This window comes from Novilysobacter viscosus, assembly GCF_046600715.1.
GTDB classification, from domain to species: domain Bacteria; phylum Pseudomonadota; class Gammaproteobacteria; order Xanthomonadales; family Xanthomonadaceae; genus Lysobacter_C; species Lysobacter_C viscosus.
In genome coordinates this window covers 1-54,466 of the sequence record NZ_JBJMAV010000004.1, presented here as the reverse complement: position 1 = coordinate 54,466, position 54,466 = coordinate 1, and the positions used below count along the sequence as shown (strand labels likewise).

Annotated in this window: 61 protein-coding genes (1 of these 61 cut by a window edge); 8 read left to right on the top strand and 53 right to left on the bottom strand. The window is 66.9% G+C overall.

Going from position 1 to position 54,466, the window contains the following annotated elements:
• Positions 1-748 carry the 5' portion of a formimidoylglutamate deiminase gene (locus ACJQWL_RS07775; protein WP_330968065.1) on the bottom strand. Its footprint begins 572 nt before the window's first position, so the window shows 748 of its 1,320 coding nt (coding positions 1-748); it begins with the start codon at positions 746-748; its stop codon lies beyond the left edge, outside the window.
• A gap of 55 nt (positions 749-803) precedes the next feature.
• On the opposite strand from ACJQWL_RS07775, the gene hutI reads away from it, so the two are divergent.
• On the top strand, positions 804-2,033 hold the full coding sequence (gene hutI / locus ACJQWL_RS07770) for an imidazolonepropionase (protein ID WP_330968064.1): 1,230 nt from the start codon (positions 804-806) through the stop codon (positions 2,031-2,033).
• An 83-nt stretch (positions 2,034-2,116) separates the two neighbouring features.
• Here the strand turns inward: hutI and ACJQWL_RS07765 are convergent, their stop codons facing one another.
• A complete protein-coding gene (locus ACJQWL_RS07765) occupies positions 2,117-2,305 on the bottom strand; it encodes a 30S ribosomal protein THX (RefSeq protein WP_330968063.1) in 189 nt (62 codons plus the stop codon).
• Between the two features lie 133 nt (positions 2,306-2,438).
• On the bottom strand, positions 2,439-2,843 hold the full coding sequence (locus tag ACJQWL_RS07760; protein ID WP_330968062.1) for a MerC domain-containing protein: 405 nt from the start codon (positions 2,841-2,843) through the stop codon (positions 2,439-2,441).
• Positions 2,844-2,919: 76 nt separating this feature from the next.
• Here ACJQWL_RS07760 and ACJQWL_RS07755 point away from each other — a divergent pair, with 76 nt between their 5' ends.
• Positions 2,920-5,163: a TonB-dependent receptor gene (locus tag ACJQWL_RS07755; RefSeq protein WP_330968061.1), complete on the top strand. Its 2,244-nt coding sequence runs from the start codon at positions 2,920-2,922 to the stop codon at positions 5,161-5,163.
• A gap of 291 nt (positions 5,164-5,454) precedes the next feature.
• On the opposite strand, the gene ACJQWL_RS07750 is transcribed toward ACJQWL_RS07755, so the two are convergent.
• Complete coding sequence (locus tag ACJQWL_RS07750) at positions 5,455-5,934, bottom strand: transcriptional repressor (RefSeq protein WP_330968060.1); 480 nt, start codon at positions 5,932-5,934, stop codon at positions 5,455-5,457.
• Between the two features lie 9 nt (positions 5,935-5,943).
• Positions 5,944-7,350 (bottom strand): glutamate--tRNA ligase, encoded by a 1,407-nt coding sequence (gene gltX / locus ACJQWL_RS07745; protein WP_330968059.1) that lies wholly within the window; start codon positions 7,348-7,350, stop codon positions 5,944-5,946.
• 253 nt (positions 7,351-7,603) lie between these two features.
• On the opposite strand from gltX, the gene lpxH reads away from it, so the two are divergent.
• The gene (lpxH, locus tag ACJQWL_RS07740) at positions 7,604-8,335 is read left to right on the top strand and encodes a UDP-2,3-diacylglucosamine diphosphatase (protein ID WP_330968058.1); all 732 of its coding nucleotides are present in this window, start codon (positions 7,604-7,606) and stop codon (positions 8,333-8,335) included.
• Between the two features lie 137 nt (positions 8,336-8,472).
• On the opposite strand, the gene ACJQWL_RS07735 is transcribed toward lpxH, so the two are convergent.
• The 8 genes from ACJQWL_RS07735 to ACJQWL_RS07700 all read right to left on the bottom strand — a co-directional run bounded on the left by ACJQWL_RS07735 (position 8,473) and on the right by ACJQWL_RS07700 (position 18,730).
• The gene (locus ACJQWL_RS07735) at positions 8,473-9,288 is read right to left on the bottom strand and encodes a ferritin-like domain-containing protein (RefSeq protein ID WP_330968057.1); all 816 of its coding nucleotides are present in this window, start codon (positions 9,286-9,288) and stop codon (positions 8,473-8,475) included.
• A 196-nt stretch (positions 9,289-9,484) separates the two neighbouring features.
• On the bottom strand, positions 9,485-10,972 hold the full coding sequence (gene purF, locus ACJQWL_RS07730) for an amidophosphoribosyltransferase (RefSeq protein WP_330968056.1): 1,488 nt from the start codon (positions 10,970-10,972) through the stop codon (positions 9,485-9,487).
• 57 nt (positions 10,973-11,029) lie between these two features.
• On the bottom strand, positions 11,030-11,599 hold the full coding sequence (locus ACJQWL_RS07725; RefSeq protein WP_330968055.1) for a CvpA family protein: 570 nt from the start codon (positions 11,597-11,599) through the stop codon (positions 11,030-11,032).
• Positions 11,600-11,636: 37 nt separating this feature from the next.
• Positions 11,637-12,614, bottom strand: a complete 978-nt coding sequence (locus ACJQWL_RS07720) for an SPOR domain-containing protein (RefSeq protein ID WP_330968054.1) — start codon at positions 12,612-12,614, stop codon at positions 11,637-11,639.
• Between the two features lie 96 nt (positions 12,615-12,710).
• On the bottom strand, positions 12,711-13,967 hold the full coding sequence (gene folC / locus ACJQWL_RS07715) for a bifunctional tetrahydrofolate synthase/dihydrofolate synthase (RefSeq protein ID WP_330968053.1): 1,257 nt from the start codon (positions 13,965-13,967) through the stop codon (positions 12,711-12,713).
• 69 nt (positions 13,968-14,036) lie between these two features.
• Positions 14,037-14,678: a histidine phosphatase family protein gene (locus ACJQWL_RS07710; RefSeq protein WP_330968052.1), complete on the bottom strand. Its 642-nt coding sequence runs from the start codon at positions 14,676-14,678 to the stop codon at positions 14,037-14,039.
• A 90-nt stretch (positions 14,679-14,768) separates the two neighbouring features.
• Positions 14,769-16,331, bottom strand: coding sequence for a phosphoglycerate dehydrogenase (gene serA, locus ACJQWL_RS07705; protein WP_330968051.1), 1,563 nt, complete (start codon positions 16,329-16,331; stop codon positions 14,769-14,771).
• A 236-nt stretch (positions 16,332-16,567) separates the two neighbouring features.
• Positions 16,568-18,730: a S46 family peptidase gene (locus ACJQWL_RS07700; protein WP_411300844.1), complete on the bottom strand. Its 2,163-nt coding sequence runs from the start codon at positions 18,728-18,730 to the stop codon at positions 16,568-16,570.
• A gap of 165 nt (positions 18,731-18,895) precedes the next feature.
• Here ACJQWL_RS07700 and tdh point away from each other — a divergent pair, with 165 nt between their 5' ends.
• Both tdh and kbl read left to right on the top strand, forming a co-directional pair.
• The gene (gene tdh, locus ACJQWL_RS07695) at positions 18,896-19,918 is read left to right on the top strand and encodes an L-threonine 3-dehydrogenase (protein ID WP_330968136.1); all 1,023 of its coding nucleotides are present in this window, start codon (positions 18,896-18,898) and stop codon (positions 19,916-19,918) included.
• 70 nt (positions 19,919-19,988) lie between these two features.
• Positions 19,989-21,212, top strand: a complete 1,224-nt coding sequence (gene kbl, locus ACJQWL_RS07690; protein ID WP_330968050.1) for a glycine C-acetyltransferase — start codon at positions 19,989-19,991, stop codon at positions 21,210-21,212.
• A gap of 25 nt (positions 21,213-21,237) precedes the next feature.
• Here kbl and ACJQWL_RS07685 read toward each other — a convergent pair whose 3' ends face one another.
• From ACJQWL_RS07685 to ACJQWL_RS07670, 4 genes are all read right to left on the bottom strand, one after another.
• Entirely contained in the window at positions 21,238-21,978 is a 741-nt protein-coding gene (locus ACJQWL_RS07685; protein ID WP_330968049.1) for a pseudouridine synthase, read from the bottom strand.
• Between the two features lie 61 nt (positions 21,979-22,039).
• A complete protein-coding gene (locus ACJQWL_RS07680; RefSeq protein ID WP_411300819.1) occupies positions 22,040-22,690 on the bottom strand; it encodes a hypothetical protein in 651 nt (216 codons plus the stop codon).
• A 162-nt stretch (positions 22,691-22,852) separates the two neighbouring features.
• The gene (locus tag ACJQWL_RS07675) at positions 22,853-23,926 is read right to left on the bottom strand and encodes an OmpA family protein (RefSeq protein WP_411300818.1); all 1,074 of its coding nucleotides are present in this window, start codon (positions 23,924-23,926) and stop codon (positions 22,853-22,855) included.
• A 203-nt stretch (positions 23,927-24,129) separates the two neighbouring features.
• The gene (locus ACJQWL_RS07670) at positions 24,130-25,245 is read right to left on the bottom strand and encodes an OmpA family protein (protein ID WP_330968047.1); all 1,116 of its coding nucleotides are present in this window, start codon (positions 25,243-25,245) and stop codon (positions 24,130-24,132) included.
• Between the two features lie 341 nt (positions 25,246-25,586).
• Here ACJQWL_RS07670 and ACJQWL_RS07665 point away from each other — a divergent pair, with 341 nt between their 5' ends.
• Complete coding sequence (locus tag ACJQWL_RS07665; protein WP_330968046.1) at positions 25,587-27,620, top strand: oxidoreductase; 2,034 nt, start codon at positions 25,587-25,589, stop codon at positions 27,618-27,620.
• Positions 27,621-28,028: 408 nt separating this feature from the next.
• Complete coding sequence (locus ACJQWL_RS07660) at positions 28,029-28,487, top strand: cell wall hydrolase (protein WP_330968045.1); 459 nt, start codon at positions 28,029-28,031, stop codon at positions 28,485-28,487.
• Positions 28,488-28,547: 60 nt separating this feature from the next.
• On the opposite strand, the gene prpC is transcribed toward ACJQWL_RS07660, so the two are convergent.
• From prpC to ACJQWL_RS07625, 7 genes are all read right to left on the bottom strand, one after another.
• Positions 28,548-29,696: a bifunctional 2-methylcitrate synthase/citrate synthase gene (gene prpC / locus ACJQWL_RS07655; protein ID WP_330968044.1), complete on the bottom strand. Its 1,149-nt coding sequence runs from the start codon at positions 29,694-29,696 to the stop codon at positions 28,548-28,550.
• 53 nt (positions 29,697-29,749) lie between these two features.
• Entirely contained in the window at positions 29,750-30,640 is an 891-nt protein-coding gene (gene prpB / locus ACJQWL_RS07650; protein ID WP_330968043.1) for a methylisocitrate lyase, read from the bottom strand.
• A 143-nt stretch (positions 30,641-30,783) separates the two neighbouring features.
• Positions 30,784-31,983, bottom strand: coding sequence for a hypothetical protein (locus tag ACJQWL_RS07645; protein ID WP_330968042.1), 1,200 nt, complete (start codon positions 31,981-31,983; stop codon positions 30,784-30,786).
• A 149-nt stretch (positions 31,984-32,132) separates the two neighbouring features.
• Entirely contained in the window at positions 32,133-33,119 is a 987-nt protein-coding gene (locus tag ACJQWL_RS07640) for a malate dehydrogenase (protein ID WP_330968041.1), read from the bottom strand.
• Positions 33,120-33,158: 39 nt separating this feature from the next.
• A complete protein-coding gene (locus tag ACJQWL_RS07635; RefSeq protein WP_330968040.1) occupies positions 33,159-33,515 on the bottom strand; it encodes a glutaredoxin family protein in 357 nt (118 codons plus the stop codon).
• A gap of 15 nt (positions 33,516-33,530) precedes the next feature.
• Positions 33,531-34,736: a pyridoxal phosphate-dependent aminotransferase gene (locus ACJQWL_RS07630; protein WP_330968039.1), complete on the bottom strand. Its 1,206-nt coding sequence runs from the start codon at positions 34,734-34,736 to the stop codon at positions 33,531-33,533.
• A gap of 170 nt (positions 34,737-34,906) precedes the next feature.
• Entirely contained in the window at positions 34,907-35,413 is a 507-nt protein-coding gene (locus tag ACJQWL_RS07625) for a peptidylprolyl isomerase (protein ID WP_330968038.1), read from the bottom strand.
• Between the two features lie 160 nt (positions 35,414-35,573).
• Between ACJQWL_RS07625 and typA the strand changes: the two genes are divergently transcribed.
• On the top strand, positions 35,574-37,430 hold the full coding sequence (gene typA / locus ACJQWL_RS07620) for a translational GTPase TypA (RefSeq protein WP_330968037.1): 1,857 nt from the start codon (positions 35,574-35,576) through the stop codon (positions 37,428-37,430).
• Positions 37,431-37,582: 152 nt separating this feature from the next.
• Here typA and ACJQWL_RS07615 read toward each other — a convergent pair whose 3' ends face one another.
• The 29 genes from ACJQWL_RS07615 to rpsJ form a co-directional block, all read right to left on the bottom strand.
• The gene (locus ACJQWL_RS07615) at positions 37,583-38,968 is read right to left on the bottom strand and encodes a class II 3-deoxy-7-phosphoheptulonate synthase (protein ID WP_330968036.1); all 1,386 of its coding nucleotides are present in this window, start codon (positions 38,966-38,968) and stop codon (positions 37,583-37,585) included.
• A 105-nt stretch (positions 38,969-39,073) separates the two neighbouring features.
• On the bottom strand, positions 39,074-39,577 hold the full coding sequence (locus ACJQWL_RS07610; RefSeq protein WP_330968035.1) for a disulfide bond formation protein B: 504 nt from the start codon (positions 39,575-39,577) through the stop codon (positions 39,074-39,076).
• 228 nt (positions 39,578-39,805) lie between these two features.
• Positions 39,806-40,180 (bottom strand): 50S ribosomal protein L17, encoded by a 375-nt coding sequence (gene rplQ, locus ACJQWL_RS07605; RefSeq protein WP_330968034.1) that lies wholly within the window; start codon positions 40,178-40,180, stop codon positions 39,806-39,808.
• 195 nt (positions 40,181-40,375) lie between these two features.
• Positions 40,376-41,374: a DNA-directed RNA polymerase subunit alpha gene (locus ACJQWL_RS07600; protein WP_330968033.1), complete on the bottom strand. Its 999-nt coding sequence runs from the start codon at positions 41,372-41,374 to the stop codon at positions 40,376-40,378.
• 165 nt (positions 41,375-41,539) lie between these two features.
• Entirely contained in the window at positions 41,540-42,169 is a 630-nt protein-coding gene (rpsD, locus tag ACJQWL_RS07595; RefSeq protein ID WP_330968032.1) for a 30S ribosomal protein S4, read from the bottom strand.
• 14 nt (positions 42,170-42,183) lie between these two features.
• A complete protein-coding gene (rpsK, locus tag ACJQWL_RS07590) occupies positions 42,184-42,576 on the bottom strand; it encodes a 30S ribosomal protein S11 (RefSeq protein ID WP_036212595.1) in 393 nt (130 codons plus the stop codon).
• 10 nt (positions 42,577-42,586) lie between these two features.
• Complete coding sequence (rpsM, locus tag ACJQWL_RS07585) at positions 42,587-42,943, bottom strand: 30S ribosomal protein S13 (RefSeq protein ID WP_330968031.1); 357 nt, start codon at positions 42,941-42,943, stop codon at positions 42,587-42,589.
• 328 nt (positions 42,944-43,271) lie between these two features.
• Positions 43,272-44,615, bottom strand: coding sequence for a preprotein translocase subunit SecY (secY, locus tag ACJQWL_RS07580; RefSeq protein WP_411300817.1), 1,344 nt, complete (start codon positions 44,613-44,615; stop codon positions 43,272-43,274).
• A 28-nt stretch (positions 44,616-44,643) separates the two neighbouring features.
• A complete protein-coding gene (rplO, locus tag ACJQWL_RS07575; protein ID WP_330968029.1) occupies positions 44,644-45,081 on the bottom strand; it encodes a 50S ribosomal protein L15 in 438 nt (145 codons plus the stop codon).
• A gap of 10 nt (positions 45,082-45,091) precedes the next feature.
• The gene (gene rpmD / locus ACJQWL_RS07570; protein WP_330968028.1) at positions 45,092-45,292 is read right to left on the bottom strand and encodes a 50S ribosomal protein L30; all 201 of its coding nucleotides are present in this window, start codon (positions 45,290-45,292) and stop codon (positions 45,092-45,094) included.
• Positions 45,285-45,824: a 30S ribosomal protein S5 gene (gene rpsE, locus ACJQWL_RS07565; protein ID WP_330968027.1), complete on the bottom strand. Its 540-nt coding sequence runs from the start codon at positions 45,822-45,824 to the stop codon at positions 45,285-45,287. The genes rpmD and rpsE overlap by 8 nt, the downstream gene beginning before the upstream one ends.
• A 170-nt stretch (positions 45,825-45,994) precedes the next feature.
• Positions 45,995-46,348: a 50S ribosomal protein L18 gene (rplR, locus tag ACJQWL_RS07560; protein WP_330968026.1), complete on the bottom strand. Its 354-nt coding sequence runs from the start codon at positions 46,346-46,348 to the stop codon at positions 45,995-45,997.
• A 28-nt stretch (positions 46,349-46,376) separates the two neighbouring features.
• The gene (gene rplF, locus ACJQWL_RS07555; RefSeq protein WP_330968025.1) at positions 46,377-46,904 is read right to left on the bottom strand and encodes a 50S ribosomal protein L6; all 528 of its coding nucleotides are present in this window, start codon (positions 46,902-46,904) and stop codon (positions 46,377-46,379) included.
• Positions 46,905-46,917: 13 nt separating this feature from the next.
• The gene (gene rpsH / locus ACJQWL_RS07550) at positions 46,918-47,316 is read right to left on the bottom strand and encodes a 30S ribosomal protein S8 (protein WP_330968024.1); all 399 of its coding nucleotides are present in this window, start codon (positions 47,314-47,316) and stop codon (positions 46,918-46,920) included.
• Between the two features lie 111 nt (positions 47,317-47,427).
• Positions 47,428-47,733, bottom strand: coding sequence for a 30S ribosomal protein S14 (rpsN, locus tag ACJQWL_RS07545; RefSeq protein ID WP_330968023.1), 306 nt, complete (start codon positions 47,731-47,733; stop codon positions 47,428-47,430).
• A gap of 14 nt (positions 47,734-47,747) precedes the next feature.
• Positions 47,748-48,287 (bottom strand): 50S ribosomal protein L5, encoded by a 540-nt coding sequence (rplE, locus tag ACJQWL_RS07540; protein ID WP_330968022.1) that lies wholly within the window; start codon positions 48,285-48,287, stop codon positions 47,748-47,750.
• An 11-nt stretch (positions 48,288-48,298) separates the two neighbouring features.
• Complete coding sequence (gene rplX / locus ACJQWL_RS07535; RefSeq protein WP_330968021.1) at positions 48,299-48,613, bottom strand: 50S ribosomal protein L24; 315 nt, start codon at positions 48,611-48,613, stop codon at positions 48,299-48,301.
• 14 nt (positions 48,614-48,627) lie between these two features.
• Positions 48,628-48,996, bottom strand: a complete 369-nt coding sequence (rplN, locus tag ACJQWL_RS07530; RefSeq protein WP_031373826.1) for a 50S ribosomal protein L14 — start codon at positions 48,994-48,996, stop codon at positions 48,628-48,630.
• Positions 48,997-49,012: 16 nt separating this feature from the next.
• Positions 49,013-49,282, bottom strand: a complete 270-nt coding sequence (gene rpsQ, locus ACJQWL_RS07525; protein ID WP_330968020.1) for a 30S ribosomal protein S17 — start codon at positions 49,280-49,282, stop codon at positions 49,013-49,015.
• Positions 49,283-49,291: 9 nt separating this feature from the next.
• Entirely contained in the window at positions 49,292-49,477 is a 186-nt protein-coding gene (gene rpmC, locus ACJQWL_RS07520; protein ID WP_330968019.1) for a 50S ribosomal protein L29, read from the bottom strand.
• A complete protein-coding gene (gene rplP / locus ACJQWL_RS07515; protein WP_330968018.1) occupies positions 49,477-49,890 on the bottom strand; it encodes a 50S ribosomal protein L16 in 414 nt (137 codons plus the stop codon). The genes rpmC and rplP overlap by 1 nt, the downstream gene beginning before the upstream one ends.
• Positions 49,891-49,896: 6 nt before the next feature.
• Positions 49,897-50,628 (bottom strand): 30S ribosomal protein S3, encoded by a 732-nt coding sequence (gene rpsC / locus ACJQWL_RS07510; RefSeq protein ID WP_330968017.1) that lies wholly within the window; start codon positions 50,626-50,628, stop codon positions 49,897-49,899.
• A gap of 3 nt (positions 50,629-50,631) precedes the next feature.
• Positions 50,632-50,967, bottom strand: a complete 336-nt coding sequence (rplV, locus tag ACJQWL_RS07505; RefSeq protein ID WP_330968016.1) for a 50S ribosomal protein L22 — start codon at positions 50,965-50,967, stop codon at positions 50,632-50,634.
• A 10-nt stretch (positions 50,968-50,977) separates the two neighbouring features.
• Complete coding sequence (gene rpsS / locus ACJQWL_RS07500) at positions 50,978-51,244, bottom strand: 30S ribosomal protein S19 (protein WP_330968015.1); 267 nt, start codon at positions 51,242-51,244, stop codon at positions 50,978-50,980.
• A gap of 6 nt (positions 51,245-51,250) precedes the next feature.
• Positions 51,251-52,078 carry a 50S ribosomal protein L2 gene (gene rplB, locus ACJQWL_RS07495; RefSeq protein ID WP_330968014.1) on the bottom strand — a complete coding sequence of 276 codons (828 nt, stop codon included), beginning with the start codon at positions 52,076-52,078 and terminating at the stop codon, positions 51,251-51,253.
• Positions 52,079-52,088: 10 nt separating this feature from the next.
• Complete coding sequence (gene rplW / locus ACJQWL_RS07490) at positions 52,089-52,385, bottom strand: 50S ribosomal protein L23 (protein WP_330968013.1); 297 nt, start codon at positions 52,383-52,385, stop codon at positions 52,089-52,091.
• Entirely contained in the window at positions 52,382-52,987 is a 606-nt protein-coding gene (gene rplD, locus ACJQWL_RS07485; RefSeq protein WP_330968012.1) for a 50S ribosomal protein L4, read from the bottom strand. Before rplD ends, rplW begins: the two co-directional genes overlap by 4 nt.
• A gap of 2 nt (positions 52,988-52,989) precedes the next feature.
• On the bottom strand, positions 52,990-53,646 hold the full coding sequence (rplC, locus tag ACJQWL_RS07480; RefSeq protein WP_330968011.1) for a 50S ribosomal protein L3: 657 nt from the start codon (positions 53,644-53,646) through the stop codon (positions 52,990-52,992).
• A 10-nt stretch (positions 53,647-53,656) separates the two neighbouring features.
• Positions 53,657-53,968 carry a 30S ribosomal protein S10 gene (rpsJ, locus tag ACJQWL_RS07475; RefSeq protein WP_036196039.1) on the bottom strand — a complete coding sequence of 104 codons (312 nt, stop codon included), beginning with the start codon at positions 53,966-53,968 and terminating at the stop codon, positions 53,657-53,659.
• Positions 53,969-54,466: the final 498 nt, after the last annotated feature.

Genomic DNA, 54,466 nt, shown 5'->3' with positions numbered 1-54,466 from the left:
AACGGGCGTCGACCCGGGCGTTGTCCAGCAACCAGCGGACCGGCCGCGCCCCGCGGATGGCCAGGCATTCGTCCACTTCCCCGGTCTGCTCCGCGATGTGGATGTGGATGCGGCTGTCTCCAGGCAGCGCGGCCAGCACCGTCGACATCGCATCGGGTGGCACCGCGCGCAGGCTGTGCAGCGCGCAGCCGACCCGCATTGTCTTGCCTTCCTCTGCGCGCAGCGCGTCGAGCAGGCGCAGGTAGCCGTCGACGTCGTGCCCGAAGCGCCGCTGGCGCTCGCCCAGCGGGCGCCGGTCGAAACCACCGGCCATGTACATCACCGGCAACAGGGTCAGGCGGATCCCGGTCTCGCGGGCGGCCTGGACCAGCGCGCGCGACATCGCCGCCGGGTCGTCGTAGGAGCGGCCGTCGGGTGCGTGGTGCAGGTAGTGGAATTCGCAGACGGTGGTGTAGCCGGCTTCCAGCATCTCCGCGTACAGCTGCGCGGCGACCGCGTGGAGCGTGTCAGGGTCGAAGCGGCCGGCAAACCGGTACATCGTCTCGCGCCAGGTCCAGAAGCTGTCCCGGTCGCTGTCCCCTCGCCGCTCGGCCATGCCGGCCATCGCCCGCTGGAACGCGTGCGAGTGCAGGTTGGCGACCCCCGGCAGCACGCGCGCCCCGGCCTGCAGGCCCCCGGTCGAACCGTTGGAAACTGGCTGCCAGCCCGCTGCGGGCTGCCAGACGCGTGCGGGGGTCGTGGTCTGCATGCGCGCATTATCGCCCCGGAACGGCGCATCTCCCCTGCCCGCCTACAATGACGCGATGGACGACCAGCACGGCACGCAATGGGACGGGATCGTCGTCGGCGCCTCCCTGGCGACGCTCGACGGCGACAACGGCTACGGCGAAATCCCCGACGGCGCATTGGCCTGGCGCGACGGCGCCATCGTGCATGTCGGCCCGCGCGACGCGCTGCCTGCGGCGCCCGACGCGCTGGCCCGGCAGGTCGTCCGGGCGGAGGGGTGGATCACGCCCGGCCTGGTGGACTGCCACACCCACCTGGTGTTCGCCGGCGATCGCGCCCGTGAGGCCGAAATGCGCCTGCACGGCGAGAGCTACGAAGCGATCGCCCGGGCCGGCGGCGGCATCCTCTCGACCGTGCGCGCGACCCGTGCCGCCAGCGAGGATGACCTGCTGGCGCAGTCGCTGCCGCGGGCCCGGGCGCTGGTCGGCGACGGCGTGACCACGGTCGAGATCAAGTCCGGCTACGGCCTGGACCTGGCCAACGAGCGCAAGATGCTGCGCGTCGCACGATCGATCGGAGAGGAACTGGGCATCCAGGTGCGCACCACCTACCTTGCCGCGCATGCATTGCCCCCCGAGTACGAAGGACGTGGCGATGCCTATATCGATGCCGTCGTCGAATGGCTTCCCCGCCTCCACGCAGAAGGGCTGGTCGATGCCGTGGATGCGTTCTGCGAAGGCATCGGTTTCTCGCCGGCGCAGACGCGACGGGTGTTCGATGCCGCCCGTGCGCTGGACCTGCCGGTCAAGTTGCATGCCGACCAGCTCAGCGACCTGGGCGGCGCGGCGCTGGTGGCGGAGTACGCGGGCCTGTCGGCCGACCACGTCGAGCACACCTCGGGCGAGGGCGTGCGTGCCATGGCGGGTCGCGGAGCGGTCGCCGTACTGCTGCCGGGCGCCTTCCACGTGCTGAGGGAGACCAAACTGCCACCCCTGGAAGCATTCCGCGGCCAGGGCGTGCCGATGGCGGTGGCCACCGACTGCAATCCGGGCACGTCCCCGTTGCTGTCCTTGCGCCAGGGCATGCAACTGGCCTGCATCCACTTCCGGCTGACTCCGGAAGAAGCCCTGCGGGGTGCCACCGTCAACGCCGCCCGTGCCCTGGGGCTGCACGACCGGGGCCGGCTGCGGGTCGGCATGCGGGCGGACTTCACCCAGTGGCGCGTGGGCCACCCCTCCGAGCTGACCTACTGGCTGGGCGGGGACCTGGCGGCATCGGTGCATGCAGCCGGCACGCGGATCGCCTGAGCCGGGAACGCCGCCGCCACCAACGAAAAAGCCCCGCGGTCGCGGGGCTTTTCGATCCGGTGTCGCAACCGTGCGCGTTGCGCTCAGTCCTTGGCGACAGCCTTCTTGGCGACCTTCTTGGCCGGCGCCTTGGCGACGGTCTTGCTGGTCTTCTTGGCGACCGGGGCAGCTGCCGCGCCGGTGGCCTTGGTGGCGCATCCAGCGGTCCGGATATTGCCGTAGCTGGAGTTGAAACGCTTGCCCTTGGCGGTCTTGCGGTCGCCCTTACCCATGGTGCTGCTCCTGAATCCGTAAAGTGAAAAACCGCGCCGATCGGCGCGGAATCCTGCGAGGTGGTCGCATTATATGGCCGCGCAAGTGGCGCGAGCAGCCGCAGAGCCTATCACAGCGGGCGCGTGGCGTGGTTCAGGCCCGTCCCGCCGCGGCATGCGTCAGGCGCAGGTTCAGCAAGTGCGCCAGCGCCAGCATCACCCCGCCGCCCACCATCATCACCATGTGGGTCGTCGAATGGTTGTGCAGCGGCGTGAACGACGCGGCCCACACCAGCGCCAGGCCCGGCAGCAGCAGCGCCCACGCGTGGAAACCACGGTGGCGGCGATAGCCCAGCGTCAACGTAGTGGCGCCCAGCACCGTGGCGAATACCACGAACGCCTGGTCGAAGTCGACCCAGCCACCCAGCTTCAGGCCGAATGCCGGCGCCAACGCCAGCACCAGCGGCAGCAACGCGCAGTGGATAGCGCACAGGAACGACGCGGCGAAGCCGACGCGATCGGCCGTCTCGAGGGACGGGGCCGCTCGCGACCGGGGCATGGCCTTGGAGGGATGCGAGGTCATTTGAAACAATATAACATTCCGTTTCCAATCGCCACCAGTGTAGCCGCCCCCCGTGACGAAAACCTCTCTCTTACGACGCTCCCCTCTGTTCCTGGCCCTGCTTGCCCTGCCTCCCGCGCTCTGGGCGCAGGAGGACCCCCGACACAGCGAACCGACCGACCTGGACGCGATCGTGGTTCGTGCCAGTCCGCTGGTCCGCACCGCCGAGGACCTGACCCGACCGGTCGACGTGCTGGCCGGCGAGCAGCTCGACGCGGCCAAGGCCAACACCCTGGGCGAGACGGTCAACAAGCTGCCGGGCGTGCAGTCGTCGTACTTCGGCCCGGGCGTCGGCCGCCCGATCATCCGCGGCTTCGACGGCGCCCGCGTGCAGGTGCTGAGCGATGGCCTGGGTTCGGGCGACGTGTCCACGGTCAGCGTGGACCACGCAGTGAGCATCGAGCCGTTCCTGGCCAACCAGATCGAGGTGCTCAAGGGGCCGGCCACCCTGCTCTACGGCAGCGGTGCGATCGGCGGCGCGGTCAACGTCATCGACGGGCGCATTCCCGAGGCGGTGACCGACCAGCCCCTGGAAGGCCGGGCCGAGCTTCGAGTGGGCTCGGTCAACGACGAGCGCACCGGCATGGTCCGACTGGACGGCACTGCCGAGGCCGGCAGCGGACACCTGGTGTTCCATTTCGATGCCCTGCACCGCGAAACGGGCGACTTCGACATCCCCGGTTACGCCGAGAGCGAAGCCGCGCACGGCGGCGAGGAGCACGGGGAGGAGGACGCCCACGCTGACGAAGAGCATGACGGGAACGAAGAGGAACACGAAGAACGAGGCGCCTTCGGTGTCCTGCCCAACAGCGCCATCCGCACCGATGCCGCCGGGGTGGGCCTGTCGTGGGTGGGCGAGCGTGGCTTCGTCGGGGTGGGGCACAGCCTTTTCAGCACCCGCTACGGCGTTCCGGGCCATGCCCACGACGAGGGCCACGACGAGCAAGAGGACGAGGGGGCGCACGAGGAGGACGGGCGTGAAGGCGCCGGGGAAGGCGACCACGGCGAAGCGCCCGTGCGCATCGTCATGGACCAGCGCCGCAACGAGTTGCGCGCGGGCCTGGACGACCTGGGCGCATTCCAGTCGCTGCGGGTGAAGCTGGCCAACACCGGCTACACCCACACCGAGTTCGAGGGCGACGAGGTGGGCACCGTATTCGACAACGACAGCACCGAGGCCCGCGTGGAACTGGTCCACCAGACGCTCGCCGGCTGGAACGGGGCGCTGGGCATTCAGTGGTCGCGACGGAAGTTCCTCGCCATCGGCGAGGAGGCGTTCGTACCCGGCTCCGGATCACGCGACACGGGGGTGTTCTGGATCGGCGAGCGCGAGTTCGGACCCGTCACCGCAGAGCTGGGTGCACGCCACGACCGCAACCGCATCGATATCCAGGAAGGCGCAACAGGTCCCGACCGTGAGTTCGACACCACCAGCCTGTCGGCTGCGCTGCGCTGGGACCTCAACCCCGACCTGCACGTCTCGCTGGGGCTGGACCGCGCGCAGCGCTCGCCCACTGCCGAGGAGCTGTATTCCAACGGGTTCCACGTAGCGACCGGGAGTGTGGAGTTGGGCACTCCCGACCTTGAGGTCGAGACCGCCAACCGCGTCGAACTGGGCCTGCACTGGCACGCCGGCCCGGTGCGGGTCAGCGCGTCGGTCTACCACGCGCGCTTTGATGACTTCGTCTACCTGGCCGACACCGGTATCGATGCCGATGGCCCGGTGCGGCTCTGGACCCAAGGCGATGCCACCTTCGAAGGTGCCGAGGGGGAGGTCGACTGGACGTTCGCCGACAACGCCACGGGCGCCTGGGCGTTGCGTGTCTTCGGGGACCTGGTGCGCGCCGAGCTGGACGGCAACGGCACGCGAGAGGTCGCAGTGTCGGTGCCGCATGGCGACCACACCGACGAGCAGGTCGTCGATCTTTCACGGGGCGGCTACCTGCCGCGCATCGCGCCCTCGCGCATCGGCGGTGAGCTGCGATGGACGTCCGGCGCGTGGCGGGCTTCGCTTGGCGCCGTGCGCTACGCCCGCCAGGACGACGTGGCCGCCTTCGAGACCCCGACGCCGGGGTACACCCTGGTCGATGCGCACCTGGCCTGGCATCTCGATACGCCCGGCGGCAATGCCTGGGAAGTGTTCCTGGACGGCAGCAACCTGCTGGACGAGGAGGCACGTCCGCACACCTCGTTCCTCAAGGACCTCTCGCCCCTGCCCGGGCGCGGCATCTCGTTCGGGGTGCGGGCGTTCTTCTGACGTCCGTCGCCCGCGCAGGCCGCCGCGAAGAGCCCGCCACCCGGCGGGTTCGTCGTCTCGTCGCGTATCAAGTAGGCCGGCGCCGAACCTGTCGGAGCGGCTTCAGCCGGGAACGAATACCCGGTACGCATTCGATCCCGTAGGAGCGACGTCAGTCGCGACCGACGTGCATCCGCAGTAGCGAGGGTCGCGACTGACGTCGCTCCTACAAGAGGCAATGGATCGCGGCGGACCAGATGCTCGCGGCTGGAGCGGGCCCCCTGAGGCCACGGTGCGCTGTCGGCTCAGCGGTCAACCGGCCGCCGCACAACTCGCGCACAGCCCGTGCACCTCGAGCGTCTGCGCCTGCGGCACGAAGCCGAGCGCACGGGCGCGGCGGTCCAGCGCGGCGACGATCTGCTGGTCCTCGAGCTCGGTGGCCGAGTGGCAGCGGTCGCAGATCAGGAACGGCACGGCGTGCGGCTCGGAGGCGGGGTGGTGGCACCCGACGAAGGCATTGACCGATGCCAGTTTGTGGATGAACCCGTGCTCGAGCAGGAACTCCAGCGCGCGGTACACCGTCGGCGGCGCGGCGGCGTCGTGCGTGGCCTTCATCAGGTCCAGCAGCTCGTACGCCTTGAGCGGCCGCTTCGCATCGGCGATCAGGCGCAGCGCGTGGGCCCGGATGGGGGTCAGCCGCAGGCCCCGCTGCTCGCACACGCGCTCCACTTCGCCGACGTATGCATCGGCGTCGTGGACGTGGTGGCGTGGATCGGTGCAGGCGTGTCCCATGGGCGTGGCCTAGGCCTGGGCCGGTACTTTTTCGAGCGCCGCGTCGATCCGGGCCAAGGCCTCTTCCCGGCCCGCGAGGTAGACGGTGTGGCCGATGTCGGGGCTGACCTGGGTGCCGGTGATGGCCACGCGCAGCGGTTGCGCCACCTTGCCCATGCCCAGTTCCAGTGCGGCGGCCGTGTCGTGCAACGCGGCATTGATCGCCGCCACCGACCACTGGTCCAGCCCGGCCAGGCGCGCCCGCGCATCGGCCAGCGGCGCGCGTGCGGCCGGCTTGAAGTGCTTGGCCACTGCGGCTTCGTCGTATTCCGTCAGCGGACCGAACCAGACCGCCGCGCGCTCTGCCATCTCCGCGAGCGTCTGCACCCGGTCGCGCAAGGCCAGCACGATGTCCGCCGCGGCAGGGCCGCTTGCCAGCTCGTACCCGGCCTCGCGCAGGTGCCACTGCAGGTGCAGCGCCACGTCTGCGGGTTCGTCGTCCTTGAGGTACTGCTGGTTGAGCCAGCCCAGCTTGGCCGGGTCAAGGCGGGCGGCCTTGGCGTTGACGTCCTTGAGGTCGAACAGCGACTGCAGTTCCTCGACGGAGAAGATCTCCTGGTCGCCATGCGACCAGCCCAGCCGCGCCAGGTAATTGAGCAGTGCGTGCGGCAGGTAGCCCATGTCGCGGTACTGCATGACGTCGGCCGCGCCGGTGCGCTTGGACAACTTCGCGCCTTCCGGGTCGAGGATCATCGGCAGGTGCGCGAAGTGCGGCACGGGGGCGCCGAGCGCCCGGTAGATATTGATCTGTCGGGGGGTGTTGTTGACGTGGTCGTCGCCGCGCACCACGTCGGTGATGCCCATGTCCATGTCATCGACGACAACCGCGAAGTTGTAGGTGGCATAGCCGTCGGAGCGGAAGATCACCAGGTCGTCGAGTTCACTGTTGGCGATCTCGATGCGGCCCTTGACCTTGTCTTCCCAGGCCACGACGCCATCGAGCGGGTTGCGGAAGCGGATGACCCGGTTGGGATCGTCCCGGCGCGGCAGGCCCGCATCACGCGCGGCACCGCTGTAGCGGGGCTTCTCTCCCTTGGCCATGGCGGCTTCGCGCATGGCGTCCAGTTCGTCCCTGGTCTCGTATGCGTAGTAGGCGTGCCCACCCGCGACCAGCTGTTCGGCCACCTCGCGGTAGCGGTCCAGGCGGTGGGTCTGGTAGATGGGGCCTTCGTCGTAGTCCAGGCCAAGCCAGTCCATCGCCTCGAGGATCGCATCGATGGCGGACTGCGTGCTGCGCTCGCGGTCGGTGTCCTCGATGCGCAGGATGAACTGCCCGCTCCGGCGGCGCGCCTCCAGCCAGCAGTAGAGCGCGGTACGCGCGCCACCGATGTGCAGGTAACCGGTGGGGCTGGGTGCGAAGCGGGTGCGGCAGGTCATGCAGGCAGGCTCGGGGCGGACAGACCCGGCATTTTACCGGCCTATGCCCGCCCCTGTTGGCGCAACGCCGGTCCGGAGGAATCCTTGCCGTCTTTGTAGGAGGCGGCTTCAGCCGCGATCGGCATTCCGGCGCCCTGTGGGAGCGCCGCAAGTCACGACAGTCCAGGGCCTGGTCTTTCGCCAAGGACTCGGCGTGCAATCGCGGCTGAAGCCGCTCCGCCGAGGCGCGAATCCCGGGCCCTACAATGCCCCGATGACCACGCTCTTCATCTCCGACCTCCACCTCGACCCCGAGCGTCCGCACATCACCGACCTGTTCTGCCGGTTCCTGGAGGACGAGGCCCGCGGTGCGGACGCGCTGTACATCCTGGGTGACCTGTTCGAGGCATGGGTGGGCGACGATGACCCGTCCGAGGCCGGCACACTCACTGTCGAGGCGCTGCGGGCCGTGGCCGCCGCCGGTACGCCCGTGTCCTTCATCCGCGGCAACCGGGACTTCCTGCTGGGCGAAGCCTACGCGCGCCGCGCCGCCATGCGCGTGCTGCCCGACCCCAGCGTGGTGATGCTGCATGGCCGACCGGCACTGCTGATGCACGGCGACACCCTGTGCACCGGCGACGTCGCCTACCAGGCTTTCCGTGCGCACACTCGAGACCCGGCATGGCAGGCGCAGTTCCTGTCGCAGCCATTGAACACCCGGCTTGCGTTTGCGCAACAGGCGCGAGCCGCAAGCCAGGAACACCAGACCGGGCTGAAGGACAAGGGGACCATGGAGACGATCACCGATGTCGCCCCCGAGGCAGTGGCCGCGACGCTGGCCCGATTCGGGATCGATACCCTGATCCACGGGCACACGCACCGGCCCGCCGTGCATGAGCTGGTGGTCAGCGGGCGCGAGTGCAGGCGGGTGGTGCTGGGGGACTGGTACGAGCAGGGGTCAGTGCTGCGCGTGGACGCCGATGGCATGGCGCTGGCGGCGCTTTAAGCATGGCGGTCACTGATGGCCGTTTGTTCCTGTAGGAGCGACGTAAGTCGCGACCGCGCAACTCCGGCACCTACGGAGGTCGCGACTCACGTCGCTCCTACAGAGACGTGCGAGCTCAATCGCGGCTGAAGCCGCTCCTACAGGGGGTTGCCGGCGAAGCCTTGCAGCAGGGCGAGCTCGTCGTCATCGAAGCCCGCCGCAGCGCGCGCGTCGAGGTTGAACGGCCCGTGCAGCACCGCGTGGGCGTACTCGCCCAGAAGCCGCTTGAATGTCGTCGCCGGCTCGACCCCGGCGCGCTCGCAGTACCAGCGGAACCACCGCGAGCCCGCGGCGACGTGCGCGACTTCCTCGCGCAGGATCACCTCCAGGATCGCCACGGTATCGCCATCGCCCATGCCCTGCAGGCGCACGATCATCCCCGGCGTCACGTCCAGGCCGCGCGCCTCCAGGACGCGCGGGACCAGCGCCATGCGCTCCATTCCGTGGTGCGCGGTCTTCTCGGCCATCTCCCACAGGCCGTTGTGGGCGTCGAAATCGCCGTAGTCGAAGCCCAGCGCGCGCAGGCGGTCACGCAGCATCACGAAGTGGCGCGCCTCGTCGGCGGCGCACGACACCCAGTCGGCATAGAAGGCGTCGGGCAGGCCGCGGAAGCGGTAGGCGGCGTCCCACGCCAGGTCGATAGCGTTGAACTCGATGTGGGCGATGGCGTGGATGAAGGCCGCGTGACCCTCGGGCGTCCCGAATCCGCGCTTGGGCAACTCACGCGGGTGCACCAGCCGTGGGCGGTCAGGGCGGCCCGGCATGCGGATGGGCTCCGGTGGCGGGGCGTCGGCCGGCACGGTCAACCGGCCTGCCGCAAGCGCGCCGGCCGCGGCAAACGTCGCGGCGACCTTTTCGTCGGGCGCGGCCGCAGCAAGGCAGCGGCGGGCGGCATCGAACAGCGTCCCGGTCATCTGTGAACCTGCTGGAGTGGCTTCAGACGCATGTGTCCGACCGGGATACCCGCGGTGCGGATGCAGGAGCGACGTGGATCATGTTCGCCACGCTTCCTGACCGCGGTTCGCGACTTACGTCGCTCCTACAAGTTCCATGGGAACCACTCAGCGAGTCGGGTCCGCGGTTGCAGCATCGCCTGCACAAGCCCATAGCTCAACTACGCGTGGACGCCACCGGGACGCGCCGCGTGCTCTTGGCTTCGTCCGACCGCAGGTGCTTGATGCGCTCGAAGTAGTCCGCCTCGGTGCCGGTGACGTACTCGCCGTTGAAGCAGGAGGAGTCGAAATCGGTAATGCGCTGCTTCGGCCCGGCCACCGCCCGCTCCAAGTCCGCGAGGTCCTGGTAGACCAGCCAGTCGCAGCCCAAGAGCTGCTCGATCTCCTCCTCGCTGCGGTTGTGCGCGACCAGCTCTTCGGCCGTCGGCATGTCGATGCCGTAGATGTTGGGGTGGCGCACCGGCGGCGCGGCCGAGGCCAGGTATACCTTGCGCGCGCCGGCATCGCGCGCCATCTGCACGATCTGCTTGGAGGTGGTGCCTCGCACGATGGAGTCGTCCACCAGCAGCACCACCCGGTTGCGGAACTCCAGCGGGATCGGGTTGAGCTTGCGGCGCACCGATTTCGCCCGCTGGCCCTGCCCGGGCATGATGAAGGTGCGGCCGACATAGCGGTTCTTGATGAAGCCCTCGCGGTACTTCACCCCCAGCACGTTGGCGATCTCCAGCGCGGAGTCGCGCGAGGTGTCGGGGATCGGGATGACCACGTCGATGTCGTGGTCGGGGCGCAGCCGCTGGATCTTCTCACCCAGTGTCTGGCCCATGCGCATGCGCGCCTTGTGCACCGATACGTCGTCCATCATCGAATCGGGGCGCGCGAAGTACACGTACTCGAAGATGCACGGGGTGTGGGTGCGCGGCTCCACGCATTGGCGGGTGTGCAGGGTGCCGTCGGTGGTGGCGACCAGGCCTTCGCCCGGACGCACGTCGCGCACGCGCTCGTAGCCGAGCAGGTCGAGCGCGACCGATTCCGACGCCACCGCGTACTCGTCGCCTTCGGCGCTGGTCCGCTTACCCAGGACCAGCGGACGGATGCCGTTGGGATCGCGGAAGGCCACCAGTCCCAGCCCCAGTACCGCCGCGACCACCGCGTAGCCACCGACGCAGCGACGGTGGGTGCCTTCGATCGCATTGAGCGTGGCTTCCACCGACAGGCTGCCCTGCTCGTCCAGTTCGTGGGCGAAGACATTGAGCAGCACTTCGGAGTCCGATTCCGTGCTGACGTTGCGCCGATCCTGCTCGAACACTTCGCGCTGCAAGGCCTCGGTGTTGATCAGGTTGCCGTTGTGCGCCAGCACGATGCCGAACGGAGAGTTGACGTAGAAGGGTTGGGCTTCGTCGTTGCCTTCGCTGCCGGCGGTCGGGTAGCGGCAGTGGCCGATGCCCAGGTGGCCCTGCAGCACCTGCATGGCGTGCTCGTCGAACACGTCGCTGACCAGGCCATTGCCCTTGTGCACGCGCAGCTTGGTGCCGTGCGCGGTAGCGATGCCCGCGGCGTCCTGGCCGCGGTGCTGGAGCACCGTCAAGCCGTCGTACAACTGCGCCGCCACGTCGTTATGGCCGACGATGCCGATGATCCCGCACATGGTTGAGTCCTGCGTTCAGTGATTCAGCAAGGCGACCGTCGCCGCCGGGTCGGAGTGTCAGGAGCGGCCGTCGCCGGTGACAGGCGTTGGCAGCGCCGGATAGGGCAGTGTGCCGTCCAGCGGCATGGCGCCACCGCGCCTGAGGTCCACCTGTTCGGCCACCCAGTCCGGCAGCCACGCGCGCATCCACTGCGCCCCCGGCACGAACACCGGGACCATCTGCGAGCGCTGCCACTCCGGTTCGCGCGGCATCGTCGTGAGCCCGAGCATAAGCACCAGCGCGCAGGCGACGAACGCCCCGCGCGCCACGCCGATGCCCAGTCCCAGCATCCGGTCCAGGCCCGAGAGGCCGACCGAATGCACCAGCCGGCGGACCATCCAGCCCACCAGCCCGACCAGCACCATTACCGCCAGGAAGCTCAGGGCATAGCCGGCGAGCAACTGTCCCGTGCTGGGCGCAACGCCGCCCGACACCATCATCGCGGCCTGCCCGCCGAAACGGAACGCGGCCCAGCCCGCCAGCACCCACGCGGCCAGCGATGCCAGCACGCCAATGAAACCCCGCATCACCCCCAGCAGCGCCGACACCGCGACGATCGCCAACAGCACCCAGTCCAGCGCGGTCATCGTCGGCCGATCCAGCCCGCGTCGCGCGACATCGCCATCAGGGGTGCGAGCGGACCAACCCGTTGATGCCGATGCTGGCGGAGATCTTCGACTTCAAGCGCTCCGCGTCCTCGCGGCTTCCCACTGGCCCGGCCAGCACGCGGTTGAGCGTGCCCTGGTCCGTGTTGACCTGTTCGGTAAATGCCGCGTGGCCGAGCGCACGCACGCGGTCGCGCAACTTGATTGCCTCGGCGGCATTGCTGAAGGCGCCCAGCTGCACCGCGAACCCGACACCCGATGCACCCGCCGGGGGCGGTGCTGGCGCAGGCGGGGTGGTGGCGACCGGCTTTGCGGGCTTGGATTCGGCCGCTTCCGGCTTTGCGGCCGGCTTGGGGGCGGCCGGCGCCGGCGCCGCATCCGCCAGCGGCTCCTGCCGGACAGCATCCGCGCCGGGGGCGGCCGTCGGGGAGGCACTGGAGGCGGGCTCGCCTGCGTCCAGGGCAATCACCCGGGAACCCACGTCGTCGCGCACGTGCGCTGCGCGCAGGCGCGCGGCCTCGGCGTCTGCGCGGCTGGCGTAGGGCCCGATCCGCACGCGGTGCAGCGTGCGGCCGTCGTTGCCACGTGCACTCTCCTGGAAGCCGGGCAATTGTGAACTGCGCAACGCCTCGACCACGCGCGCCGCATCGGCGGTACTGGCATAGCTGCCGAACGTGACCGCGTAGTCACCGCCCGCTGCGGGCGCCGGCATCATGCCGCCGGTGCTATCGGCGGTATCGACGACGGGCAGCCGACCATCCCCCGTCTGCGCTCCGGGCAGCCCGACGGCGCCACCTTGCGGGGTCTCGCCCGGTGCCAGCAGGGGCAGTTCGCGGGTTTCCATGCCATCACCCCCCGAGCGGGCGGGCAGGTCCAGGGACACGTCCGACATCCCGCTCTCGGGCGCCGGCCCCTTGATCAGCATGGGCAGGAAGATCACCGCCAGTGCCACCAGCACGGCCGCGCCGATCAGGCGCTGTTTCAGGGCAGGTTCCATCGGGTCTCGCGGGGCGCGGGCGGAAATGCCGCGCGGATTATAGCGCCGCGGCCTGCCCCATCCGACCCGGTGCAACCCGACAGGGCGCGCGCGCGTTCAGTCCCGATCGAGCCAGGCCAGGGCCGCCGAGGCAGTCAGGAACGAACCCAGCACCAGCACCCGGTCGCCCGGCGTCGCACGGGCGAGCGTCGCGGCGAGGGCCGTGGTCACGTCGTCATGCGCGGTCGCATTGGCGGCGGCCGTGCCCGCCAGCCGGGCCGCCAGCCGGGCCCCGGACTGGGCCCGGTCACCGGCATGCGGCAAACCGGCCAGATGCCAGCACCCGACCGTGCCGGCCAGGGCCGCGACGACGCCTTCCACGTCCTTGTCGCCCAGCGCGGCGAACACCGCGTGGGTGGTGCCCGGCACCGGGCTTGCCGCCAGCCAGCGCCCCAGCTCGCGTGCCGCCTGCGGGTTGTGCGCGACGTCCACCACCACGGCCACCCCTTCGCGATCGAACGCCTGCAGCCGTGCATCGAGCTTCGCGTTGGCGACAGCCTCGGCAATCACCGGCTCGGTCAGGGGGGCGTCCAGCGCACGCAGCGCGGCGATCGCCACGGCTGCGTTGCGCACCTGCACCGGCGCAGCCATTTGCGGCAATGGCAGCTCGTACTCGCAGCCGAGCTCGCGCCAGTGCCAGCCATCAGCCGTGGTTTCAAAGAAGAAGTCGCAGCCGATCCGGACCGCCGATGCGCCGATGGCGTAGGCATGGCGCAGGACGCTCGACGGGGGATCTTCATCGCCCAGTACCAGCGGCTTCCAGGCCCGTGCGATGCCGGCCTTCTCGAACCCGATCGCTTCGCGGTCAGCGCCCAGGTAGTCCTGGTGGTCAAGGTCGACGGTGGTGACCACGGCCACGTCCGGGTCGACGATATTGGTGGCGTCGAGGCGCCCGCCCAGTCCCACTTCCAGGACCACCAGGTCCAGACCGGCCTGCTCGAAACACCACAGCGCAGCCAGCGTTCCGTATTCGAAATAGGTCAGCGGCACCCCGCCGCGCGCCTCTTCAACCGCCTCGAACGCCGAAACCAGGGGTGCATCGCCGATATCGGCACCGTTGATCCGAACGCGCTCGTTGTAGGCCCGCAGGTGCGGGGAGGTGTAGGCACCGACCCGCCAGCCAGCCCCCCGGGCCATGGCCTCGATGAAGGCCACGGTGGAGCCCTTCCCGTTGGTGCCCCCCACGGTGATGACCCGGGGCGCGGGCCGCTGCAGGCCCATTTCCCGGGCGACCGCGCGCACGCGGTCCAGGCCCATGTCGATCTGCTTCGGGTGCTGGCGCTCGATGTACTCGAGCCACTGGGTCAGGTCCATGTGCAAAGTGTGCGCGATGCGCGGTGGGATGTGCGGCGCGTTTCGGGTGTGGCGGCCGTCGCGCCCGCGCTAGAGCGCCCGGTGCACCGCCTCGCCGAACAATGCGGTGTGGTGGGCGCAGTCGTTCAGGCGCACCACATCCAGCCGGTCGATCGAAGGGCCCTCCAGCAGGTTGAGGGTGGTGGGCGCTTGCCGGAAACGCCACAGGTGCGCGATCGGCAAGCCAAGCACCCGACACAGCAGCACCCGGTTCACCGCGTCGTGCGCGACCACCATCAGAGTGTCGGCCTCTTCCAACCCCTGCGCGGCACGCTCAAGCGCCGGCCACGCGCGGTCCACCACATGCTGCAGCGATTCGCCCTGCGGCATCAAAACCTCGTGGGGCGTTTCGCGCCATGCGCGAAGGCGGTCGGGATCCCGCTCGTGGATTTCCGCCGCAAGCAGTCCCTCCCACGTGCCGTGCGCGATTTCCATGAACCCCGGATCAGTGCCCAGCATGTCGGATCGGCCGCCCAGTGCCAGCTCGGCGGTGCGCCGGGCACGCATGAGCGGCGAGGCGACTGCGCGGGTGATGTCGACGCTTGCCAGTCGCTCACCCAGCGCCCGGGCCTGTGATTCGCCGATCGGCGACAGGGCGATGTCTTCCTGCCCCTGGTAGCGGCCCTCCGCGTTCCAGGGGGTTTCACCGTGTCGGGCAAGGATGAGTCTCATGTGGTCCTCTCGCGTTGGTTGCGAATGTGTACGTGGTTTTCAGCGTTGATACGGGCAGGACGCTGCGACGCCTCCCCCCGCAGGTCTCGATCAGATCTGCTGCAGCGACAACACGCCCGGCGTCGCCCGCAGTTCGACCAGTTGCTCATCCTCCACCGCACGGTCCACGGTGATCGCCGCCCGGGCCTGCCCGTCCCCCGCGGCGCCCAGCGCGAAGTTGACGATGTTGACGCCGGCCTCGCCCAGCTTCGAACCCACCGTACCGATCATGCCGGGCCGGTCCTCGTTGCGCATGAGCAGCACGTTGGCGAGCGGATCGAACTCGATTTCAACGCCGTCCAGGCGCACCACCCGCGGGCCGCGATGCAGGGTGGCCTCGATCTCGCGGCTGCGGCCGTCGCCCTCCACCCGGATGCGCAGCAGGCGGTCGAAGCCGTCGCCATCACCGCCCAGCGTTTCGGCCACGGTCAGCCCCCGGCCGGCCGCTTCGGCCAGTGCATTGACCGGTGTGATCCGACCCGAAGCGGTACCCAGCAACGAGGCCACCAGCAGGCGCGTCAACGGCCGGGTATCCAGCGCATCGGTACGGCCGGCATAGGTGATGTGCAGGCGTGTAGGTGCCGGCACCAGGCGCGCGGCGAGGCGGCCGAGCGCGGACATCAGGGGCATCCACGGACCGACCTCGCGCGCGGCCTCGGCCGTCAGCGGTGGCAGGTTGACGCAGCCGGCCACCGCGCCGGTATCGATGAAGTCCAGGATCTGCCGCGCGAGGATGGTGCTGACGGCCTGCTGCGCCTCGCTGGTGGATGCGCCCAGGTGCGGGGTCAGGATCAACTTCTCGTGCGCGCGCAACGGCGAGTCGGCCTGCAGGGGCTCGGTCACGAAGGTGTCGAGCGCGGCACCGGCCAGGTGGCCCTCGTCCAGCAGCTTGACCAGCGCGGCCTCGTCCACCAGTCCGCCGCGCGCGGCGTTGACCACGTAGCCGCCCGGCTTCATCAAGCGCATCCGCGCTTCGGACAGCAGGTTGGTGGTCTCCTTGGTGCGCGGCACGTGCAGGGTGACGATATCGGCCCACGCCAGCAGGTCTTCGAGCGACTTCAGCGCCACGCTGCCCTTGCCGGCGGCGGCCGGCGGCAGGAACGGGTCGTACGCGGCGACCTCCATGCCGATGCCCAGCGCCTTGCGCGCCACGGTGGCACCGATGCGGCCCAGCCCGATCACGCCCAGGCGCTTGCCTTCCAGCTCGAATCCGGTCAGTCCGGCCTTGGGCCACTGCCCGGCCTTCATCCCGGCGTCGGCCCTCGGGATGTGCCTTGCCAAGGCGAACAACAGCGAGATGGCGTGTTCAGCCGCGGCCAGGGTATTGCCGTCCGGGGCGTTCATCACCGCGATGCCACGCGCGGTGGCGGCGTCCACATCTATGGTGTCGACGCCGGCGCCCGCGCGGCCGATGACGCGCAACTTGGTCGCATCGGCAATGGCCTCGGCGGTGACCGGCGTGGCTGAGCGCACCAGCACGGCATCGACGCCGTCCAGCGCACTCGCCAGTGCCGCGGGGTCCTTGATCGGGTCGGATACGACGACCTCCCATCCCGCGTCGCGGAACAGGGCCAGGCCGTCGTCATGGATGCCATCGCACGCCAGTACTTTCATTGCAGGTTCCTCGTCATCGAAAAGGATGCGAAAGAGCCCTGCCAGCCGGCGCTGCGGTCGTGCGGTGCCCGCGACGCGGGCGGTGCAGCCAAATCAATTGCGGGTCGGGAGACGGGGCCGGCTGGCATGGGAGTCCGCGACAGAGCCGGAGACTAGCAGCAATCCCCGGGAGGAAATGAAAACGCCGGCCGGGGCGAACCCGGCCGGCGTCGTGTCGTGGCGGGCGTACGGTGTGGTCAGGGCGCGGCCACGTCCATTTCCCGCAGAAGGTTCGGTGCCGGGAAGACCTCCTGCATGATCCAGCGCATGTAGCGCTGGTCAACGGAGATCATGCGCGTCATCACCGGATCGAACACCCAGTTGGAGCTCACCGATTCCCAGTTGCCGTCGAATGCCAGGCCCACAAGCTTGCCCTGCGCATCGAGCACCGGGGAGCCCGAATTACCGCCGGTGATGTCGAGGTTGGACAGGAAATTGACCGGCACCGTGCCCAGCTCCGGGTCGGCCAGGCCACCGTGGCGCTTGGCCGCGATCGCATCCAGTAGCGGCTTGGGTGCGTCGAAGGGCTCTTCACCCGTCGCCTTCGCCGCCACCTCCTCCAGGCGCGTGAATGGCACCTGCTTGCTGCCGTCGGTCTTGGTGTAACCGGTGACGTTGCCGAAGGTGATGCGCAGCGAGGAGTTGGCGTCGGGGTACACGAACCCGCCCTGGCTGCGCTTGTGGTCGGCCACGGCCTGCAGGAACACGGGACGCGCCACCAGCGCGTCGCCGGCCCGCAGCTTGGCCTCCTTCTCAAGCTGCAACACGGTCGGCATGATCGCCACCGCGAACTGCACGGCGGGGTCCTTGCTGGATTCGAACGCCGTGCGGTCGGCCTTGAACAGGGCCATGCGCTTGCCGCTGTCCTTCAGCTGGGTCTTGGCGACCCGGTCCAGTGCCGCATCGATCGCCGCCGCGTCGCTCCCGCCCAGCCAGGCATCCACCGCGGCAATGCGCTGGTCCGCCGGCAACTTGATGTACTCGCGCAACCAGTAGGCCTGCAACTGGCGGTCCATGCCGGGCTCATAGCGGCGCTCCATCTGCCGCAGACTGCCCTCGAAACCGGGCAGGTCGCGATCCTGGTAGCCGGACTCGCGCTGGGCGTCGGGCTTTTCGCGTTCCAGCGACAGGCGATACAGCTGCGAGGCCGCGCCAAGCACGCCGGTGTTGCGCAACTGGCCGAAGATCAGGTCGCGTTCGCGGTGCTGGCGGGCGAGTTCGCCCAGTGCCTCCAGCTGCGCGTGGGCTTCCAGTGCCGCCTGTCCCTCCTGGCCCTGGCGCCGCAGCCATGCGAGCACCGCGGCTTCCTCGCGGCGCTTGGTCTCGGCCGCGCCGATGCGCTTGAAGCCTTCCAGCTGGCCAGCATAATTTTTCATCGCGTTCTGCCAGCCCCGGATGGTGTTGGCGTACTTCACCTCCACTTCGGGATTGCGGCGGCCCTCGGCCTCCACCAGCCCGACCAGGTTCTTGAAGTGCGACCCGACCACGGGGTAGGCCCACCCGGCGGTGTGATCGAAATCCGCCGCCAGCGCGTAGCGGCTGGTGGACCCCGGGTAGCCGGCGACCATGACGAAGTCGCCCTCGCCCAGCGGACGGTCGGCCAGCTTCAGCCAGTGCCGCGGCTCATAGGGCACGTTGTCCTTGGCGTACGCGGCCGGCTTGCCGTCCTTGCCCACGTAGGCCCGGTAGAAGGCGAAGTCGCCGGTGTGGCGCGGCCACATCCAGTTGTCGATCTCGCCGCCGTAGTTGCCGATGCTGCCGGGCGGCGCGTAGACCAGGCGCACGTCCTTGATCTCCAGGTTGCGGAACAGCCTGTAGGTGTTGCCACCGGAAAAACTGTAGAGGCGGCAGCGGAAGCCCTCCTCGGCCTCGCAGCGCGCGATCAGCTGCTTCTCCAGGGTCTCCAGCGCGGTGGTGCGGGCCAGCGCGTCGGGCGCGGCAGCGATGGCCGCGCGCACCTGGTCGGTGACGTCCTCGATGGAATCCAGTGCGTAGATGCGCGAGGTAGGGCCCGCCGAGACTTCGTCGGCCAGGGTCGCGGCATTGAAGCCGAGATCCATCAGGTTCCGGTCGGGTGTGGAGTTGAGCTGGATGGCGCCATAGGCGCAGTGGTGGTTGGTGACCACCAGCCCCTGCGGCGAGACGAAGCTGGCGGTGCAGCCGCCCAGCGAGACGACCGCGCCCATCGGATCGCCGGTAAGGTCGGCGAGCTGTTCAGGTGACAGCTCCAGGCCGGCTTTCCTGAGCGGTCCGGCGATCTCGGGCAACTGCTGCGGTACCCACATGCCTTCGGCGGCCATCGCGCCTCCCGTGAACGAGACTCCCGTGAACCCGGCCAGCGCCATTGCGGCGGCCAACATCGTGTATCGCATGCATATGCTCCTGGGTCGGTTAACCGTCCGAGTCTAGCCCGCGCCGGAGCAGGCGGGCCAATGCGCCCGGGGGCGCCCCGTATAATCCCTGCTTGCCCCACGGCCATTTACGCAGGACCGCCCATGACCCAGACCGACACCGTCCCCACCCGCATGCGTGCACTGGTCAAGCGCGAGGCTGCCAAGGGCATCTGGATGGAAGAGGTCGAGGTGCCCTCGCCCGGCCCCAACGACGTGCTGATCAAGCTGGAAAAGACCGCCATCTGCGGCACCGACCTGCACATCTACCTGTGGGACGAGTGGAGCCAGCGCACGATCACGCCCGGCCTGGTGATCGGCCACGAATTCGTCGGGCGCATCGTCCGGATGGGGACCGAGGTCAGGGGCTACCGGGTCGGCCAGCGCGTCTCGGCCGAAGGCCACATCGTCTGCGGCCATTGCCGCAACTGCCGCGCCGGCAAGCAGCACCTGTGTCCGAACACGGTCGGCATCGGCGTGAATCGCAATGGCGCGTTCGCCGAGTACATGGTGATGCCGGCCACCAATCTGTGGCCGATCCCCGACCAGATCCCGAGCGAACTGGCGGCATTCTTCGACCCCTATGGCAACGCCGCGCACTGCGCGCTGGAGTTCGACGTCGTCGGTGAGGACGTGCTGATCACCGGCGCCGGGCCGATCGGGATCATGGCGGCGGGCATCTGCAAGCACATCGGCGCGCGCAACATCGTGGTCACCGACGTCAACGACTACCGGCTCAAGCTGGCTGCCGACATGGGCGCGACGCGCGTGGTCAACGTCGCCAACCAGTCGATCAAGGACGTGATGGCCGACCTGCACATGGAGGGCTTCGATGTCGGCCTCGAGATGAGCGGGAACCCCCGCGCGTTCAACGACATGCTCGACTGCATGTACCACGGCGGCAAGGTCGCGCTGTTGGGGATATTGCCCAAGGGCGCCGGGATCGACTGGGACCGCATCATCTTCAAGGGCCTGACCGTCCAGGGCATCTATGGCCGGCGCATGTACGAGACCTGGTACAAGATGACGCAGCTGGTGCTGGGCGGGTTCCCGCTGGGCAAGGTGCTGACCCACCAGCTTCCGGTGGATGAGTTCCAGAAGGGATTCGACCTGATGGAAGCCGGCAAGTCCGGGAAGATCGTCCTCAGCTGGAACTGATCGACACAGCCCCGTCTCCTGAAGGAGCGGCTCAAGCCGCGAGGGAAGGACGGGGGCCTGATCGCGGCTGATGCCGCGCCTACGACCACCGGGATCCCCCATGTCCTTGACTGAACGTTACGCGCACGAACTCGAAGCCATCCGCGAACAGGGCCTGTTCAAGGCCGAACGGATCATCACCTCGCCCCAGTCCGCCGAGATCACGCTGGCCGACGGCCGCACGGTGCTGAACTTCTGCGCCAACAACTACCTGGGTCTGGCGGACCACCCGGACATCATCGCGGTGGCCAAGGACGCGCTGGACTCGCACGGCTTTGGCATGGCGTCGGTGCGTTTCATCTGCGGCACCCAGGACCTGCACAAGCAGCTCGAAAAGACGATCTCGGATTTCTTCGGCAAGCAGGACACGATCCTGTACGCGGCCTGCTTCGATGCCAACGGCGGCCTGTTCGAGCCGCTGCTGGGGGAAGAAGACGCGATCATTTCCGACGCGCTCAACCATGCCTCGATCATCGATGGCGTGCGCCTGTGCAAGGCCAAGCGCTTCCGCTACGCCAATTGCGACATGGCCGACCTGGAAGCGCAGCTGCGGGCGGCCGACGCCGCCGGTGCACGGACAAAACTGATCACCACCGATGGCGTGTTCTCCATGGATGGCTTCATCGCGCCCCTGGACCGCATCACGGATCTCGCAGGCAAGTACGGCGCGCTGGTGCACATCGACGAATGCCATGCGACCGGCTTCCTGGGCGCCAACGGCCGCGGCTCGGCCGAGGTCAAGGGCGTACTGGAGAAGATCGACATCATCACCGGCACCCTGGGGAAGGCCATGGGTGGCGCGCTGGGCGGCTTCACCACCGCCAGCGCGGAGGTGGTCGAGCTCCTGCGCCAGCGCTCGCGTCCGTACCTGTTCTCCAACTCGCTGCCCCCGCACGTGGTCGCCGCCGGTACCCGTGCATTTGAAATGCTGGCCTCGGCCGGGGACCTTCGATCACAGCTGGCCCAGAACACGGCGTATTTCCGCGAGCGCATGGCCGCGGCCGGCTTCGACCTCAAGCCCGGCGAGCATCCAATCGTCCCGGTCATGCTGTACGACGCCCCCCTCGCCCAGCAGTTTGCCAAGCGCTTGCTGGAGGAGGGGATCTATGCGATCGGCTTCTTCTTCCCGGTCGTCCCCAAGGGCCAAGCCCGGATCCGCACGCAGATGTCGGCGGCGCACACCCGCCAGCAGCTGGACCGCGCGATTGATGCTTTCATGCTGATCGGTCGGGAGCTGGGCGTGATCGACGCCTGAGAACTGCCGGATACGGGGCGGCGTCCTACGACATCGTCTCGGGCGCCAGCGAGGCCACCTCTTCCGGTGACAGTTCACGCCACGCGCCTTTGGCGAGATCACCCAGGGCCACGGCGCCAATCCGGACTCGCACCAGCCGCGACACCGACAGATCGAACGCCGACAGCAACCGCCGGATCTGCCGGTTGCGCCCCTCATCCAGCACCACCTCGAGCCACGCGTTGCGCGTCCCGGCCCGCAGCAGGCGGACCGACTTCGCATGCAGATGCTCGCCGTCGAGGGCGGCGGCGCCGGCGCGGACTGCGTCCAGCAGGGACTCGTGAGGTACCCGGTCAACCTGCACGTGGTAGGTCTTGTCCGGACCCGTGGCCGGGCTGGTGATCACGGCAGCCCAGGCCGGGTCGTTGCACATCAGCAGGAGCCCCTCGCTTGCCTTGTCCAGGCGGCCCACGGGTGCCATCCACGGCAACCCGCTGCCCTCCAGGCACTGGTAGACGGTGCCCCGACCCCGCTCGTCGCTGGCGGTGGTCACCAGACCGCGGGGCTTGTTGAGCGCGATGTAGTGCCGAACGGGCGGTGCCAGCCGCCCATCATCGACTTCGACGACATGGCGGCCCTCAACAACGGGGTATTCGGGATCGCGCACCACCCGCCCGTCCACTCGCACGCGGCCAGCTTGCACCCACTGCGCGGCTTGGCTGCGCGAACACACGCCGCGCTTGGACAGCACGCGTGCCAAACCGTGTCGGACCGGTGGGCGCTTCATTGGCGAAGCGGCCGCAAGATGCGGCCGCCATTCCTGGATCCGGGGAAGCCGACGAGCCCGCCTACTGGTCACCGTCCACTTCGGGCTGCGCGGCTTCCGGCGGCGGGACCTCGGCTGCAGGCGGGGGAGAGGGCATGGCCGCAGGCACGGCCTGCACTTCGCCTTCGACAACCGGCGCCGCGGGATCAACCATCGTGGGGGCAGCCTTTGGTGCACCGCGGGCGACCCGCACGCCCTTGGACTTCATCCAGGCGCTGAATTCGTCAGCGGTCATCCGCTTGCCGTTCTGGTTCATGTCGAACCGCCAGGGCGTATTGTCGAACTCGGTCTTCGGCTGGTAGGCCGCCGGGTCAGTCGAGGTCGGGGCGACGGGCTGGACGGTGCCCGGGGCGACGCCGGGGACCGCGGCCGGGAGCGGCGCGGCCGGGGACACCGGCGGCATCAGCGACGCCACGCTGCGACACTGCTCGAGCTGGAGTCGAAACAGCACCTGGTCAACGGAACGGGACTCGTCGAATGCATTGGCCAGCACGCCGGTCGGTGCGCCTAACTGGTGGCTCGGCGTGGCCAGGCCCGGTGCCAGCGGCGCGACCACCGTGGGCTGCACGGGCAGTGCCCGTGGCGCGGCCAACGACGCACACGATTCGACGCCCTGCGCATGCGCCATTGCGGCGCCCGTCAGCGAAACAAGGGCAAGGACAAGTCGACGCATGCGCAGCTCCAGTAATCGGACCGGGTGACGCGCCAAGGCGCATCGGAATTCGAGTGTAGGTGCGCGCATGCCGCGCCACAACCGGAACGCGCACGAAAAAGCCCGGCACAAGGCCGGGCTTCAGGTACCGAGTAGGCGGGCCCGAAGGCCCGCCCGGGTGGATCAGTTCTGCACGTTCAGCTCGGTGCGACGGTTCCGCTCGTTCTTGCACTCCGGCAAGGTCTGGGCGGTCGGCTCCAGCGGGCGGCTCTCGCCGTAACCGTTCGGGCCCGCCATGCGCGAGGCATCGATGCCGTTGCTGCTCAGGTAGTCGTAGACGGCCGAGGCACGACGCTCCGACAGCGACTGGTTGTACGCGTCGGTGCCGCACAGGTCGGTGTGACCGGCCACTTCCACGCGCAGCTCCGGGTAGCGCTGCAGGATCTGGACGGCCTCGTTGAGGATCGCAACGGCGTCCGGACGCAGGGTCGAACGATCGAAGTCGAAGTTCACGCCCTTCAGGTCGATCGAAACCGGCACCGGGCAGCCGTCCGGACCGATCGTCTGGCCAGCCTGCGAATCCGGGCACTTGTCGTTGCAGTTGTTGACGCCGTCACCGTCGTCGTCCAGGTCTGCGCAGTTCGGGCCGACCGGGGCCGGCGCGATCGGGGCAACAGGCTCCGGACCCAACGGGATCACGACGCCGACCGTGGCGAGCACGTCGCCGAACCAGTCTTCTTCAGGTGCGTTCACGCTGTCGCCGTCAAAGTCGGCCCGGTAGGCCAGCTCGGTACGGATGCCGACGCGGCCCAGGTCACCCTGCAGGCCCATGCCGAACTTGGCGGCGAAGCTGCTGTCCTCGCGCTGGCCGGGGGAATCCGGGCTCGGGAATGCGTCGTACTCTTCTTCCGCGCGCTGCATGCCCAGTCCGATCAACGCATAGGGGTTCCAGTTGCGGCCCTCGGCGATGAAGTGACGACGCAGGTCCAGCGAGAAACCGTACTGCGACCAGTTGAGGTCCTGATTCGCTTCGAGATTCGGGTTCTGGTAGTTGAGCTCACCGTCCAGCGACCAGACGGGGCTGATGAACTTGCCCAGGCCTGCGGACAGGAACGGTGCGCTGTTGGTACCGCGGTCGTTGTCCTGGATATTGAAACCGGTGGAACCGGTCAGGTACCAGCGGTCATCGAACTCCTGCGCGTTGGCCGAAAAGGCCAGGCCCGCCAACAACGCGGTGCTCAGCAAGCGGATCTTCATATACGACTCCTTGGGTTGATCGGGCGATGTGCAGGACGGTGCAGCGGCCCGAGAACCGCCGCAGTCGCTGGCGCGCGGATGATACACCGTCAAGGCGCCTGTTAATATCCCTTAACACTTGCTGTCTCCAATCGCAAAAAAGCCCGGCACAAGGCCGGGCTTCAGGTACCGAGTGGGCGGGCCCGAAGGCCCGCCCGGGTGGATCAGTTCTGCACGTTCAGCTCGGTGCGACGGTTCCGCTCGTTCTTGCACTCCGGCAAGGTCTGGGCGGTCGGCTCCAGCGGGCGGCTCTCGCCGTAACCGTTCGGGCCCGCCATGCGCGAGGCATCGATTCCGTTGCTGCTCAGGTAGTCGTAGACGGCCGAGGCACGACGCTCCGACAGCGACTGGTTGTACGCGTCGGTGCCGCACAGGTCGGTGTGACCGGCCACTTCCACGCGCAGCTCCGGGTAGCGCTGCAGGATCTGGACGGCCTCGTTGAGGATCGCAACGGCGTCCGGACGCAGGGTCGAACGATCGAAGTCGAAGTTCACGCCACGCAGGTCGATCGACACCGGCACCGGGCAGCCGTCCGGACCGATAGTCTGGCCAGCCTGCGAATCCGGGCACTTGTCGTTGCAGTTGTTGACGCCGTCACCGTCGTCGTCCAGGTCTGCGCAGCTCGGGCCGACGGGGGCCGGACCCACCGGAGCAACCGGCTCGGGACCCAGCGGGATCACGACGCCAACCGAAGCCAGCACGTCGCCGTACCAATCCGGACCGTCGTTGCGCTCCGGCGGCGGATCGTCCAGGCGCAGCGCGGACTCGGTGTTATCAATGGCGTTGTTCACGCGGTACGCGAGCTCGGTGCGGATCTTGACGCGCCCAAGGTCGCCCTGGAGGCCAGCGCCGAACTTCGCGGCGACGCCACTGACGTCTTCCTCGAACGGAGAGTTCGGATTCGGGAAGTTGTCATGCTCGATCTCTTCGCGCTGGTAGCCCAGACCCATCAGCAGGTACGGATTCCAGTTGCGGCCCTCGGCGATGAAGTGACGGCGCGCGTCGAAGGAGATGCCGTACTGCGACCAGTTGAGGTCCTGGTTCGAGGCACGGTTGGGATTCTGGTAGTTCAACTCACCGTCGACAGACCAGTACGGGTTGATGAACTTGCCCAGGCCGAGGGTGACGAACGGCGCGTTGTTGGTGTCGCGCTCGTTGTCCTGGAGGTTGAAGCCGGTCGAGCCGGTGATGTACCAGCGATCGTCGAATTGCTGGGCATTGGCGGCGCCCGCCAGACTCAGACCACCCAACAAGGCGGCGCAGAGGAGTTTCTTATTCATTTAATGCTCCTTGGGATCGAAAAAAGGGAAACCGCGTCTGCGAGGTTCCTAACGTCAGGACGGTCGCCAGTGCGACGCCATCGCGGCGCAGATTAGGTTTGCCCCCGTGAAAGCCGCGTTAACTTACGCCTAACATCCACCTTGGTTCCCGAACCTCCCGAGGCTCCGTCAAGTCCCGTTCATAATTGGGGCCGCTGGAAGCCTCTCTGGAACGTGTCAGCAGGGCCAACCGGCGGGGTTGCCAGCTGCTGGCGCCAGAGGCCTTGGGCAGGGTCACACGTGTCCAGTACGCTTCAGGTGAAATCCATACGCACCCGTACGACCACACACGAGCCCCCCCTATGTCGAGCCCCCTGCCCTACCCCAATCTCTTTTCCCCCCTGGACCTTGGGTTCTGCACCCTCCCCAACCGGGTTCTGATGGGATCGATGCATACCGGGCTCGAAGATCGCGCCGCGGACTTCCCCAGACTGGCGCGGTATTTCGCCGAACGTGCCGCCGGAGGTGTTGGACTCATGGTCACCGGCGGTTTCTCGCCCAACATCAGCGGCTGGCTCAAGCCCTTTGGCGGAAAGCTGGGGTGGCCCTGGGAAGCACGCAAGCACCGCTTGGTAACCCGGGCGGTGCATGCGGAAGACAGCCGCATATGCCTTCAGATCCTGCATGCCGGTCGCTACGCCTACCATCCCTTGCAGGTAGCGCCCTCCCGATTGAAATCTCCCATCAATCCCTTCACTCCCCGGGCGCTCGGCGCGCGCGGCGTCGAACGGCAGATCGCGGCGTTCGCCAACAGCGCGCGCCTTGCCCGCGATGCGGGGTACGACGGCGTGGAGGTGATGGGATCGGAGGGGTACCTGCTCAACCAGTTCACGGTACCCCGCACCAACCGACGCAACGACGCGTGGGGCGGTGATGCCGCTCACAGGATGCGATTCGCCGTGGAAATAGTGCGCCGCATCCGCGAAGCCTGTGGCCCGGACTTCATCCTGATCTACCGGCTCTCGATGATCGACCTGGTGGATGAAGGCGCCACCTGGGACGAAGTGGTCGCACAAGCAAAAGCGGTCGAAGCGGCCGGCGCCACCCTGATCAATACCGGAGTAGGCTGGCATGAAGCGCGGGTGCCGACCATCGCCACGTCGGTACCCCGCGGCGCATTCGCCGGCATCACCGCCCGGCTCAAGCCGGAGGTCGGTGTTCCCCTGATCGCGACCAACCGCATCAACATGCCCGATGTCGCCGAGCGCATCCTTGCCGCGGGCCAGGCCGACATGGTGTCGATGGCCCGGCCGCTGCTGGCCGACCCGGAGTGGGTCTCCAAGGCCCGGGCAGGGCGCGCCAGCGACATCAATACCTGCATCGCCTGCAACCAGGCCTGCCTGGACCACGTGTTCGAGAACAAGTGGGCCAGTTGCCTGGTGAATCCGCGTGCGTGCGCGGAAACCGAACTCAACTACGCCCCGGCGGCGACCGCCAGGAAGATCGCGGTGGTCGGTGCCGGTCCCGCCGGGCTTGCGTGCGCCACGGTAGCGGCGGAACGCGGCCATGCGGTCACCCTGTTCGACCGCGCAGGCGAGATCGGCGGGCAATTCAACCTGGCCAAGCGGATACCGGGCAAGGAGGAATTCCACGAGACGCTCCGCTACTTCTCGCGACGGATAACGCAAACCGGCGTGGCACTGCGCCTGGACACACACGTGGACGTCAACGAGCTCCACGGATTCGACGAAGTGGTCGTTGCCACCGGCATTACCCCTCGTCTCATCGATATCCCCGGCGGGGACCGCCCCAACGTCGTGGGCTATGTAGACGTTCTGACCGGGCGCGTCGTACCCGGTGGCTCCGTCGCGATCATCGGAGCAGGTGGAATCGGGTTCGACGTGGCGGAGTACCTCGTGCACGACCCTGCGGAGCCGTCGCTGGCGCTGGATGCGGATCGGTGGCGCACGGAGTGGGGCGTCGACCTGGCGTACGACACCAGTCGTGGCGGGCTTGTCCCCCGTCAGCCCGTTCCTCCCGCACGCCGCGTTTGGTTGCTGCAGCGAAGCGCGGGCAGGCCCGGCGCACGTCTGGGCAAGACAACGGGCTGGATACACCGCGCCACGTTGAAGTCAAAGGACGTGACCATGCTGGGGGGGGTCCAGTACGTTCGCATCGACGATGAGGGCTTGCACATCACCGTGGACGGTCAGCCCCGGACGCTGGCGGTGGACCACGTCGTGGTGTGCGCGGGCCAGTCTCCGCTTCGCCCGCTGGCGGAAGCGTTGGAGGCCCAGGGACGCCAATGCCACGTGATCGGAGGAGCGGACGTCGCCACTGAGCTCGATGCCAAGCGGGCGATCGCGCAGGGAAGCCGACTGGCGGCCCGGCTTTGACCCTGACACCGGGCGTGTAACAAGCCTGAGGCGCCGTTTTGATACTGCCGCTCCATCCGCGGTGAGCCCCGCCCAACACCACTCTCGATGCTTGCAAGAGCACATATCCCAGGGAAAAACTTCAAAACAATCCACAACTTGCGCCACCTGTTCACCTGGCGTTTATGCCACGGACTGTACCGTGCGCCAACTTTATCCAGCCACCCGACGGTGGCACCCTCGCCGCCCACGCAATCACGTGGACTACGGCCCGGGGCAAAGCGCGCCGCACGCGACCTTGGAGTCGCATCCTTCAGGAACGCGGCCGCAGCCCTCCCCAGTACGCCATGCCGGTCGAAACCGAAGTCACCGCCTCCCACCGGGAGCGGACGCTGAAGTGCGGCCAGCGCAACGGAGCAAGGAGTAGATATGAAACTGGCCTGGATCCTGTGGTTGGCCTCCGTATTGCCGCCACAAACCGCCGATTCGCTGTGCCTGAGCGCAACGCTGTACCTGGAGGCGCGCGACCAGTCGGTTAGGGGCCAGCAGGCGGTGGCAGAAGTCGCTCTGCGCCGGCGCGACAGTGGCTTGTGGGGTGACTCGACGTGCTCAGTAGTCACCGCGCGCAAGCAGTTTGCACCGACCATCGTGTCGCCCAATACGCGCCTGAGCAACACCGAAGCATGGGGCGAGGCGGTAACGGTGGCCCTGGAAGCGGAGCGCAACTGGGCGCTTCCGATCGGGGAGCGCAAGGAGATCGTGCCGGGTGCCAGCCACTTCCTCGCACACGCAATCGCAGCGCCGAGCTGGCGCAATGCCTACCAGGTGGCGACCATCGGCGACCACACGTTCCTCAAGGTGCAGTCACTGAAGCCTCGGCGGACCTGACCCCAGGCTAATAAAAAAAGCCGCGCGAATGCGCGGCTTTTTTTATGCCGGTTAGCGGGATCAGCGGTCGGCGATGTCGACATAATCGCGGTCATCCGGACCGGTGTAGTTCGCGCTCGGCCTGATGATCTTGCCGTCCTCGCGTTGCTCGATGACGTGCGCGCTCCAGCCGGTCGTACGTGCAATCACGAACAGCGGGGTGAACATCGGCGTTGGAATCCCCATCATGTGGTACGCACTTGCGCTGTACCAGTCCAGGTTCGGGAACATCTTCTTGGTGTCCATCATCAGGTTCTCGATGCGCTCGGACACATCGAAAAGCACCGTATTGCCACCTTCTCGGCAGAGCGCGCGGCTGATCTCCTTGATGATGGGATTACGCGGATCGCCAACCGTGTAGACCGGGTGGCCAAAGCCGATGACGATCTCCTTGCGCTCGATCCTCGCGCGGATATCCGCTTCGGCTTCGTCGGCCGACCCGTAGCGGCTGATGATGTCCATCGCAACTTCGTTGGCGCCGCCGTGCTTGGGCCCACGCAGCGCTCCGATGGCGCCGGTAATGCACGAGTGCAGGTCGCTACCGGTGCCTGCAATGACGCGCGCGGTGAAGGTCGACGCGTTGAATTCGTGCTCTGCGTAAAGCACCAGCGACTTGTCCAGCGCGTCGGCATGCAATGGGCTGGGCGGCTCGCCGTGCAGCAGGTGGAGGAAATGGGCGGCGACCGATCCATCGTCGGTTTCGACGTCAATGCGCCGACCGTTGCGCGTGAAGTGCCACCAGTACAGCAACATCGATCCGAAGCTGGCGACCAGCTTGTCGGCGATCTCCCGTGCTTCCGATGCCGGGTGCCCATCGCGCTCGGGCACGACCGTCCCCAGCACCGAGCAACCGGTTCGCAGGACGTCCATCGGGTGCGCGTTGGCCGGCACCAGCTCCAACGCATCGGTGACGATCGCCGGCAGCCCCCGCAGCCGCCTGAGCTTGGTGCGGTAGGCCTTGAGCTGGGCTGCCGTGGGCAGCGTGCCGTGCACCAGGAGGTGGGCGACCTCCTCGAAGGTGGACTTCGTGGCCAGGTCCTTGATGTCGTAGCCACGGTAGTTCAGGTCGTTTCCGCTGCGGCCGACGGTGCACAGCGCGGTATTGCCCGCCGCCGTGCCGGACAGGGCCACCGACTTCTTGGGCTTGGGCAGGGTACTGGTCTCGCTCATGGTCATCCTCTCGTTGTTGCGCTCCGCACGCCCTTGCAGGGCATGCGCGGAAGTCAGTCGGGTCTCGCGGTTTTGAACAGGGCGTCGAGCTTGTCCTCGTACGCGTGGTAGCCCAGGAAGTCGTAGAGCTCGGCGCGCGTCTGCAGCGAATCGACGATGTGCTTCTGGGTGCCGTCACGACGCACGGTCTCATAGAAGTGCAGCGCTGCCTTGTTCATGGCGCGATACGCACCACAGCAGTACAGCGCGATGTCCACGCCGGCTTCGCGTAGCTCTTCCACGGTATAGAACGGCGTGCTGCCGAACTCGGTGAGGTTGGCCAGGATCGGCACGCCGACGGCCTGCTTGAAACGTCGGTAGTCCTCGAGCGAACCCATCGCCTCCGGGAAGATCATGTCGGCACCGGCCTCGACGTACGCGACAGCGCGCTCAATGGCCGCATCCACGCCCTCGACGGCCGCGGCGTCGGTGCGCGCCATGACCACGAAGCCGGCATCGGTCCGGGCATCGACTGCAACCTTGACCCGGTCGACCATTTCCTGCTTCGACACCACTTCCTTGCCCGGGCGGTGGCCGCATCGCTTCTGCCCCACCTGGTCCTCCATGTGCACCGCGGCGACGCCAACCCTCTCGAAAGAGCGGATCGTGCGCGCGATGTTGAACGCTCCGCCCCATCCGGTATCGATGTCGACCAGCAGCGGCATGCCCGTGGCATCGACGATGCGACGCGCGTCGGTCAGTACGTCTTCCATGGTGCTGATGCCCAGGTCGGGCATGCCGAGCGAGTTGGCGGCCACGCCGCCGCCGGACAGGTACAGGGCCTTGTAGCCGGTGCGCTTGGCCATCAGGCCGGCATAGGCGGTGATCGCACCCATGACCTGCAGCGGCGACTCGTCTTTGACGGCGCCGCGGAAACGCGCACCGGCGGAATATTGCGCGGACATGGTGTCTCCGGTCACCCGAAACGAAGCGGCCATTCTAGCCGAGACCCGTTCGGAGCCGGTCACCACGAACTCTCGTGGCCAGCCACGTTCTCTCCGGCGTGGCCGAAGGCCGTGCACGCACCGGCGCTTCAGGGGTGCTTGGCTCAACCCTTTCCGGCCAATGGAAGAGCCGCGAGGGGCTGCGCGCGGGCAGTCAGTGGTGCCCCCAGGCCCAGCGAAGACATCAGTGGCAGCAACAGCAGCATCGCCAGGAAGTAGCGCGATTGAACTTCAAAGACCATATGGACGACCACGAAGGAGGCGAGCCACAGCAAGGGCAACATCCTGTCGGCCGCGGGCAGCCGGGAACGTATCGCAACGCCCAGAGCGACCGCATACAAGACAAGCGTAAGTCCCCTGTGCAACCAGAATTCGACGAGTACGACCCGGTGGAAGCTACGCTGCTGCCGCTGCGTTGTCGCAGGCATTGCATTCGGGGCGGAGGTCAACCAGTACCACGCGAATGCGCGGGGCAGCACGATGTGCGACATCTTGCAGCCAAGCACACCGCCCCAGTGGCGCAAGGGGCGCGATTGCAGTCGGTCCAGCACGGCCACGTGCAAAGGTTTTCCCAGATCGGCCCTCATCGCGGCCGTCGCGCTGCTGCTCCAGTGGCCGCAGCCGGGGAACTGCGTCGAAGACACCAGGAGGCCGGAGTACAGAGTCACCGCCGAGGTCGTGCGCACGGCGCTGCTCCGGTTGGCCTGCGCACGCAGGGCCGAGTCCGCGACAAATCCCAGCAGGGCCCCAGCCAGCAGGACCGGGACAAGCACGGGCAGCGGCCCGCTATCCCGGCGCTGCACCAGCCAGATCGCCGTGAGGAACAGTGCAAGCACCATCGACACAAGCAAGAGTTGGGGGCGCGTGGAGACGGCCGCCGCCACCAGCAGGATGGCCCCTCCGACGAGCCACGGACAGTAGCGACCGGGTGCCGGTCGCGCGATTGCCCACACCCCTCCCGCAAGGAAGGCCGCGGCCATGAGGTCCAACTGGACCAGTGACAGGTAGGGCGCCAGCAGCAACAGATAGGCTGCTACCAGGTGTGCCAGCCATTTGCCCCGCGACGGATCCACTGCCCGGGTCGCCCACAGGACGGTACCAGCCGCCACCGTGTTCGGGATCAGCATCGCCAGGTGGGGCGGCAGTCCCGTTGCCTTGAGCAGGCCCACCACAGACAAGGCCGCGCCGCCGCGCTCGTACAACCGAGCTGCGCCCGCGGCGGTCCAGTAGTACTTCCAGTCACTGACGGGTTCGGGGGCGAATGCGACCGCGAGCCATGCCCCGAGACCACCAACCAATGCCAACTGCGCCCAGGGCAGCCACGCGGCCGCGGCCCAGCGGTGGGCCCTGGTGGGATGGACATCCGTGTCGATGGCGAAGCGCTCCTGCTGTTGTCAAAAGAAAGGGCGGCCGGGGCCGCCCTCATCACCCACCCGGGCGGGCGAACCCGTCGTCAACCCAGCAGGTGCGCCACGCCGGCGCGCTCTTCTTCCAGCTCCGCCAGAGTCTTGTCCATGGCGGCGCGGCTGAAGTCGTCGACCGGCAGGTCGGTGACGCGGGTGTACTCGCCGTTGCTGCATGTCACCGGCACGCCGTAGATCACGCCTTCGGGAATGCCGTAGCTGCCGTCTGAAGGCACGCCCATCGTCACCCACTTGCCGTCCGTGCCGAGCACCCAGTCGCGGATGTGGTCGATGGCGGCGTTGGCCGCCGAGGCAGCTGACGAAAGCCCCCGTGCCTCGATGATCGCCGCTCCCCGCTTGCCGACCTTGGGGATGAACTCATTGGCATTCCAGTCCGCGTCGTCGACCTTGTCCTTGAGTGACTGGCCGTTGGCGGTGGCAAAGCGGTAGTCCGGGTACATCGTCGGGCTGTGGTTGCCCCACACGACCAGCTTCTCGATATCTGCAACGGCGACACCGGCCTTGTTGGCCAGCTGGCTCAGTGCGCGGTTGTGGTCCAGGCGCAGCATGGCGGTGAAGTTCTTCGCCGGCAGGTCGGGGGCGGACTTCATCGCGATGTAGGCGTTGGTGTTGGCGGGGTTGCCGACCACCAGCACCTTGACGTCGCGGCTGGCGACCTTGTTGAGCGCAGCGCCCTGGGCGGTGAAGATCTTCGCGTTCTCCAGCAGCAGGTCCTTGCGCTCCATGCCCGGGCCGCGCGGACGCGCGCCGACCAGCAGGGCGATGTCCGCGTCCTTGAACGCCACTTCGGCATCATCGGTGCCGACCATGCCGGCCAGCAGCGGGAACGCGCAATCCTCCAGTTCCATCATCACGCCCTTGAGCGCGGCCTGGGCCTTCTCCATCGGCAGCTCGAGCATTTGCAGGATGACGGGCTGGTCCTTGCCGAGCATCTCGCCCGAGGCGATGCGGAACAGCAGCGAGTAGCCGATCTGGCCGGCAGCACCGGTAACGGCAACGCGGACGGGGGTCTTCATCGGGAAATCCTTCGCGGAAAAATGGTGGGACGGGGCGCGTCAGTACACGCGGTACCCGAGGGGTTGGAGGTGCTCGTCGAGCGCTGCCGTGTCGTAGCCGCGCACGACGTCCTGGCCGATCACGGTGACCGGCACGCCTCGCGCGCCCAACGCCTTCATCGCGCGGTCGCCTTCCGGCGTATCGATGTCCAGCACGCGGTAGCGCACGTTGGCCAGCTCGAAGTCCTTGCGCTGCTTCTGGCAGTAACCACACCAGTCGGCGGCCAACATCACGATGCGCCGGTCACCGGTTTCATGGCGGGGATCGTCGACCTTCAACTCGGGCACGGGGGGGGCGCGGAAATGCAGGTAGCCCCCGACAAGCGCGGCAACCACCAGCAGCCAGACAATGCGCACGGTGTCGCCCCTCCGTTACGAAAGCTCGCCGAAGAACTCCCGGATGCGTTGCATCCCCGGAGCCAACTGCGGTGTGGGACAGGTGTAGCTGATGCGCATCGCGCGCGGCTCGCCGAATGCCGAGCCGGGTACGCACGCCACGCCCTTGGCCTCCAGCAGCACGCTGCAGAAGTCCACGTCGTTGGCGATCGCCTTGCCCGTGGGCCCATGGGTCTTGCCGAAGGCGCAGCTGACATCGGGGAAGACGTAGAACGCGCCCTGCGGCCTGGGGCAGACAAGGCCGGGGATCGCATTCATCACGTCCATCACCTGGTCGCGCTTGGCCTGGAACTCGGCGCACTTGGATTCGGGCACGTCCTGCGGCCCCGACAGCGCGGCCACCGCGGCGGCCTGGACGATCTCGGGCAGGTTGGTGATGTGGTTGGAGTTCATCGTCACCACGGCCTGCGCAACGACCTCCGGCCCGGCCATGAAGCCCACGCGCCAGCCCGGCATGCCATAGGTCTTGGACAGCGAGTCGACGAAGATCACGCGATCTCGCAACTCGGGACGCGCGTGGACGAAGTTGTGGTAACCCACCCCATCGAACACCATCCGGTTGTAGATGTCGTCCGTGATCACCCAGGTGTCGGGGTACTTGGCGATGACATCGGCCAGGGCGCCGATTTCGTCCTTCGTGTAGACCATGCCGGTCGGGTTGGACGGGTTGTTGAACAGGAACACGCGCGGCTTCCTGGCGAGCGCCGCGTCAAGCTGCGCCGGGGTCAGCTTGTAGTCCTGCTCGGGCGGGCACGGCAGCAGGTCGACCTTCGCGTTGACGATTTCCGCGATGTCCAGGTAGCTGGTCCAGTACGGCGTCGGGAAGGCGATCGTGTCGCCCTCGTCCAGCAGCGCCTCGGCCAGGTTGTAGAGCACGTGCTTGGCACCCACGCCGGTGGCCAGGTTCACCCGGCCATAGCCGGTCAATCCGATCTTGTTGATGTGCTCGATGAACGCGTCGAGCATCGCATCGCTGCCACGGTTGCTGCCGTACTGGCCGGAATCGTTGGAAAGCGCCTGGCGGGCGGCCTCGTACACGTGCTCGCCGGGCAGGAAATTGGGGACGCCGATCGAAAAGCTGATGATGTCGCGGCCTTCGGACTTCAGGCGCTTGGCCTTCTCGGCAATCTGCATGATCGCGCTTGGCTTGGCGCGACCGATGCGCCGGGCGAGCTGGGGCATCGTGGTGACCTCGTGGGTGTTCGACGGGACGGCCGCGACTCAGCCGTCAGCCGCAAAATGGTAGCACGTGAAACCATTTCGACTGCCGCTTGCACCACCTCCAAACGGCAACGCCCGCACTGGGCGGGCGTCGCTGCGCAAGCCGGAAAGGCTCGACCGGAAACCGGATGTCAGGCGCGCGTGCTTGCGTCGAGCGTGGTGTTCCACTCGGCCACGCGGTCGGCCTTGGCGCCCAGCGCGGCATCGACGTCGCCGTCCAGCTTCACCTTGTTGATGATGTCGCCCTGCTTGATCGCATCCACGACCTCCTGGCCTTCGACCACCTTGCCGAAGACCGTGTGCTTGCCATCCAGCCACGGGCACGACACGTGGGTGATGAAGAACTGGCTGCCATTGGTGCCGGGGCCCGCGTTGGCCATCGACAGGACGCCGCGCTCGTGGCTCAGTCCGTTCTTGGTTTCGTCCTCGAAGCGATAGCCCGGTCCACCGGTGCCGGTGCCCTGCGGACAACCACCCTGGACCATGAAGTCATTGATGACGCGATGGAAGCTGAGGCCGTCGTAGAAGCCGCGCTTGGCCAGGTTGGCGAAGTTGGCGACGGTCAGCGGGGCCTTCTCGGGCTCCAGCTGGATGCGAATCGGGCCGCGGTCGGTTTCAAAGGTGGCGATAAGGCTCATGGGGGCTCCTTGTGGGGGTCCGCACGGCGCCGATGTCGGCCGCGTGGACGGGGCCGGCAAGAATAACCCAGCCCCGGCCCATTGCCGCATTCAGGTTGGTTTGCCCGCTATAATGGCCGGCTTCCTCCCTGCCCCAAGCGTCGAACGGCGCCCTGTCCGCATGTCCGCATCCAACTCCGTCGAACGCCTGCGCAATATTGCCATCGTCGCCCACGTCGACCATGGCAAGACCACCCTCGTCGACCAGCTGCTCAAGCAGTCCGGCACCCTGGACGAGCGCGCCGTCGTGCCCGACCGGGTCATGGACAGCAACGACATCGAGAAGGAACGTGGCATCACGATCCTTTCCAAGAACACCGCCATCCGCTGGACGGATCCCGAAGGCGAGACCTGGCGCATCAACATCGTCGACACCCCGGGCCACGCCGACTTCGGCGGCGAGGTCGAGCGCGTGCTGTCGATGGTCGACTCGGTGCTGATCCTGGTCGATGCCATGGACGGTCCGATGCCGCAGACCCGGTTCGTGACCCAGAAGGCCTTCGCGATGGGCTTCAAGCCGATCGTCGTGGTCAACAAGGTCGACCGCCCGGGCGCACGCGCCAGCTGGGTGCTGGACCAGACCTTCGACCTGTTCGACCGCCTGGGCGCCACCGACGACCAGCTCGACTTCACCACCGTCTATGCCTCCGGCCTCCAGGGGTATGCCGGCATGGACGAAGGCGTGCGCGACGGCGACATGACCCCGTTGTTCCAGGCCATCTGCCAGCACGTGCCGGCGCCACCGGTCGACCCGGACGGCCCGTTCCAGATGCGCGTCACCAGCCTGGACTACAGCAACTATGTCGGCATGATCGGCATCGGCCGCATCCAGCGCGGCAAGGTGCGGACCAACCAGCAGGTGACGGTGGTCGACCGCGAGGGCAAGACCCGCAGCGGTAAGGTGCTGCAGGTGCTCGGCTTCATGGGCCTTGAGCGCGTCGAAGTGCCCGAGGCGGGCGCCGGCGACATCATCGCCTTCTCCGGCGTGGACCCGCTGGGTATCTCCGACACCCTCTGCGATCCCGCCGCGGTCGAACAGCTGCCGGTCCTGACCGTCGACGAGCCGACCATCTCGATGACCTTCCAGGTCAACGACTCGCCGTTTGCCGGCGTCAAGGACCGCAGTGGCGGCAAGTTCCTGACCAGCCGCCAGCTGCGCGATCGCCTGACGCGGGAAACCGCGCACAACGTGGCGCTGAAGGTCGAGGACACGTCCGACGCGGACAAGTTCAAGGTCTCCGGCCGTGGCGAGCTGCACCTGTCGATCCTCATCGAGAACATGCGCCGCGAGGGCTACGAGCTGGCCGTCTCGCGCCCGGAGGTCATCATCAAGCAGATCGACGGCGTCATGCAGGAGCCGTTCGAGCAGCTGGTGGTGGACATGGAGGAGCAGTTCCAGGGTGGCGTGATGGGACGGCTGGGCGAGCGCAAGGCACTGCTCCAGAACATGGAGCCGGATGGCAAGGGCCGCGTGCGCCTGGAGTTCATCATCCCGGCGCGGGGGCTGATCGGTTTCCAGACCGAGTTCCGCACGCTTACCGCGGGCACCGGCCTGCTGTTCCACGTGTTCGACCACTTCGGTCCGAAGATGGATGGCGAGATCGGCCAGCGCCAGAACGGCGTGCTGATCTCCAATGGCACCGGCCCGTCCCCGGCGTATGCGCAGATCGCGATGCAGGAGCGCGGCCGCTTGTTCATCGAGCCGGGCGAGGAGATCTACGAGGGCCAGATCGTCGGCATCAACAGCAAGGACAACGACCTCACCGTCAATGCCCTGCGTGGCAAGCAGCTGACCAACTTCCGCGCGTCGGGCACCGACAAGGACGAGGGCCTCATCCCGCCCATCAAGCTTTCGCTTGAGCAGGCGCTGGAGTTCATCGACGACGACGAGCTGGTGGAAGTCACCCCCAAGCAGATCCGCCTGCGCAAGAAGTACCGCACCGAGAACGATCGCAAGCGGGCTTCACGCGCCGCCTGACGCCCGCTCGGCTGGCTGTGACACGAAAAAAGCCGCCCCTGGGGGCGGCTTTCTCATTACGGGACAGCATCGGCCGCCTCTGCAGGAGCGGCCTCAGCCGCGATGGAATGCCCCGGTGGGTCATTCGCGGCTGATCTGCTCCTACGAATGCATCAGCTGGCGGCGAACTGCGACTGCTTGCGCACGATCAGCATCGCCACTTCCAGCGCCTGCTCGTAGTTCAGGCGCGGATCCACGGTGGAGTGGTACGCGCGCTCCAGGTCCACCTCGGTCAGCTCCCGGGCACCACCAAGGCACTCGGTGACATCTTCCCCGGTCAACTCGAGATGCACACCGCCCAGGCGCGTACCCGCGGCAGCGTGCAGTTCGAACGCCTGCTCCAGCTCGCTGCCGATGTTGTTGAACCGGCGTGTCTTGTAGCCGTTGGCGGTGGATTCGGTGTTGCCGTGCATCGGGTCGCACACCCACAGCACGCGACGGCCGTCGCGACGGATGGCCTCCAGCAGCGCGGGTAGCTTCTGCGCGATCTGCGCGGCACCCATGCGGTGGATGAAGGTGAGGCGGCCCGGCTCGTCCTCGGGATTGAGCAGGTCGACGATGCGCAACAACTGGTCCGGGGTAACCGAGGGCCCAACCTTCAACGCGATCGGATTGCGGATGCCACGGAAGTACTCGGCGTGCGCTCCATCGACCGCTGCAGTGCGCATCCCGATCCATGGATAGTGGGTACTGAGGTTGAACCAGCCCCAGTGTCGCGGCACCTGACGGGTCAGGGCTTCCTCGTAGGGCAGCAGCAAGGCCTCGTGCGAGGTGTAGAAGTCGACCCGGTTGAGGTTGTGCACCTCCTCCCCGGAAAGCGTCTCCATGAACCGGACGGCATCGCCAATGGCCTGGACCATGCGGCGGTACTCCTCGGCGAGGTGGGAGTGGCCCACCCAGCTGAGGTTCCAGTACTCGGGGTGGTGGAGGTCGGCAAAACCGCCGTCGATCAGCGCCCTGACGAAGTTCATGGTCATCGCCGAACGGGCGTGCGCCTTGATCATGCGACGCGGGTCCGGACGCCGTGCGTCAGGTGTGAATGCAGACCCGTTCACCATGTCGCCCCGGTAGCTGGGCAAGGTCACGCCATCGAGCGTCTCGCTGTCGGCCGAACGCGGCTTGGCGTACTGGCCAGCGAACCGCCCCACCCGGATCACCGGCTTGCGCAGGCCGTGCACCAGCACGAGGCTCATCTGCAGCAGCACCTTCAGCCGGTTGGAGATGAGTTCGGAGGTGCACGCAGCGAAGCTTTCGGCACAGTCACCGCCCTGCAACAGGAACCGCTTGCCATCCTGCGCTTCGGCCAGCTGCTGCTTCAGCGCGAGGATCTCCCACGACGTCACCAGCGGCGGCAGCAGGCGCAGCTCATCCAGCGTGGTGGCCAGCTCGGCCTGGTCGGGATAGTTCGGCAGCTGCAGTGCGGGTCGCGAGCGCCACGACGCCGCCGTCCAGTCGGACGGGAGATTGACGGCGTGGATGCTGCGATCAGGGGTACTCATGGACGTGACTGGATGCTGCGGTGCGGCGAACGATGATGGTCCCTTCGGCCTTCCACCGCAACCGCAACCCGCGCTCTCGACCCCTGCACCAGGAGCCGCGTGCCCTCAGCGCCTGAACGCGGCGTACCCGGCCCAGAGCGTCAACAGTACGAACCACACCAGGCTCCAGGCCGGCATCGACAGGCCCAGGAAGGTCCAGTCCACGGTCCCGCAATCGCCCGACCCGGTCAGGACCTTGCGGATGACACCGGTGGTGGACATGGTTTCGCGCATGAACTCCAGGCCCGCCCCGCATGACGGTATGGGCGGCGGGTTGAGCTGCAGCCACACGTGGCGTCCCGCGATCCCGGTGCCGACCAGGCCGGCCAACATCGCAACCACGCCATACGCGCCGCGTCCCCCGCGCCGCTTCGGTGCATGTAGCGCGCCCAGCAGGAAGACCACGCCCAGCGCCGCGAAGGCGATGCGCTGGAAAATGCAAAGCGGGCAGGGTTCGAGGCCGTCATGCAGTTGCAGGTAGATCGCGTAGGCCAGCAGGCCGGCGCAGGCAAGGAATCCCAGCGCGAAGGAACTCCGGAACGTGGCGCGTGCGGCGGTTGCGGTCGTCATGGTCGCCAAGCTTACGGACTTGCGGCCCGGCTGCGAAGTGCGGCGTCGCGAGCAGTGCGATTCGCCGGGCGGACGCACGGAAGCAGCGGGCGCCTGTCGCCACGCTCGACCCGCGCGCCCGACCAGCCCCGCCTACCGGGCACCAAGCGCCACAGGCTACAAAGCAAAAACCCCGGCCCTGGCCGGGGTCCTGCTTGCTCGGATGGAGGCTTGGCCTCCAGGCGAGGATTACTCGGTCGCCGCTTCCGGACGGTCGACCAGCTCGACGTACGCCATTGGCGCGTTGTCACCGGCACGGAACCCACACTTGAGGATGCGCAGGTAACCCCCCGGTCGGGCCTGGTAGCGCGGGCCGAGAGTGGTGAACAGGGTCCCGACCGCTTCCTTGTCGCGCAGGCGCGAGAAGGCCAGGCGGCGATTGGCGACGCTGTCGGTCTTGCCCAGGGTGATGAGCGGTTCGGCGACGCGACGCAGCTCCTTGGCCTTGGGCAGCGTGGTCCGGATCAGGCCAAGCTTGATAAGGGACGCGGACATGTTGGTGAACATGGCATCGCGGTGGGCGCTGGTTCGGCTGAACTTGCGGCCGGCTTTCTGGTGGCGCATGGCAGTGGTTCCTGTTGAATGTTGACGCTGCTGGGGATCGCTGTCGCCATCCTGGCGCTGGAAACGTGGACTGCGGATGGTCCGGGCCGGCCATCCTTGACCGGACAAATTCGCGGGCTTTCAGGCCCGTCGGAATGAACTGTTGGAGCAACGCTCCCCGCCGTCGGGCAGGGAGCGGCCTTGCCTGTGGTGCGTTTAGCCCATCATGCCGTGGCTGGCGATGCCGGCCGGCGGCCAGTTCTCCAGCTTCATGCCGAGCGACAGGCCACGCTGGGCCAGCACTTCCTTGATCTCGGTGAGCGACTTCTTGCCCAGGTTCGGGGTCTTGAGCAGCTCGACCTCGGTCTTCTGGATCAGGTCGCCGACGTAGTAGATGCTCTCGGCCTTGAGGCAGTTGGCCGAACGCACGGTCAGTTCCAGGTCGTCGATCGGACGCAGCAGGATTGGATCGACCCCGCCGGTTGCCGGCTTCGCCGCACCGCGGTCGCGGTGGGTGAAGTCGCCGAACACCGACAACTGGTCGGTGAGGATGTCGGCGGCGGTCCGCACGGCTTCCTCTGCATCAATGGTGCCGTTGGTCTCGATGTCCAGGACCAGCTTGTCCAGGTCCGTACGCTGCTCGACGCGCGCGGCCTCGACGGCGTAGGCCACCCGGCGCACGGGGGAGAACGATGCGTCCAGCATCAGCCGACCGATGGAACGGGTCTCCTCGTCCGGACGACGCCGCGCCGCCGCGGGCTGGTAGCCGTAACCGCGCTCGATCTTGAGGCGCATGTTGATCGCGGTGTCCTTGGTCAGGTGCGCAATCACATGCTCGGTGTTGAGGATCTCGACGTTGTGGTCGGCCTTGATGTCGGCCGCGGTGATCACGCCAGGGCCCTGCTTGGACAGCGACAGGGTGGCCGACTCGCCGGTGTGCATGCGGATGGCGACGTCCTTGAGGTTGAGCAACACCTCCAGCACGTCCTCTTCCAGGCCTTCGACCGTGGTGTACTCATGGAGCACGCCGTCGATCTCGACCTCGGTGATGGCGAAACCCGGGATCGACGACAACAGCACGCGGCGCAGCGCATTGCCCAAGGTGTGGCCATAGCCACGCTCGAGCGGCTCGATGACCACCTTGGCGCGGTTTCCGGTGAGGCGCTCGATCTGGGGACCGCGCGGACGCAGTACCTGGTTAGCGGTAACCGTCATTGTGTAACTTCTCCTGCAATGCTCCGCGCTGGGGGAAGCGCGGTCGCTTTGGCCTTGGCGCCCCCCTGGACCGGGAGGCGGCACGACCCGCGGAGCGGGTCGGCCAGGGTGGTGGAGGTGCCTGCGCGCGTCCGCGGGGACGAATCACGCAGGTCGCCGCGTTCCTTACTTGGAATACAGCTCGACGATCAGTGCTTCGTTGATGTCAGAAGGCAGGTCCGCACGATCCGGAACGGCCTTGAACACCCCGCTGAACTTCTTGCTGTCGACCTCGACCCACGACGGCGGAAGGTCCATCTGCTGGGAGACCGTCACCGACTCCTGCACGCGAAGCTGCTTCTGGGCACGCTCGGCCAGCGCAATCGCGTCGCCGGCCTTGACCTGGTAGGACGGCAGGTTCACCGACTTGCCATTGACCGTGACGCCACGGTGGCTCACCAGCTGGCGCGCGGCCGGGCGGGTGATGGCGAAACCCATGCGATAGACAACGTTGTCCAGGCGGGTTTCCAGCAGCTGCAAGAGGTTCTCGCCGGTGTTGCCCTTCTTGGTCGAGGCCTTTTTGTAGTAGTTGCGGAACTGACGCTCCAGCAGGCCGTAGATGCGCTTGACCTTCTGCTTCTCGCGAAGCTGGGTGGCGTAGTCGGACAGCTTTCCGCGACGGGGGATGGGGCCATGCTGGCCGGGCTTCTGCTCAAGCTTGCACTTGGAGTCGAGCGCGCGGGCCGGCGACTTCAGGCCGAGGTCGGCGCCTTCACGGCGCGCGAGCTTACAGGTGGGACCAATATAACGAGCCATGTGTCTTCAGCTCCTCAGACGCGACGCTTTTTCGGCGGACGACACCCGTTGTGCGGGATGGGCGTCACGTCGATGATGTTGATGATCTTGTAGCCGACGTTGTTGAGCGAACGCACGGCAGACTCGCGACCCGGGCCGGGGCCCTTGATCCGCACTTCCAGCGACTTCACTCCGTAATCGAGTGCAGCTCGGCCGGCCTTTTCGGCGGCCACCTGGGCTGCGAACGGAGTCGACTTGCGTGAACCGCGGAAACCCGCGCCGCCCGAAGTCGCCCATGACAGCGCGTTGCCCTGCCGGTCGGTGATCGTGATGATGGTGTTGTTGAACGAAGCATGGACGTGGGCGATGCCGTCGGTGACGACGCGCTTGATCTTCTTCTTCGTCTTGGCTTGTGCTGGTTTGGCCATGGTCTATTCCTTACTTCCTGATGGCCTTGCGCGGACCCTTCCGGGTACGGGCGTTGGTCCGGGTGCGCTGGCCGCGCAGCGGCAGCCCACGGCGATGACGCAGGCCGCGGTAGCAGCCCAGGTCCATCAGTCGCTTGATCGACATGCCGACTTCACGGCGGAGGTCGCCCTCCACCACGTACTTGCCGATCTCGGCGCGAAGGCGCTCGACTTCCGGCTCGGACAGGTCACGGATCTTGGTCGACGAATTCACGTCGGCCGCTTCACAGACCTTCTTCGAACGGGTACGGCCAATGCCGTAGATGCTCTGAATCCCGACCCAGACATGCTTCTGGGCAGGCAGGTTGACGCCCGCAATACGCGCCATAACGCGATTCTCCAACTGGTTTGGCGGCCGGGTTGACGCCCGGCGAGTGGCACTTGGATAAGTGAACTGGAAATTCTAACAAGGTCTCGGGTTAATAGGAAGCCCTGCCGCGCCCAAGGGGCGCAGCTGGACCACGGCATGGGGAGTGTGCCCATGCTCCGGCGACGGGAAAGGGTTGCCTGGACACAGCGGAGTCACCCGCCCTGCCCGGCCCCGCGCGCTACTCCGGCGCACAGACCGACCCAAACCCACCCGCGCGCGAGACGCCGCGCGGGTCGCCCATCTTGTCGTCCGGCCGCTGTGGACCGGGGCGACGGGAATTCCCACCTCAGGTCCGCGGAATGCCGCGAAGGCCTCCGCCACCCTTGAGGTTCGCCTTCTTGAGAAGGCTTTCGTACTGGTGCGACATCAGGTGGGCCTGGATCTGGGCGATGAAATCCATCACCACGACCACCACGATCAGCAGCGAAGTGCCACCGAAGTAGAACGAAATGCCCATCTCGGTGCGCATGATTTCCGGCAGCAGGCAAACCAGCACAAGGTAGGCGGCACCAGCGGCGGTCAGGCGGGTGAGCACGCCGTCCACGTAGTCCGCGGTCGCCTTGCCCGGCCGGATCCCCGGAATCAGGGCCCCGGACTTCTTGAGGTTGTCGGCTGTTTCCTGGGAGTTGAACACCAGCGCGGTATAGAAGAACGCAAAGCCCGCGATCATCGACGCGTAGAGGATCATGTGCAGCGGCTCGCCGGGATTGAGCCACTGGCTGAGCTTGAGCATGAACGACGACGAGTCGCCCTGGCTGAACCAGGTAGCCGCGGTTGCCGGGAACATCACGATGCTCGAGGCGAAGATAGCCGGGATCACGCCGGCCATGTTCAACTTCAACGGCAGGAACGAAGACTGGTTCATGTACGCGCTGCGGCCACCCTGGCGCCGCGCGTAGTTCACCGTGATCCTGCGTTGGCCGCGCTCGACGAAGACCACGAAGAACGTTACCGCCAGTACGATCAGGGCCACGGCGATCGCCACGAACTCGGACATTTCGCCGTTTCGGATCTGCTCGAACATACCGATGACGGCCGACGGCAGGCCCGCGACGATGCCCGCGAAGATGATCAGCGAGACGCCGTTGCCGATGCCACGCTCGGTCACCTGTTCACCCAGCCACATCAGGAACATCGTGCCCGCCGTAAGCGATATGACCGCCGTCAGCACGAAGCCCATGCCCGGGCTGTAGACCACCGGAATGCCCTGGCTGGCGCCGCCCGCCTGCAACGCGGTGGCAATGCCCCACGCCTGGAAGATCGACAGCGGGATCGCACCCAGGCGCGACCACTGGTTGATGCGCTTGCGCCCGGACTCGCCTTCCTTCTGGATGGCCTTGAGCGAGGGCACCATCTGCACCAGCAACTGCACGATGATCGACGAGGAGATGTACGGCATCACGTTCAGCGCGAACAGGCTGAAACGCTCCAGCGCGCCACCGGAGAACATGTTGAACATGTCAACGATGGTGCCCTGCTGGGTTTCCATCAGCTGGATCATCGCGTCCGGATTGACGCCCGGCACCGGGATGTAGCAGCCGATCCGGTAGACGACGAGCGCGCCCAGCACGAACAACAGGCGCTGGCGGAGCTCGGTGAACTTGCCGAGCCCGCCGCCGACACCGGACATTGCGTTGCTGCTGCGCGCCATCGACCGCTTACTCCTCGACCTTGCCGCCAGCCGCCTCGATGGCAGCCTTGGCACCGGCCGTCGCCAGCAGGCCCTTGAGCACGAACTTCTTGCTCAACTCGCCCTTCTTGACGATCTTGGCCCGCTTGGCGCCGCTCGGCACCAGCTTGGCAGCGCGCAGCGCGGCAAAGTCGATGTCACCGGCATCCAGGCGATCGAGCTGGTACAGCAGCACTTCGGCGGTGTCACCCGCGGTGCGGGAGCGGAAACCGATCTTCGGCAGACGGATATGCATCGGCATCTGGCCGCCTTCGAAGCCGGCCTTGATCTTGCCCTTGCCCGAACGCGCGAACGAGCCCTTGTGGCCACGGCCTGCGGTCTTGCCCTTGCCCGAACCGATACCACGGCCAACGCGGGTGCGCTCCTTGCGGGCGCCGTCAGCGGGCTTGAGTGTATTGAGACGCATGGTGTTCTCCTTATTCCTCGACCCGGACAAGGTAGTGCACCTTGTTGATCAGGCCACGGACCTGCGGGCTGTCTTTCAGCTCGCGCACGTCGTTGAGCTTGTTCAGGCCCAGGGCACGCACCGACAGGCGGTGGCGGGACTGGGTGCCGCGAAGGCCCTTGACCAGGCGCACCTTGACGGTGCCGGCGTTCTCGTCCTGCTTCTTAGCCATGGCTGAGATCCTCCACCTTCTTGCCGCGCTTGGCCGCGATCTTGGCCGGCGAATGCATTTCGGTCAGGCCGCGCAGCGTGGCGCGCACCAGGTTGATGGGGTTGCGCGAACCGACCGCCTTGGCCAGCACGTTCTTCACGCCGACCGCTTCCAGGACGGCGCGCATCGCGCCACCGGCGATCACGCCGGTACCCTCGGACGCCGGCTGCATGTACACGCGGGCGGCGCCGTGGCCGGACTTGACCGAATGCCACAAGGTGCCGTTGTTGAGGTCGACGTTGCTCATGTTGCGGCGGGCATACTCCATCGACTTCTGGATCGCGACCGGCACTTCGCGCGCCTTGCCGTAACCGAAACCGACCTTGCCCGAGCCGTCGCCTACAACCGTCAACGCGGTGAAGGTGAACTGGCGACCGCCCTTGACGGTCTTGCTGACGCGGTTGACCGCGATCAGCTTCTCGATCATTCCGTCGTCCATTTCCTCGCGGTTGCGGTCGCGATCACGACCCCGCGGTGCACGTTCGTCTGCCATCTTCTGGATCTCGTAAGTTGAAGGATTTGCGGCTTTGCCGCTTGTCGTTGTGGTATGCCTCGGGCGCTGCGAGCCGCCGGGAATCCGACGACACGCCCGGCGCAGCCCGCGCCGGCAGGTGGCATCCGTCGCGGCGCGTGCTGGTCAGCAACGCGCCGCGACGGCTTCGATCAGAACTGCAGGCCACCCTCGCGGGCGGCATCGGCCAGCGCCTTGACGCGGCCGTGGTAGCGGTAACCCGAGCGGTCGAAAGCGACCTTCTCGATGCCGGCGGCCTTGGCCTTCTCCGCGATCGTGCGACCGACCTTGGCGGCAGCCTCGACGTTCTTCGCGCTCTTCAGGCCATCGCGCAGATCCGACTGAACCGTCGAAGCGGCAGCCAGGACCTTGGAGCCGTCGGCGGTGAAGACCTGCGCGTAAAGGTGCTGGCCGGTGCGCAGCACCGACAGGCGCGGCACGCCGAGATCGCGGATGTGGGAGCGGGTCGACTTGGCGCGACGCAGGCGGGCGGTATTCTTGTTCATGCGTGAGTCCTCGAAAGCTGAAGGCCGGTCAGGCCTTCTTGGCTTCCTTGCGAATGATGTTCTCGCCCGCGTACTTCACGCCCTTGCCCTTGTACGGCTCGGGCGGACGGAAGCCACGGATCTTTGCGGCGACTTCGCCGACGCGCTGCTTGTCGGCACCCTGCACCACGATCTCGGTCTGGGTCGGCGTGGCGAGGGTAATGCCCTCGGGCGCCTTGAACAGGATCGGGTGGGAGAAGCCCAGCGACAGATTGAGGTCCTGCCCCTGCATCGCGGCACGGTAACCGACGCCGACCAGCTCGAGCTTGCGCTCGAAGCCTTCGGATACGCCGTGGACCATGTTGGCGATGATCGCGCGCAGCGTGCCGGTGAGGGCGACCAACTCGTCGTTGGCAGAAGTCAACAGCGCCTGGCCGTCTTCGATCTTGACGTCGATCCCTTCGGGCTTTGCGATCGACAGGGTGCCCTTCGGGCCCTTGACGCTCACGTTCTCAGGCTGGATGTTCAGCTCGACGCCCTTGGGCAGGGCAATCGGCTTCTTGGCAACTCGGGACATTGTCGTTACTCCCTTAGGCCACGAAGCACAGGACTTCACCGCCGACGCCCTGCTGGCGCGCCTGCGCATCGGTCATGATGCCCTTGGAGGTGGAGATGATGGAGACGCCCAGGCCACCGAGCACCTTGGGCAGGTCGTCCTTGCCGCGGTACTGCCGCAGGCCGGAGCGCGAGTAGCGCCGCAGCTGGTCGATGACCGGCTTGCCTTCGTAGTACTTGAGCTCGATTTCGAGCTGGAACTTGCCGGGACCGTTCTCGGTCACGCGCGAACCCAGGATGTAGCCCTCCTGCTGGAGGACGCCGGCGATGGCCACCTTCACCTTGGAGGACGGCATCTTCACCGTGGGTTTGCGAACAGCGGCCGCATTGCGAATGCGGACCAGCATGTCGGCGATGGGATCAGTCATGCTCATGGAAAATCACCTTATGAGTGCACCGATATCCGCTTGATTGCGAATTTCGTTGTCGACTACGGAACACCGTAGCCGTATTGCCTGCCGGGGCAGCCGGCAATGATACCAGCTTTACCAGCTCGCCTTGCGCAATCCGGGCACGTCGCCGCGCATGGTTGCTTCGCGCAGCTTGTTGCGGCCCAGGCCGAACTTGGCATACACGCCACGCGAACGACCCGTCAGGGCGCAACGGTTGCGCTGGCGCGACGGGGACGAGTCGCGGGGGAGCTTCTGCAGCTTCACCGACGCCTCCAGCTTCTCCTCGTAGGAGGCCGAGTCGCTGGAGAGGATGTTCTTCAGCTCTTCGCGCTTGCTGGCGTGCTTCTTTGCCAGCTTGGCCCGCTTGATCTCGCGGTTGACCATGGAGGTCTTAGCCATATTCGAAACCTCTATTAAGTACGGAACGGGAAGCGGAAGGCTTCCAGCAGGGCGCGGGCCTCGGCGTCGGTCTTCGCGGTCGTGGTGATCGCGATGTCCATGCCGCGCACGGCATCCACCTGGTCGTAATCGATCTCCGGGAAGATGATCTGCTCCTTGACGCCCATGTTGTAGTTGCCACGGCCGTCGAACGACTTGGCCGACACGCCACGGAAGTCGCGCACGCGCGGCAGCGACACGTTCACCAGGCGATCCAGGAACTCGAACATCTTCGCGCGGCGCAGCGTCACCTTGCAGCCGATCGGCCAGCCGTCGCGGATCTTGAACGAGGCCACGGAGACGCGGCTCTTGGTCACGATCGGCTTCTGGCCGGCAACCTTGGTCATGTCTGCAACGGCGTTCTCGAGGATCTTCTTGTTGGTCGCCGCTTCGCCCACGCCCATGTTCAGCGTGATCTTCACGAGGCGCGGGACCTCCATCGGGTTCTTGTAACCGAACTTCTCGGTCAGCACGGGAACCACTTCTTCCTTGTAAATCTTTTCAAGCCGGGTCATTTGGGCATTCCTCAGGCGTCGACCGCCTCACCGCTGGAGCGGAACACGCGAACCTTGCGTCCATCCTCCAGCACCTTGATACCGATGCGCTCGCCCTTGCCCGAGGCAGGGTTGAACAGCATGACGTTGGAAACATGGATCGGTGCTTCGCGCTCGATCACGCCACCGGGCTGGCCCGCTTGCGGGTTCGGCTTGGTGTGGCGCTTGATGATGTTGACGTTGGACACGACGACCTTGTCGCCGGCCACGCGTACAACATCGCCCTTCTTGCCCTTGTCCTTTCCGGCGGTGACCATTACCTGGTCGCCCTTCTTGATACGGTTCATGTCAGCTCCTCCGCTCAGAGCACTTCAGGTGCGAGCGAGACGATCTTCATGAACTTCTCGGAGCGCAGCTCGCGGGTTACGGGCCCGAAGATGCGCGTGCCGATCGGCTCATGCTTGTTGTTGAGCAGTACGGCGGCATTGCCGTCGAAGCGGATCAGCGAGCCGTCCGGGCGGCGCACGCCCTTGCGGGTGCGGACCACCACGGCGTCGTAGACGTCGCCCTTCTTGACCTTGCCGCGCGGGATCGCATCCTTCACGGTGACCTTGATGATGTCGCCAATGTGCGCATAGCGGCGCTTGGAGCCGCCGAGCACCTTGATGCACATCACTTCCTTGGCACCGGAGTTGTCGGCCACGCCGAGGTAGCTTTGCATCTGGATCATGGTTCAGCCTCCTCGGTTATTCGGCAGCGCGGGTGAGGATTTCCACCACCCGCCAGTTCTTGGTCTTGGACATCGGCGCGATCTCGGAAACCCGGACCACGTCGCCCTCGTTGCAGGCATTCTCGGCGTCGTGTGCGTGGAGCTTGGTCGAGCGACGGATGTACTTGCCGTAGAGGGCATGCTTGACCTGGCGCTCAACGAGCACCGTCACGGTCTTGTCCATCTTGTTGCTGACCACGCGCCCTTCGACCGTGCGCACTGCCTTCTCTGTATTGTTGTCGGTCATGGCGGGTCCTTACTTCTTCTCGACCAGCAGCGTGTTGACGCGAGCGATCTCGCGGCGCACGCGGCGGGTCTCATGGGACTTGGCGAGTTGGCCGGTGGCAGCCTGCATGCGCAGAGCGAACTGCTCCTTGTGCAGGTCTACCAGGTGGGCCTTCAAGTCTTCCGGGGACTTCTCGCGGAGCTTGTTGATTTCCATCAGCGCACCGTCCGGGTGACGAAAGTGGTGGTCACCGAGAGCTTGGCCGCGGCCAGCCGGAACGCTTCACGCGCCACGGTCTCGTCCACGCCCTCGATCTCGTAGATCATGCGACCGGGCTGGATCTGCGCGACCCAGTACTCGACGTTGCCCTTGCCGGAGCCCATGCGGACCTCGATGGGCTTCTTGGTGATCGGCTTGTCGGGGAACACGCGGATCCACATCTTGCCGCCGCGCTTCACGTAGCGGCTGATGGAACGACGTGCAGCCTCGATCTGGCGCGCGGTGATCTGACCGTGCGCGGTCGCCTTCAGGCCGTACTCGCCGAAGCTGACGGCATTGCCGTTCCAGCTCAGGCCATCGTTGCGGCCCTTGTGTACCTTGCGGTACTTCGTTCGCTTGGGTTGCAACATGGTCAGTTACCTCGCTTCACGCGCCGGACGGGCCGGGCGGGGACGATCGCCGCGATCACCGCGGTCGCTACGCGGACTGTCGTCCTGCTTTTCCTGGCCCACCTGGGAGAAATCGAAGATCTCGCCCTTGTAGACCCACGTCTTGATGCCGATGATCCCGTAGGTGGTCTTCGCCTCGGCAAAGCCGTAGTCGATGTCGGCACGCAGGGTGTGCAGCGGCACGCGGCCTTCGCGGTACCACTCCGAACGCGCGATTTCCGCACCGTTCAGGCGACCGGCGACGTTGACCTTGATGCCCAGGGCACCCAGGCGCATCGCGTTGCCGACCGCGCGCTTCATCGCGCGGCGGAACATGATGCGGCGCTCCAGCTGCTGGGCGATCGACTCGGCAACCAGCTGTGCGTCAAGCTCCGGCTTGCGGACCTCGGTGACGTTGATGTGCGCCGGGACGCCCATCATGTCGCTGACTTCCTTGCGCAGCTTCTCAATGTCCTCGCCGCGCTTGCCGATCACCACGCCCGGGCGGGCGGTGTGGATCGTAACGCGGGCGTTGTTTGCGGGGCGCTCGATGAAGATCTTCGAGATACCGGCCTGGGCCAGCTTCTTGCGAAGCATCTCGCGCACCTTCAGGTCGGCGGCCAGGTACTCGGCGTACTGCTTCTTGCCGGCGAACCACTTGGAGTTCCAGTCCTTGGAGATTCCAAGGCGGATGCCGGTCGGATGAACTTTATGACCCATGAGTTACTTCCCCTCGCCGACGACGACGGTGATGTGGCTGGTGCGCTTGAGGATGCGCGTGCCGCGCCCCTTCGCACGGGCCATGAAACGCTTAAGCGTCGGGCCTTCGTCGACCATGATGGTCTTGACCTTGAGCTCGTCGACGTCGGCGCCCTGGTTGTTCTCCGCATTGGCGATGGCGGACTCGACGACCTTGCGGATCATCGCTGCGGCCTTCTTGTCGGAGAACTTCAGCAGGTTGACGGCGCGCTCGGCCGAGAGGCCGCGCACCTGGTCGGCCACCAGACGGGCCTTCTGGGCGGAGATGCGCGCACTGCGCAGGATGGCTTTCGCTTCCATGGTCATCTCCTTAGCGGCTCTTCTTGTCGCCGACGTGACCCTTGAAGGTACGCGTCAGGGCGAACTCGCCGAGCTTGTGGCCAACCATGTTCTCGTTGACCAGCACGGGGATGTGGTTGCGACCGTTGTGCACGGCGATGGTGAAACCCACCATTTCCGGCAGAACCATCGAGCGGCGCGACCATGTCTTGATCGGCTTCTTGTTGTTGCCCGCGGACTCCACCTTCTTGATCAGGTGGTGGTCTACGAACGGACCCTTCTTGAGTGAACGTGCCATTGCCGATTAGCTCCTGCGATCGCGAACGATGAACTGCTGCGTACGCTTGTTCTTGCGCGTCTTGTAACCCTTGGTCGGCACGCCCCACGGGGTGACCGGATGCGGGTTGCCCTGGCCAGCCTTGGCCTCACCACCGCCGTGCGGGTGGTCCACCGGGTTCATGGCCGCGCCGCGAACGGTGGGCTTGACTCCCCGCCAGCGCTTGGCGCCGGCCTTGCCGAGCTTCTCGAGGCTGTGCTCGTCGTTGCCGACCTCGCCAATGGTCGCGCGGCACTCGACCGGCACCTTGCGCATCTCGCCCGAACGCAGGCGAAGCGTGGCGTAACCCTGCTCGCGGGCAACGAGGTACACGCCAGCGCCCGCGGCGCGGGCCAGCTGGGCACCCTTGCCCGGCTTCATCTCGACGCAATGCACCGTGGTGCCGACCGGGATGTTGCTGAGCGGCAGGGTGTTGCCGGTGCGGATCGGTGCGTCACGGCCGGCAATCACCTGGTCGCCGTCCTTCAGGCCCTTGGGGGCGATGATGTAGCGACGCTCGCCGTCGACATAGCACAGCAGGGCGATATGGGCGGTGCGGTTGGGATCGTATTCGATCCGCTCCACGCGCGCCGGAATACCTTCCTTGTTGCGCTTGAAATCGATGATGCGGTAGTGCTGCTTGTGCCCGCCGCCGACGTGGCGCGTGGTGATGCGCCCGTGGTGGTTGCGGCCACCGGTCTTGCTCTTCTTCTCGACCAGTGCAGCGTGCGGCGCGCCCTTGTGCAGGCCCGGCGTCACCACACGGACCATCGAACGACGGCCGGGCGAGGTGGGTTTGAAAGTCATCAATGCCATGGATCGATCCTCAGGCCTTGGCCATCACGTCGATCGACTGGCCCTCGGCCAGCTTCACGTATGCCTTGCGCCAGTCGGGGCGACGGCCCATGCGGAAACGGAAGGCCTTGTTCTTGCCCTTCACGTTGAGCACGTTGACCGCCTCGACCTTGACGTCGAACAGCTTTTCCACGGCGACCTTGATGTCGGCCTTGGTTGCTGTCGTCGCCACTTCGAAGACGTATTGGTTGGAAATTTCCTGCAGGCGCGCGGTCTTTTCGGACACGCGCGGCGCGCGGATGACGTTGTAGAGCTTGGCGTCGTTCATGCCAGCCACTCCTCGATCTTCTTGACCGCATCGGCGGTGACCACGACCGAATCCGCGCCCACGAGCGAGACCGGGTCCAGGCCCTGGACGTCACGAACCTCGACGTACGGCAGGTTGCGCGCGGACAGGTAAAGGTTCTCGCTGGCGTCCTCGATCACCAGCAGCGGGCGACGGCCCACTTCCAGCTCCTTCAGCTTCGACACCAGCCCGGAGGTCTTGGGCGCGTCGATATCGAACGCGTCCACGACCTTGAGCCGACCCTGGCGGTTGAGCTCCGACAGGATCGCCGCCATCGCGGCGCGGTACATCTTGCGGTTGACCTTCTGCGCGAAGCTGCGCGGCTTGGCCGCGAACGTCACGCCACCGCCGACGAAGATCGGCGCCGTCAATGCACCGTGGCGCGCACCGCCGCCCTTCTGCTTCTTCGACTTCTTGGTGGTGCCGGCCACTTCCGACCGGGTCTTCTGGGCCTTGGTGCCGGCACGCCCCGCGTTGCGGTAGGCGACGACGACCTGGTGGACCAGATCCTCGCTGAAGTCGCGCCCGAAGATCTCTTCGGAGACCGACAGCGTCTTGTCGCTATTGTTGATGGCAAGTTCCATCGTCATACCCCTTTGCTCGACGGACGCACGATCACGTCGCCGCCCGGCGCGCCCGGAACCGCGCCCTTGATGGCGATCAGCCCGCGCTCGGCATCGACGCGCACGACTTCCAGTCCCTGGGTGCTCTGTTGCACCGCACCCATGTGGCCGGACATCTTCTTGCCCGGGAACACGCGACCCGGCGTCTGCCGCTGGCCGATGGAGCCCGGCGCGCGGTGGGACAGCGAGTTACCGTGGGTGGCGTCGCCCATCTTGAAGTTCCAGCGCTTGATCGTGCCCTGGAAGCCCTTGCCCTTGGTGATGCCCTGGACGTCGACGATCTGCCCGACTTCGAAGATGTCGGCGCTGATCTCGCCGCCCACCGTGAAGTCGCCGATCTTGTCGTCGGCCACGCGCAGTTCCCACAGCCCGCGGCCGGCGTCGACCTTGGCCTTGGCCAGGTGGCCCGCCTCGGGCTTGTTGACGAGCGCCGCGCGGCGCACGCCGACCGTCACCTGCACAGCGCTGTAGCCGTCGGAGTCGGTGGTCTTGATCTGGGTGATCCGGTTCGGGGTCGCTTCGATCAGCGTCACCGGAACGGACTTGCCGTCTTCGGTGAAGAACCGGCTCATGCCGGCCTTGCGACCGACGATGCCCAGCGAATACTTCTTCGCAGTCATGGTGGTGGCCTCAGGTCAGCTTGATCTGGACGTCGACGCCAGCCGCGAGCTCGAGCTTCATCAGCGCGTCCACGGTCTTGTCGTTCGGGTCGACGATATCGAGCACGCGCTTGTGCGTGCGGGTCTCGTACTGGTCTCGCGCGTCCTTGTCGACGTGCGGAGACGTAAGGATGGTGAAGCGCTCGATCTTGGTCGGCAGCGGGATCGGGCCGCGCACCTGGGCGCCGGTCCGCTTCGCTGTCTCGACGATCTCGCTGGCCGAGCGGTCGATCAGACGATGATCGTACGCCTTCAGCCGAATCCGGATCTTTTGGTCCGCCATGACGGGTGTTCCTTCGTTAAAAGAGCGACGGGCCGGTGACTGGGTGCACCGAACCCCGGTAAAGACGACAGGGCCGACGACAACGCCGTCGGCCTCCATTCAAAACTAAGGCAGGCCGGTTGCCCGGCCCGCCCAGACGGAATCTGAAAACGCATGAAGCCACCTCGGCAGTGCCGGGCAGCGCCATGCGACATTTCCCTGTCTGGCGAATACGAGGCGCGTCCTGCCCCTCATTTCGCTGGCTGCAACCCCAAAGGGCTGCGGTGGTCGAGCATTCTAACGGGTTTTCCGACCTTCGCGCAAGCATCACGCCCGCACTGGGGGTGAAGCCTTGGGCGGGGAGCCGAGTTGCGCGAGATCCCGCCAACTGGGCAAGCCCGGCCACGGGACCCGCGCTAGAACACCGGGCGCGCGAGCGCGCCCGGATCAACGCATTACTTGATGATCTTGCTCACCACGCCGGCGCCGACGGTACGGCCGCCTTCGCGGATCGCGAAG

Bases quoted from the DNA above. Each gene is read 5' to 3' on its own strand.
- hutI (WP_330968064.1), top strand. From the start codon at position 804: ATGGACGACCAGCACGGCACGCAATGGGACGGGATCGTCGTCGGCGCC.
- ACJQWL_RS07765 (WP_330968063.1), bottom strand. From the start codon at position 2,305: ATGGGTAAGGGCGACCGCAAGACCGCCAAGGGCAAGCGTTTCAACTCC.
- ACJQWL_RS07760 (WP_330968062.1), bottom strand. From the start codon at position 2,843: ATGCCCCGGTCGCGAGCGGCCCCGTCCCTCGAGACGGCCGATCGCGTC.
- ACJQWL_RS07750 (WP_330968060.1), bottom strand. From the start codon at position 5,934: ATGGGACACGCCTGCACCGATCCACGCCACCACGTCCACGACGCCGAT.
- gltX (WP_330968059.1), bottom strand. From the start codon at position 7,350: ATGACCTGCCGCACCCGCTTCGCACCCAGCCCCACCGGTTACCTGCAC.
- lpxH (WP_330968058.1), top strand. From the start codon at position 7,604: ATGACCACGCTCTTCATCTCCGACCTCCACCTCGACCCCGAGCGTCCG.
- ACJQWL_RS07735 (WP_330968057.1), bottom strand. From the start codon at position 9,288: ATGACCGGGACGCTGTTCGATGCCGCCCGCCGCTGCCTTGCTGCGGCC.
- purF (WP_330968056.1), bottom strand. From the start codon at position 10,972: ATGTGCGGGATCATCGGCATCGTCGGCCATAACGACGTGGCGGCGCAG.
- ACJQWL_RS07725 (WP_330968055.1), bottom strand. From the start codon at position 11,599: ATGACCGCGCTGGACTGGGTGCTGTTGGCGATCGTCGCGGTGTCGGCG.
- ACJQWL_RS07720 (WP_330968054.1), bottom strand. From the start codon at position 12,614: ATGGAACCTGCCCTGAAACAGCGCCTGATCGGCGCGGCCGTGCTGGTG.
- folC (WP_330968053.1), bottom strand. From the start codon at position 13,967: ATGGACCTGACCCAGTGGCTCGAGTACATCGAGCGCCAGCACCCGAAG.
- ACJQWL_RS07710 (WP_330968052.1), bottom strand. From the start codon at position 14,678: ATGAGACTCATCCTTGCCCGACACGGTGAAACCCCCTGGAACGCGGAG.
- serA (WP_330968051.1), bottom strand. From the start codon at position 16,331: ATGAAAGTACTGGCGTGCGATGGCATCCATGACGACGGCCTGGCCCTG.
- ACJQWL_RS07700 (WP_411300844.1), bottom strand. From the start codon at position 18,730: ATGTTGGCCGCCGCAATGGCGCTGGCCGGGTTCACGGGAGTCTCGTTC.
- tdh (WP_330968136.1), top strand. From the start codon at position 18,896: ATGCGTGCACTGGTCAAGCGCGAGGCTGCCAAGGGCATCTGGATGGAA.
- kbl (WP_330968050.1), top strand. From the start codon at position 19,989: ATGCCGCGCCTACGACCACCGGGATCCCCCATGTCCTTGACTGAACGT.
- ACJQWL_RS07685 (WP_330968049.1), bottom strand. From the start codon at position 21,978: ATGAAGCGCCCACCGGTCCGACACGGTTTGGCACGCGTGCTGTCCAAG.
- ACJQWL_RS07680 (WP_411300819.1), bottom strand. From the start codon at position 22,690: ATGCGTCGACTTGTCCTTGCCCTTGTTTCGCTGACGGGCGCCGCAATG.
- ACJQWL_RS07675 (WP_411300818.1), bottom strand. From the start codon at position 23,926: ATGAAGATCCGCTTGCTGAGCACCGCGTTGTTGGCGGGCCTGGCCTTT.
- ACJQWL_RS07670 (WP_330968047.1), bottom strand. From the start codon at position 25,245: ATGAATAAGAAACTCCTCTGCGCCGCCTTGTTGGGTGGTCTGAGTCTG.
- ACJQWL_RS07665 (WP_330968046.1), top strand. From the start codon at position 25,587: ATGTCGAGCCCCCTGCCCTACCCCAATCTCTTTTCCCCCCTGGACCTT.
- ACJQWL_RS07660 (WP_330968045.1), top strand. From the start codon at position 28,029: ATGAAACTGGCCTGGATCCTGTGGTTGGCCTCCGTATTGCCGCCACAA.
- prpC (WP_330968044.1), bottom strand. From the start codon at position 29,696: ATGAGCGAGACCAGTACCCTGCCCAAGCCCAAGAAGTCGGTGGCCCTG.
- prpB (WP_330968043.1), bottom strand. From the start codon at position 30,640: ATGTCCGCGCAATATTCCGCCGGTGCGCGTTTCCGCGGCGCCGTCAAA.
- ACJQWL_RS07640 (WP_330968041.1), bottom strand. From the start codon at position 33,119: ATGAAGACCCCCGTCCGCGTTGCCGTTACCGGTGCTGCCGGCCAGATC.
- ACJQWL_RS07630 (WP_330968039.1), bottom strand. From the start codon at position 34,736: ATGCCCCAGCTCGCCCGGCGCATCGGTCGCGCCAAGCCAAGCGCGATC.
- ACJQWL_RS07625 (WP_330968038.1), bottom strand. From the start codon at position 35,413: ATGAGCCTTATCGCCACCTTTGAAACCGACCGCGGCCCGATTCGCATC.
- typA (WP_330968037.1), top strand. From the start codon at position 35,574: ATGTCCGCATCCAACTCCGTCGAACGCCTGCGCAATATTGCCATCGTC.
- ACJQWL_RS07615 (WP_330968036.1), bottom strand. From the start codon at position 38,968: ATGAGTACCCCTGATCGCAGCATCCACGCCGTCAATCTCCCGTCCGAC.
- ACJQWL_RS07610 (WP_330968035.1), bottom strand. From the start codon at position 39,577: ATGACGACCGCAACCGCCGCACGCGCCACGTTCCGGAGTTCCTTCGCG.
- rplQ (WP_330968034.1), bottom strand. From the start codon at position 40,180: ATGCGCCACCAGAAAGCCGGCCGCAAGTTCAGCCGAACCAGCGCCCAC.
- ACJQWL_RS07600 (WP_330968033.1), bottom strand. From the start codon at position 41,374: ATGACGGTTACCGCTAACCAGGTACTGCGTCCGCGCGGTCCCCAGATC.
- rpsD (WP_330968032.1), bottom strand. From the start codon at position 42,169: ATGGCTCGTTATATTGGTCCCACCTGTAAGCTCGCGCGCCGTGAAGGC.
- rpsK (WP_036212595.1), bottom strand. From the start codon at position 42,576: ATGGCCAAACCAGCACAAGCCAAGACGAAGAAGAAGATCAAGCGCGTC.
- rpsM (WP_330968031.1), bottom strand. From the start codon at position 42,943: ATGGCGCGTATTGCGGGCGTCAACCTGCCTGCCCAGAAGCATGTCTGG.
- secY (WP_411300817.1), bottom strand. From the start codon at position 44,615: ATGTCCGGTGTCGGCGGCGGGCTCGGCAAGTTCACCGAGCTCCGCCAG.
- rplO (WP_330968029.1), bottom strand. From the start codon at position 45,081: ATGCGTCTCAATACACTCAAGCCCGCTGACGGCGCCCGCAAGGAGCGC.
- rpmD (WP_330968028.1), bottom strand. From the start codon at position 45,292: ATGGCTAAGAAGCAGGACGAGAACGCCGGCACCGTCAAGGTGCGCCTG.
- rpsE (WP_330968027.1), bottom strand. From the start codon at position 45,824: ATGGCAGACGAACGTGCACCGCGGGGTCGTGATCGCGACCGCAACCGC.
- rplR (WP_330968026.1), bottom strand. From the start codon at position 46,348: ATGAACAAGAATACCGCCCGCCTGCGTCGCGCCAAGTCGACCCGCTCC.
- rplF (WP_330968025.1), bottom strand. From the start codon at position 46,904: ATGTCCCGAGTTGCCAAGAAGCCGATTGCCCTGCCCAAGGGCGTCGAG.
- rpsH (WP_330968024.1), bottom strand. From the start codon at position 47,316: ATGAGCATGACTGATCCCATCGCCGACATGCTGGTCCGCATTCGCAAT.
- rpsN (WP_330968023.1), bottom strand. From the start codon at position 47,733: ATGGCTAAGACCTCCATGGTCAACCGCGAGATCAAGCGGGCCAAGCTG.
- rplE (WP_330968022.1), bottom strand. From the start codon at position 48,287: ATGACCCGGCTTGAAAAGATTTACAAGGAAGAAGTGGTTCCCGTGCTG.
- rplX (WP_330968021.1), bottom strand. From the start codon at position 48,613: ATGAACCGTATCAAGAAGGGCGACCAGGTAATGGTCACCGCCGGAAAG.
- rplN (WP_031373826.1), bottom strand. From the start codon at position 48,996: ATGATCCAGATGCAAAGCTACCTCGGCGTGGCCGACAACTCCGGTGCC.
- rpsQ (WP_330968020.1), bottom strand. From the start codon at position 49,282: ATGACCGACAACAATACAGAGAAGGCAGTGCGCACGGTCGAAGGGCGC.
- rpmC (WP_330968019.1), bottom strand. From the start codon at position 49,477: ATGGAAATCAACAAGCTCCGCGAGAAGTCCCCGGAAGACTTGAAGGCC.
- rplP (WP_330968018.1), bottom strand. From the start codon at position 49,890: ATGTTGCAACCCAAGCGAACGAAGTACCGCAAGGTACACAAGGGCCGC.
- rpsC (WP_330968017.1), bottom strand. From the start codon at position 50,628: ATGGGTCATAAAGTTCATCCGACCGGCATCCGCCTTGGAATCTCCAAG.
- rplV (WP_330968016.1), bottom strand. From the start codon at position 50,967: ATGGAAGCGAAAGCCATCCTGCGCAGTGCGCGCATCTCCGCCCAGAAG.
- rpsS (WP_330968015.1), bottom strand. From the start codon at position 51,244: ATGGCACGTTCACTCAAGAAGGGTCCGTTCGTAGACCACCACCTGATC.
- rplB (WP_330968014.1), bottom strand. From the start codon at position 52,078: ATGGCATTGATGACTTTCAAACCCACCTCGCCCGGCCGTCGTTCGATG.
- rplW (WP_330968013.1), bottom strand. From the start codon at position 52,385: ATGAACGACGCCAAGCTCTACAACGTCATCCGCGCGCCGCGCGTGTCC.
- rplD (WP_330968012.1), bottom strand. From the start codon at position 52,987: ATGGAACTTGCCATCAACAATAGCGACAAGACGCTGTCGGTCTCCGAA.
- rplC (WP_330968011.1), bottom strand. From the start codon at position 53,646: ATGACTGCGAAGAAGTATTCGCTGGGCATCGTCGGTCGCAAGGCCGGC.
- rpsJ (WP_036196039.1), bottom strand. From the start codon at position 53,968: ATGGCGGACCAAAAGATCCGGATTCGGCTGAAGGCGTACGATCATCGT.